At 65.5% G+C, this 57,338-nt stretch carries 51 protein-coding genes (2 of these 51 cut by a window edge); 24 read left to right on the top strand and 27 right to left on the bottom strand.

All coding sequences use genetic code 11. The features are described 5' to 3' along the window. A protein-coding gene (locus TZ00_RS12320) for a DUF4407 domain-containing protein (protein ID WP_044442132.1) crosses the window boundary here: on the top strand, window positions 1-810 show its 3' portion. 801 nt of this gene lie to the left of the window's left edge; only the last 810 of its 1,611 coding nucleotides appear in the window; its start codon lies beyond the left edge, outside the window; it ends in the stop codon at window positions 808-810. On the opposite strand, the gene TZ00_RS12315 is transcribed toward TZ00_RS12320, so the two are convergent. Continuing rightward, window positions 811-1,530 (bottom strand): YoaK family protein, encoded by a 720-nt coding sequence (locus TZ00_RS12315; protein ID WP_238579681.1) that lies wholly within the window; start codon window positions 1,528-1,530, stop codon window positions 811-813. Between the two features lie 110 nt (window positions 1,531-1,640). Between TZ00_RS12315 and TZ00_RS12310 the strand changes: the two genes are divergently transcribed. The 5 genes from TZ00_RS12310 to TZ00_RS12290 all read left to right on the top strand — a co-directional run bounded on the left by TZ00_RS12310 (window position 1,641) and on the right by TZ00_RS12290 (window position 7,979). Further along, complete coding sequence (locus TZ00_RS12310; protein ID WP_044442131.1) at window positions 1,641-2,738, top strand: acetamidase/formamidase family protein; 1,098 nt, start codon at window positions 1,641-1,643, stop codon at window positions 2,736-2,738. Next, a complete protein-coding gene (locus tag TZ00_RS12305; RefSeq protein ID WP_044442129.1) occupies window positions 2,731-4,293 on the top strand; it encodes an AtzH-like domain-containing protein in 1,563 nt (520 codons plus the stop codon). Before TZ00_RS12310 ends, TZ00_RS12305 begins: the two co-directional genes overlap by 8 nt. Window positions 4,294-4,659: 366 nt before the next feature. Further along, window positions 4,660-5,877, top strand: coding sequence for a pyridoxal-phosphate-dependent aminotransferase family protein (locus TZ00_RS12300; protein ID WP_084606091.1), 1,218 nt, complete (start codon window positions 4,660-4,662; stop codon window positions 5,875-5,877). Beyond that, window positions 5,874-7,121, top strand: coding sequence for an allantoate amidohydrolase (locus TZ00_RS12295; RefSeq protein WP_044442125.1), 1,248 nt, complete (start codon window positions 5,874-5,876; stop codon window positions 7,119-7,121). The genes TZ00_RS12300 and TZ00_RS12295 overlap by 4 nt, the downstream gene beginning before the upstream one ends. Window positions 7,122-7,124: 3 nt before the next feature. Further along, window positions 7,125-7,979, top strand: coding sequence for a MurR/RpiR family transcriptional regulator (locus TZ00_RS12290; RefSeq protein WP_044442123.1), 855 nt, complete (start codon window positions 7,125-7,127; stop codon window positions 7,977-7,979). Between the two features lie 54 nt (window positions 7,980-8,033). Here TZ00_RS12290 and TZ00_RS12285 read toward each other — a convergent pair whose 3' ends face one another. The 3 genes from TZ00_RS12285 to TZ00_RS12275 form a co-directional block, all read right to left on the bottom strand. Continuing rightward, window positions 8,034-8,507: a hypothetical protein gene (locus tag TZ00_RS12285; RefSeq protein ID WP_044442122.1), complete on the bottom strand. Its 474-nt coding sequence runs from the start codon at window positions 8,505-8,507 to the stop codon at window positions 8,034-8,036. Window positions 8,508-8,677: 170 nt separating this feature from the next. After that, a complete protein-coding gene (locus TZ00_RS12280) occupies window positions 8,678-9,313 on the bottom strand; it encodes an NADPH-dependent F420 reductase (RefSeq protein WP_044442339.1) in 636 nt (211 codons plus the stop codon). Window positions 9,314-9,368: 55 nt separating this feature from the next. Further along, window positions 9,369-10,325 (bottom strand): nucleoside hydrolase, encoded by a 957-nt coding sequence (locus tag TZ00_RS12275; RefSeq protein WP_044442121.1) that lies wholly within the window; start codon window positions 10,323-10,325, stop codon window positions 9,369-9,371. Between the two features lie 101 nt (window positions 10,326-10,426). Between TZ00_RS12275 and TZ00_RS12270 the strand changes: the two genes are divergently transcribed. Further along, window positions 10,427-10,741, top strand: a complete 315-nt coding sequence (locus TZ00_RS12270; protein WP_044442338.1) for a nucleoside triphosphate pyrophosphohydrolase — start codon at window positions 10,427-10,429, stop codon at window positions 10,739-10,741. A 31-nt stretch (window positions 10,742-10,772) separates the two neighbouring features. Here the strand turns inward: TZ00_RS12270 and TZ00_RS12265 are convergent, their stop codons facing one another. Next, entirely contained in the window at window positions 10,773-11,390 is a 618-nt protein-coding gene (locus TZ00_RS12265; protein ID WP_044442120.1) for a nucleotidyltransferase family protein, read from the bottom strand. Window positions 11,391-11,485: 95 nt separating this feature from the next. Here TZ00_RS12265 and uraD point away from each other — a divergent pair, with 95 nt between their 5' ends. The 7 genes from uraD to TZ00_RS12225 all read left to right on the top strand — a co-directional run bounded on the left by uraD (window position 11,486) and on the right by TZ00_RS12225 (window position 21,975). Further along, window positions 11,486-12,004 carry a 2-oxo-4-hydroxy-4-carboxy-5-ureidoimidazoline decarboxylase gene (gene uraD, locus TZ00_RS12260; protein ID WP_044442119.1) on the top strand — a complete coding sequence of 173 codons (519 nt, stop codon included), beginning with the start codon at window positions 11,486-11,488 and terminating at the stop codon, window positions 12,002-12,004. Continuing rightward, entirely contained in the window at window positions 12,001-12,345 is a 345-nt protein-coding gene (gene uraH / locus TZ00_RS12255) for a hydroxyisourate hydrolase (protein ID WP_044442118.1), read from the top strand. The genes uraD and uraH overlap by 4 nt, the downstream gene beginning before the upstream one ends. 265 nt (window positions 12,346-12,610) lie before the next feature. Further along, on the top strand, window positions 12,611-13,336 hold the full coding sequence (locus TZ00_RS20415) for a hypothetical protein (RefSeq protein ID WP_238579679.1): 726 nt from the start codon (window positions 12,611-12,613) through the stop codon (window positions 13,334-13,336). Next, window positions 13,333-19,860, top strand: coding sequence for a DUF6531 domain-containing protein (locus TZ00_RS12245; protein ID WP_052521537.1), 6,528 nt, complete (start codon window positions 13,333-13,335; stop codon window positions 19,858-19,860). The genes TZ00_RS20415 and TZ00_RS12245 overlap by 4 nt, the downstream gene beginning before the upstream one ends. Next, entirely contained in the window at window positions 19,860-20,240 is a 381-nt protein-coding gene (locus TZ00_RS12240; RefSeq protein WP_044442117.1) for a DUF7674 family protein, read from the top strand. Before TZ00_RS12245 ends, TZ00_RS12240 begins: the two co-directional genes overlap by 1 nt. A gap of 561 nt (window positions 20,241-20,801) precedes the next feature. Further along, the gene (locus tag TZ00_RS12235) at window positions 20,802-21,215 is read left to right on the top strand and encodes a hypothetical protein (protein WP_152631185.1); all 414 of its coding nucleotides are present in this window, start codon (window positions 20,802-20,804) and stop codon (window positions 21,213-21,215) included. A gap of 412 nt (window positions 21,216-21,627) precedes the next feature. Beyond that, window positions 21,628-21,975 (top strand): hypothetical protein, encoded by a 348-nt coding sequence (locus tag TZ00_RS12225; protein ID WP_152631184.1) that lies wholly within the window; start codon window positions 21,628-21,630, stop codon window positions 21,973-21,975. 1,475 nt (window positions 21,976-23,450) lie between these two features. Here the strand turns inward: TZ00_RS12225 and TZ00_RS12220 are convergent. Next, window positions 23,451-23,855, bottom strand: coding sequence for a hypothetical protein (locus TZ00_RS12220; protein ID WP_238579678.1), 405 nt, complete (start codon window positions 23,853-23,855; stop codon window positions 23,451-23,453). A gap of 357 nt (window positions 23,856-24,212) precedes the next feature. Here TZ00_RS12220 and TZ00_RS12215 point away from each other — a divergent pair, with 357 nt between their 5' ends. Continuing rightward, entirely contained in the window at window positions 24,213-25,634 is a 1,422-nt protein-coding gene (locus tag TZ00_RS12215; RefSeq protein WP_044442113.1) for a 3' terminal RNA ribose 2'-O-methyltransferase Hen1, read from the top strand. After that, window positions 25,631-28,186: a polynucleotide kinase-phosphatase gene (locus tag TZ00_RS12210; protein WP_044442112.1), complete on the top strand. Its 2,556-nt coding sequence runs from the start codon at window positions 25,631-25,633 to the stop codon at window positions 28,184-28,186. The genes TZ00_RS12215 and TZ00_RS12210 overlap by 4 nt, the downstream gene beginning before the upstream one ends. A 34-nt stretch (window positions 28,187-28,220) precedes the next feature. Here the strand turns inward: TZ00_RS12210 and TZ00_RS12205 are convergent, their stop codons facing one another. The 3 genes from TZ00_RS12205 to allB are packed head-to-tail and all read right to left on the bottom strand — an operon-like array spanning window position 28,221 to window position 31,941. After that, window positions 28,221-29,627, bottom strand: a complete 1,407-nt coding sequence (locus tag TZ00_RS12205) for an amidohydrolase family protein (protein WP_238579677.1) — start codon at window positions 29,625-29,627, stop codon at window positions 28,221-28,223. A 7-nt stretch (window positions 29,628-29,634) separates the two neighbouring features. Further along, window positions 29,635-30,540, bottom strand: a complete 906-nt coding sequence (gene pucL, locus TZ00_RS12200; protein ID WP_044442110.1) for a factor-independent urate hydroxylase — start codon at window positions 30,538-30,540, stop codon at window positions 29,635-29,637. 39 nt (window positions 30,541-30,579) lie between these two features. Next, window positions 30,580-31,941, bottom strand: coding sequence for an allantoinase AllB (allB, locus tag TZ00_RS12195; RefSeq protein ID WP_044442108.1), 1,362 nt, complete (start codon window positions 31,939-31,941; stop codon window positions 30,580-30,582). A gap of 176 nt (window positions 31,942-32,117) precedes the next feature. On the opposite strand from allB, the gene TZ00_RS12190 reads away from it, so the two are divergent. Continuing rightward, window positions 32,118-33,161: a methylenetetrahydrofolate reductase C-terminal domain-containing protein gene (locus TZ00_RS12190; protein ID WP_084606078.1), complete on the top strand. Its 1,044-nt coding sequence runs from the start codon at window positions 32,118-32,120 to the stop codon at window positions 33,159-33,161. A gap of 37 nt (window positions 33,162-33,198) precedes the next feature. On the opposite strand, the gene TZ00_RS12185 is transcribed toward TZ00_RS12190, so the two are convergent. After that, the gene (locus TZ00_RS12185) at window positions 33,199-34,446 is read right to left on the bottom strand and encodes a citrate/2-methylcitrate synthase (RefSeq protein WP_044442106.1); all 1,248 of its coding nucleotides are present in this window, start codon (window positions 34,444-34,446) and stop codon (window positions 33,199-33,201) included. 121 nt (window positions 34,447-34,567) lie between these two features. On the opposite strand from TZ00_RS12185, the gene TZ00_RS12180 reads away from it, so the two are divergent. Next, window positions 34,568-35,713 (top strand): citrate synthase, encoded by a 1,146-nt coding sequence (locus TZ00_RS12180; RefSeq protein WP_044442105.1) that lies wholly within the window; start codon window positions 34,568-34,570, stop codon window positions 35,711-35,713. A gap of 24 nt (window positions 35,714-35,737) precedes the next feature. Here the strand turns inward: TZ00_RS12180 and TZ00_RS12175 are convergent, their stop codons facing one another. From TZ00_RS12175 to TZ00_RS12145, 7 genes are all read right to left on the bottom strand, one after another. Continuing rightward, window positions 35,738-36,322, bottom strand: coding sequence for a pyridoxine/pyridoxamine 5'-phosphate oxidase (locus tag TZ00_RS12175; protein WP_052521535.1), 585 nt, complete (start codon window positions 36,320-36,322; stop codon window positions 35,738-35,740). After that, window positions 36,319-37,146 (bottom strand): creatininase family protein, encoded by an 828-nt coding sequence (locus TZ00_RS12170; RefSeq protein ID WP_044442104.1) that lies wholly within the window; start codon window positions 37,144-37,146, stop codon window positions 36,319-36,321. Before TZ00_RS12170 ends, TZ00_RS12175 begins: the two co-directional genes overlap by 4 nt. Next, window positions 37,143-38,459, bottom strand: coding sequence for an FAD-binding oxidoreductase (locus tag TZ00_RS12165; protein WP_044442102.1), 1,317 nt, complete (start codon window positions 38,457-38,459; stop codon window positions 37,143-37,145). The genes TZ00_RS12170 and TZ00_RS12165 overlap by 4 nt, the downstream gene beginning before the upstream one ends. Before the next feature lie 114 nt (window positions 38,460-38,573). Next, window positions 38,574-39,749, bottom strand: a complete 1,176-nt coding sequence (locus TZ00_RS12160; protein ID WP_052521534.1) for a substrate-binding domain-containing protein — start codon at window positions 39,747-39,749, stop codon at window positions 38,574-38,576. A gap of 102 nt (window positions 39,750-39,851) precedes the next feature. After that, entirely contained in the window at window positions 39,852-40,721 is an 870-nt protein-coding gene (locus TZ00_RS12155; protein WP_044442098.1) for an ABC transporter permease, read from the bottom strand. Next, window positions 40,718-41,488, bottom strand: a complete 771-nt coding sequence (locus tag TZ00_RS12150) for an ABC transporter ATP-binding protein (RefSeq protein WP_044442328.1) — start codon at window positions 41,486-41,488, stop codon at window positions 40,718-40,720. Before TZ00_RS12150 ends, TZ00_RS12155 begins: the two co-directional genes overlap by 4 nt. A gap of 8 nt (window positions 41,489-41,496) precedes the next feature. Then, window positions 41,497-42,762, bottom strand: coding sequence for an amidohydrolase family protein (locus tag TZ00_RS12145; RefSeq protein ID WP_044442097.1), 1,266 nt, complete (start codon window positions 42,760-42,762; stop codon window positions 41,497-41,499). Between the two features lie 206 nt (window positions 42,763-42,968). On the opposite strand from TZ00_RS12145, the gene TZ00_RS12140 reads away from it, so the two are divergent. Next, window positions 42,969-43,937 (top strand): PDR/VanB family oxidoreductase, encoded by a 969-nt coding sequence (locus TZ00_RS12140; RefSeq protein ID WP_044442095.1) that lies wholly within the window; start codon window positions 42,969-42,971, stop codon window positions 43,935-43,937. Window positions 43,938-43,946: 9 nt separating this feature from the next. On the opposite strand, the gene TZ00_RS12135 is transcribed toward TZ00_RS12140, so the two are convergent. Continuing rightward, window positions 43,947-45,263: an amidohydrolase family protein gene (locus TZ00_RS12135; protein WP_044442094.1), complete on the bottom strand. Its 1,317-nt coding sequence runs from the start codon at window positions 45,261-45,263 to the stop codon at window positions 43,947-43,949. Window positions 45,264-45,351: 88 nt separating this feature from the next. On the opposite strand from TZ00_RS12135, the gene TZ00_RS12130 reads away from it, so the two are divergent. Continuing rightward, window positions 45,352-46,482, top strand: a complete 1,131-nt coding sequence (locus tag TZ00_RS12130) for an XdhC family protein (RefSeq protein ID WP_044442093.1) — start codon at window positions 45,352-45,354, stop codon at window positions 46,480-46,482. Window positions 46,483-46,559: 77 nt separating this feature from the next. On the opposite strand, the gene TZ00_RS12125 is transcribed toward TZ00_RS12130, so the two are convergent. The 8 genes from TZ00_RS12125 to TZ00_RS12090 all read right to left on the bottom strand — a co-directional run bounded on the left by TZ00_RS12125 (window position 46,560) and on the right by TZ00_RS12090 (window position 55,068). Then, window positions 46,560-49,319, bottom strand: coding sequence for a molybdopterin-dependent oxidoreductase (locus TZ00_RS12125; RefSeq protein ID WP_044442092.1), 2,760 nt, complete (start codon window positions 49,317-49,319; stop codon window positions 46,560-46,562). Then, the gene (locus TZ00_RS12120; RefSeq protein ID WP_044442091.1) at window positions 49,316-50,134 is read right to left on the bottom strand and encodes an FAD binding domain-containing protein; all 819 of its coding nucleotides are present in this window, start codon (window positions 50,132-50,134) and stop codon (window positions 49,316-49,318) included. The genes TZ00_RS12125 and TZ00_RS12120 overlap by 4 nt, the downstream gene beginning before the upstream one ends. Window positions 50,135-50,242: 108 nt before the next feature. Beyond that, window positions 50,243-51,700, bottom strand: a complete 1,458-nt coding sequence (locus TZ00_RS12115) for an HNH endonuclease signature motif containing protein (protein WP_044442089.1) — start codon at window positions 51,698-51,700, stop codon at window positions 50,243-50,245. Window positions 51,701-51,761: 61 nt separating this feature from the next. Continuing rightward, window positions 51,762-52,250: a GNAT family N-acetyltransferase gene (locus tag TZ00_RS12110; protein ID WP_044442327.1), complete on the bottom strand. Its 489-nt coding sequence runs from the start codon at window positions 52,248-52,250 to the stop codon at window positions 51,762-51,764. A gap of 78 nt (window positions 52,251-52,328) precedes the next feature. After that, a complete protein-coding gene (locus TZ00_RS12105) occupies window positions 52,329-52,808 on the bottom strand; it encodes a molybdenum cofactor biosynthesis protein MoaE (protein ID WP_084606077.1) in 480 nt (159 codons plus the stop codon). Further along, window positions 52,798-53,304 (bottom strand): MogA/MoaB family molybdenum cofactor biosynthesis protein, encoded by a 507-nt coding sequence (locus tag TZ00_RS12100; RefSeq protein WP_044442087.1) that lies wholly within the window; start codon window positions 53,302-53,304, stop codon window positions 52,798-52,800. Before TZ00_RS12100 ends, TZ00_RS12105 begins: the two co-directional genes overlap by 11 nt. Further along, window positions 53,301-53,780, bottom strand: coding sequence for a cyclic pyranopterin monophosphate synthase MoaC (gene moaC, locus TZ00_RS12095; protein ID WP_044442085.1), 480 nt, complete (start codon window positions 53,778-53,780; stop codon window positions 53,301-53,303). Before moaC ends, TZ00_RS12100 begins: the two co-directional genes overlap by 4 nt. Beyond that, a complete protein-coding gene (locus TZ00_RS12090; protein WP_238579676.1) occupies window positions 53,773-55,068 on the bottom strand; it encodes a molybdopterin molybdotransferase MoeA in 1,296 nt (431 codons plus the stop codon). The genes moaC and TZ00_RS12090 overlap by 8 nt, the downstream gene beginning before the upstream one ends. Window positions 55,069-55,240: 172 nt before the next feature. Between TZ00_RS12090 and TZ00_RS12085 the strand changes: the two genes are divergently transcribed. Further along, window positions 55,241-55,582, top strand: coding sequence for a hypothetical protein (locus TZ00_RS12085; protein WP_044442084.1), 342 nt, complete (start codon window positions 55,241-55,243; stop codon window positions 55,580-55,582). A gap of 21 nt (window positions 55,583-55,603) precedes the next feature. Here the strand turns inward: TZ00_RS12085 and TZ00_RS12080 are convergent, their stop codons facing one another. Continuing rightward, window positions 55,604-55,957, bottom strand: a complete 354-nt coding sequence (locus TZ00_RS12080) for a VOC family protein (RefSeq protein WP_044442322.1) — start codon at window positions 55,955-55,957, stop codon at window positions 55,604-55,606. Window positions 55,958-56,052: 95 nt separating this feature from the next. Here TZ00_RS12080 and TZ00_RS12075 point away from each other — a divergent pair, with 95 nt between their 5' ends. The 3 genes in view from TZ00_RS12075 to TZ00_RS12065 are tightly spaced (at most 44 nt apart) and all read left to right on the top strand, a layout consistent with a single transcriptional unit that may run on beyond the window. Further along, a complete protein-coding gene (locus TZ00_RS12075; protein WP_044442083.1) occupies window positions 56,053-56,457 on the top strand; it encodes a TOBE domain-containing protein in 405 nt (134 codons plus the stop codon). A 44-nt stretch (window positions 56,458-56,501) separates the two neighbouring features. Further along, window positions 56,502-57,242: a molybdate ABC transporter substrate-binding protein gene (gene modA, locus TZ00_RS12070; RefSeq protein WP_052521559.1), complete on the top strand. Its 741-nt coding sequence runs from the start codon at window positions 56,502-56,504 to the stop codon at window positions 57,240-57,242. An 11-nt stretch (window positions 57,243-57,253) separates the two neighbouring features. Beyond that, window positions 57,254-57,338, top strand: partial view of an ABC transporter permease gene (locus tag TZ00_RS12065; protein WP_044442321.1) — the start only. Its footprint extends 707 nt past the window's final position; 85 of the gene's 792 nt are visible here — the first part of the coding sequence; it begins with the start codon at window positions 57,254-57,256; its stop codon lies beyond the right edge, outside the window.

Genomic DNA, 57,338 nt, shown 5'->3' with positions numbered 1-57,338 from the left:
AAGAGCGATGCGGTCGACCCGATGACCGACCCCACATACGCCGCCGCAAAAAAGGCTGAAGATGCGGCTCTCGCCGATCTCAACGCTAAAACCGCCGCGTGGCAGTCGGAGGCCAACGGCACCGGGGGGACGGGCCAGTTCGGTGCGGGCGCTGTCACCGCCGTAGCGAAGGAGGCCGTCGACGCGGCCCAGGTCGTCTACGACCAGGCGCAGAAAGCAACCGCCGCGGCACTCGCCACCGCGCAGCCCGCCTTGAAATCACAGCTGACGGAGTCGAAGACCACGGCGCAGGCCGCGCTCACCAAGGCGCGGGCTGATCTGGCCACGATCGAGCAGCGCAAAGCCGACTTCCAGGCCCAGAACGACGCGGCCGTGTCGTCGAGCGACGGCATCAGCAACCGCCTCACGGCGCTCGACCGACTGAGCAAAGAGAGCCCGTCGGCCGGGCTCGCCCACGTTATGGTCTTCCTTTTGTTCTTCGCGATCGAGCTGCTTCCGGTGATCATCAAGCTGCTGCGCAATCTCGGCAACAAGGAGTCGGTGCACGACGAGACAGCGCGCGAACGCGATCGCACCGAGATCGCCCGCGTGCGCCAGCAGTTCGCGCTCGAGCGCGACCAAGCGCTTCTGGATGCTCAGATCACCACGGGCAGGCTGGCTACGCTCAGGCAGCTGGCCGAGCACGAGGAGGAACTGGCGCTCGCCACAGGCAAAGAGCGCAACCTCGGACTCGACGATCGCGTGCGCAGCAAGAGCCAGGACTTCTTCGACGAGTGGGACCGCGAGCAGTCGGCGCAGCGCCGCCCCTGATCAGGCGGAGGCTTCGACCTCCGAAGGCTCCACGGGAGCGTGGTGGGGCCGACCCGTGAGGTGCCCGATCAGCGCGACCATAAGAGTGATGAAGGCGGCCAGCGCCACGCCCCAGCCGATATGGATTGTCAGCAGCAGAGCGCCCATAGCGGCACCCCCACCGATGAGCAGGATGGCGCCGGCCCGCCGGAACCACGGCTGGCCTGAGCCGCCGGCCAGTCGCGAGTCGGCAGCGAGACCGGTGATCGTCGACGTCACCACGACCGTGGTCACGTCTTTCACGGCGATGTGCCGCGCGGTCGCGGCCTGCACGCCCATAACCAGTGCGAAGAAGCCCGTGAAGATGTACTCGTAAGGGGCAGGGGGAGGGCCGTCGTTCACAAAGAGGGCGATGGTGAGGCCGACCATGACCGTGCCGACGATGCTGAACAGCACGGTGCTGTGCGTGGTCCAGCCGACCTTCACTGGGCGCAGTACCCGGCCGCCGATCGCGGCGCCCAGCATAAATGCGAACAACGCCACGAGCGGGCCGATGACCGGAAGGCCGTCGGCGCCGGCGATCGCCATTCCGAGAATCACGACGTTGCCGGTCATGTTGGCCGTGAACACCCTGTCGAGGCCGAGGTAACCCACCGCGTCGGCGATGCCGGTCGAGAACGTGAGAGCGAGCATCAGACCGAGGTGCAGATGGGCAGGCTTGCTGCGGAGTCTTCGGAGCACGGGGCACCTGATCTTTCGATGTCTCTGGGCGTGGCGGGGCTATCGACTGGCGCACGATACTCTCGAAGCGACCCTCCCATCTTTCCAGACTTCGGAAGGCGCGCATTCGGATGCCGTTCACCGCACCGCTCCAGCCCGGCCAGGGATTCATCCAGGCGGCTCACTACCTGCCTGCGACCATTGAGAACGTGCTGTGGGGCAGGCTGCCCTGCGCGGCCGACACGGCGGTTCTCACCGTCGACTCCGGCGACGAGGTCACGATCGACACCCTCAGCCACGAGGGCGTGCTCGAAGATCAGGGCCGCGATCCGGTCGCCTTCTTCGCGGGCCACGGTGTGGCGCGTGAGAATGTGCTCGACGACGCGATCGCGCTCGCGGCATCCGGTTATCAGCGCGACCCGAAGGTCGACGGGCCGCACGTCGTGACCGGGCCCATCCGCATTCGGGGCGCGAAGCCGGGCGACCTGCTGAAGATGACCGTGCTCGAGGCGACCCCGCGCGTGCCCTACGGCGTGATCTCGAACAGGCATGGCAGGGGAGCGCTTCCCGGCGAGTTTCCTCAGGTCGAAGGCTCCGTCAGTGTCTTCGCCGCGGTCGATGACGACGCCGACGGCAGCCAGGTCGGAACCCTGCCGGTCGTGGCCGGGGGAGAGCGTTCGGTGCGGTTTCCGCTGCACCCGTTCCTCGGCATTATGGGTGTCGCGGTGTCGGGCTCGACGCGTCCCCACTCGGTTCCACCCGGCCCGCACGGCGGCAACATTGACATCAACCTGCTCACCGCGGGCAGCTCGCTCTACATTCCCGTGCAGGTAGACGGTGCGCTCGCGTACGTCGGCGACCCCCACTTCGCGCAGGGCGACGGCGAGGTTGCTCTGACGGCGATGGAGGCGTCGTTGCGCGTCACCGTGCGGTTCGAGGTCGTGCCGCAGAGGGACGCGCTCACCGCCTTCGGCGCACTCGTCGGACCGCTCGCCGAGACGCAGGAGTTTCTCGTTCCCACCGGAATGGATGAAGATCTCGACGAAGCCGTGCGCCAGTGCGTGCGCGCGGCCATCTCGTTGCTTCATGCTCGTTACGGCATGGACGAAGACCTCGCTTATGCCTACCTCAGCGCGGCCACCGACTTCAACATCTCGCAGGTCGTCGACCTGGTCACGGGCGTGCACGCGCGCATTCGTTTTTCCGACTTCGAAGGACACCATGCCTGAGCGAATTTCTCCCACCTCCGTTACGGGTGAGCTGCCCGATGGATTGATCGACGCCTTCTGGGCCTACGAGAACGCGCTTGTCACGAATGACCTCGAAGCGCTCGACGCGGCCTTCGCTCCTGGCGAGACGACTCTGCGCGGAGACGCGGGCGGGCTCCTGGTCGGCCACGACCGCATCAGCTCTTTCCGCGGCGCCCGAGGCGGCGCCCCCATTCGCACCATCACCTCGATTCACGTGCGCGTGCTCTCGAACGAATACGCGCTCATCGTCAGCGAGAACGAGCCGCGCTCCGGTGGGCGCGGGCTCGTCACGCAGCTGTGGGCGCGGCATGCGGATGCCGACGGCTGGGTCGTCGAATCGGCCCAGGTCGCCGGCGCCCCGGCAGCCATGAACACCGCGGTCTGGCGCGTGCTCGGCAATCCGCTCGTCGCCTCGACCGACTCAGACGGCGGTGCACTCGCTGGCGAGACGGTTGCGGTGAAGGACCTGTTCGACGTGCAGGGCTTCGCCGTGGGTGCCGGCATCCCCGAATTCCTGGCCGAGGCCGAACCCGCGCACTCGCACGCGCCCGCCGTCGCCGCGCTGCTCGCGACCGGCGCATCCGTTCGCGGCATCGCGCAGACCGACGAATTCGCCTACTCGATCGCCGGAAAGAACGTGCACTACGGCACCCCGCCTAATGTCGCAGTTCCAGGCGCGATCCCCGGCGGCTCGTCGAGCGGACCCGCATCGGCTGTCGCTCTCGGGCACGCCAGCATCGGACTCGCGACCGACACGGCCGGATCGATCCGGGTGCCCGCGTCGTATCAGGGCCTCTGGGGCCTGCGTACGACGCACGGGGCGGTCGACGCGGGCGGGCTGTTGCCGTTGGCTGAGTCGTTCGACACGATCGGATGGCTGACGAGGTCGCCCTCCGTGCTGCGCGCCGCTGCCGCGAGCTCGCTCGACGGCGACGCCCAGCAGCCGGTCGAGCCGCAGTTCGTCATCTCGACAGAGCTGCTCTTCGCTGCAGACGTCGCGATGCAGGGGGCCGTGGTGGATGCCGTGGGTCGGCTCGAGGCCGACGGCCTGATCGGCGAAGTGGGCGTGGTCGACCTCGGCGACACCTCGGGATTCTTCGATGCGTTCCGCACCGTGCAGGCGGCCGAGGCATGGCGTCGTCACGGCGACTGGATCACGGCGCATCCCGGTGTGCTCGCTCCCGACGTGGCCTCCCGATTCGAGACGGCGTCGACAGTGACCGCCGAGGCCGAGTCCTCGGCCCGCGAGGTGCTGGCGGCCGCGCGCACCCAGCTCGACGACGCGCTCGCCGGGCGCATCCTGCTTCTGCCGTCGACGTCGTCGACCGCGCCGAGCGTGGGGGCGGACCCTGATGAGATCGATGCCGCGCGGGCGGCCACGCTGGCGATGACGTGCGTCGCGGGCATCGGCGGCTACCCGGCGCTGTCGGTTCCGCTTCTCGAGGTCGATGGCGCGCCCGCCGGCCTCTGCCTCGTGGGGCCGCGTGGCACCGACCTTGCCCTCATCGACATCGCGGCGCCCTTCGTTCGCTGAGCGCCTCCGTTCCCTGAGCTGCCCCGTTCCCTGAGCCTGTCGAAGGGCTGCCGCCCATCGACTAGGCGAAGGTGCGCCCACAACCGCCACGTTGCGTGCTTTCGCGTCGAGTCGATTTGGCAGGCCCGATCGACTCGGCGGAGATGCACCTTTTCGAGGCGAGGAGGGTGCGTGTGCGCCGAGTCGCGCTCCCTTCGACAAGCTCAGGGAACGGGGGCGCTCAGGGAACGCGAACGTGTAACACGCATGAAACGCGCGTTCCGTAGAATTGACACCTGAAACAGGTGAATCATTCTCAGCGGAAGCGGTCAGCTCATTTCCCTCTCGTCTTTGCCCCAGCCCATCAACCCGCCCCAGCGTCTGCTCATGGGGCCGGGGCCGATCAACGCCGACCCGCGCGTGCTGCGCGCCATGTCGGCACAGCTCGTGGGGCAGTACGACCCGGCGATGACGGCGTACATGAACGAGACAATGGAGCTCTACCGCGGGGTCTTCAAGACTGCAAATGAGCAGACCCTTGTGGTCGACGGCACATCGCGCGCCGGCATCGAAGCCGCGCTCGTGTCGTTGATCGAGCCGGGCGATCGCGTGCTGGTGCCGATCTTCGGCCGCTTCGGACACCTGCTGCGCGAGATTGCTGAACGTTGCGGCGCCGAGGTGCACGTCATCGAGGTGCCGTGGGGCGAGGTCTTCGCACCCGAGGCCATCGAGGCGGCGATCATCGAGGTGCAGCCGGCGCTGCTCGCCGTGGTGCACGGCGACACGTCCACCACGGTGGCGCAGCCTCTCGACGAGCTCGGTGCCATCTGCGCGCAGCACGGCGTGCTCTTCTACACCGACGTCACCGCCTCGCTCGGCGGTAACACCATCGAGACGGATGCCTGGGGCATCGACGCCGTCACCGCCGGCCTCCAGAAATGCCTGGCCGGCCCCTCAGGCTCGGCACCGGCCACCTTCTCGACGAAGGCGGTCGAGCGCATCGTCGCGCGCAAGAGCATCGAGGCGGGCATCCGCGAGGCGGGTGACGCGGTCACCGCGCATCCGATCCGCTCCAACTACTTCGACCTCGCGATGATCTTCGACTACTGGGGCCCCAAGCGGCTCAACCACCACACCGAGGCCACGACGATGCTCTACGGGGCACGTGAGTGCGCCCGCCTGCTGGTCGACGAGGGCATCGAGAACGCCGTCGAACGGCACCGCCTGCACGGCTCGGCCATGCTCGCCGGCGTGCAGGGACTCGGCCTCGCGGTGTTCGGCGACCTCGCCCACAAGATGAATAACGTCGTGGCCGTCATGATCCCCGACGGTGTGAACGGCGACGCCGTGCGCGGCGAGTTGCTCAACGACTTCGGCATCGAGATCGGCACCTCCTTCGGCCCGCTGCACGGCAAGGTCTGGCGCATCGGAACGATGGGCTACAACGCCCGTCGTGACACCGTGCTCACGACGCTCGCCGCTCTCGAGGCCGTGCTGCGCCGGGCTGGCGCATCCGTGACACCCGGCGGCGGAGTCGGGGCGGCCTACGAGATCTACGCCGATGCCGACCGGGCCGTGCGGGCGTCGTCGGGAGCCGGCGCATGACGCAGCCGGCCTCGACCACCGCGCACGCGATTCTCGAGCGCTGCGACGAACTCGCCACGTACTCGTCGATGGAGGACGGGCTCATCGAGCGCGTCTATCTCTCGCCACAGCATGCGGCCGTCAATGCCCTGGCCGGTCGTTGGATGACCGAGGCGGGCATGACCACCTGGCAGGATGCCGCCGGCAACCAGTGCGGCCGGCTCGAGGGTGCGACCCCCGGACTGCCCGCGCTGCTGCTCGGCTCGCACCTCGACACCGTTCCCTCAGCGGGCCGCTACGACGGAATCCTCGGTGTGCTCTCGGCGATCGCCGTGGTCGACCGCATCCGCTCCTCGGGCCGGGAGCTTCCGTTCGCTCTCGAGGTCGTCGCGTTCGGCGACGAGGAGGGCACGCGCTTCGGCCGCGCCCTGCTCGGCAGCCGCGCGCTCGCCGGAACCTGGCTCGATGAGTGGTGGCAGCTCGAAGACGAAGACGGCATCTCGTTGCGCGACGCCTACGTGCACTTCGGCCTCGATCCGGATGCCGTGGGCGAGGCCGCGCGGTCGCGCGGCGATTTCGTAGGCTACCTCGAGACTCACATCGAGCAGGGGCCGTACCTCGAAGACGAGAACAAGGCGCTCGGCGTGGTCTCGTCGATCGCCGGCGCGCGCCGTTTTCTGCTGACGATCACCGGCCAGGCGGGCCACTCGGGAACACCCTACGAGCGTCGCCGCGACGCCCTCGCGGGTGCAGCTGAGGCGGTCACCACCATCGAGCGCATTGCCCGCTCCGCCCAGCTCATCGCCACGGTCGGCCACCTCCAGGTGTTCCCCGATGCGGTCAACGTGATTCCCGGCAAGGTCGAGTTCAGCCTCGACCTGCGCGGCGAATACGACACCGAGCGCGACAAGGTGTGGCTGCAGATCGAGGAGGCGATTCTCGAAATCTGTCAGCGGCGACGGCTGCGGCTCACGAGCATCCAGACCCACTCGGCCAAGGCGGCCGTCTGCGCGCGCCGGCTGCGCGATGCGATCGCCGACGGCATCCGGTCTACGGGCGACGCGCGACCCATGTCGCTGTTCTCGCGCGCCGGCCACGACGCCATGGCCATCGCCGAGATCGCCGACATCGGCATGATCTTCGTTCGCTGCAAGGGCGGCGTGAGCCACAATCCCGAAGAGCACGTCACCGAGGCCGACGTGGCCAAGGCGCTCGACGCGTTCGAGGCCACGGTGCTGCGGCTCGCCGACGGGTACGAGGAGTAGCCGATGGTGACCGCGCCGCCCACGATCGGGCAGCGGATCGACAGCCAATACGGTGGCCTGTCCCCGCAGGAGCAGCGCGCCGCCGACTTCATCCTCGATCACCTCGGCGACCTCGCCGTCTATAACGCCACCGAGCTCGCCAAGCTGAGCGGGGTGTCGAAGGCCACGGTATCGCGGCTGTTCCGCCGGCTCGGGTTCTCCGACTCGGCCGAGGTGCGTGAGCATGCCCGCAGCCTGCGCAGTCAGGGAGCGCCCCTCGGCGGAGTCGGAGCCGCGGCCGGAACGCCGTCGGCGCTCGCCGCGCACGCCACGCAAGAGAGCGAGAATCTGCAGAAGATGCTTGCCGGGCTCGACGACGGGCGATTGGATGCCGCGGCCCGGCTCATCGCGGGCGCCGGCGAGGTCGTGCTGATCGGCCTGCGCAACAGCTATCCGCTGGCGCTGCATCTGCGACAGCAGCTCGCGCAGGCACGAGACCGAGTGCGACTCGCCCCCGTGCCCGGGCAGTCGCTCGGCGAGGAACTGGCAGGTTTGGGCTCGCGTGACGTCGTGGTTCTTGTGGGCTTTCGACGTCGTTCGTCTGGTTTTGCGCTCATCATGCAGGCGCTGAGGGAGCGCGCGCTGCCCGTCGTGCTGATCTCGGACTCGTCCGCGCGCCGGCATGCCGAGGGAGCCGCCTACTGGCTGGAGTGCCCCGTTGACAGCGTTTCGGCGTTCGACAGCTATGCGGCCGCGATGAGCCTGATGAACCTGCTGGCGAGTGGCGTGCTCGGCGTCGACGTGCGCGACGGACGAACCAGAATCGCGTCGATCACGAGCGTGTACGACGCCCTCGACGAGCTCGAGACACCCTGGTGACGCGCGCCGCGAGCCGAGCCTGTCGTTCCCTGAGCCTGTCGAAGGGCGCCCGCACTAGCCTCCGGTCCATGCTGAGACCGCAACCTCGGCTCCTTCTGTTTTGCATGCGGCGGTGAACTCGTCGACCGCGGCGGACCACTCTGGCCCGTCGGGATCGAAGCTGGTCTTCACTACGCCGACCGCTGCGGCGGGAGCCACGGATTGCAGTGCTGTCAGAGCATCCCCGACGTCCGTTCCCGACTCGCTCGGTATGCGGCTGAGAATTCGTGCGGCCAGACGTGTCGCACCCGAGTACTCCTGCTGGCTCGTACGTCCTTCTCTGAACGACGTGCGGGCGTTGTGCAGGGTGGTTTCGACGTCTCCGAACTGATCGCAGCTCTCAGCAGCGGAGACGGCGCTCGACGTTGACGTTGGTGTGGCCGTGGGAGTCGGCTCGCTCGCCGGTGCGGGGGAGCCGGCGCAGCCGACGAGCAGCTGCGCCGCAACCGCGATGCCGACGACGTGTAGAACGCGGATTTTTCGATTCACAACTCACATTGTGGGGCGACACACGCGGCACCGCGATCCGATGTCCGATCGTCGCGGCTCATTGTCAGGATTGCAGGAAAACGGGAGGAGATTCGCGCATCCGAGCCGACTACAGCGGTGGATACGCGAAACTCCTCCCGATCAGAGGCTCCGGGCGGAGTCCGTTCGCGTCAGCGGGTCGCGGCCGCCAGCATGTCGGTGATCTCCCCGACCGTTCCGCGCGGCCCGTAGGCCGGGGTGCCCGGCTCGATGCGCCAGCTGTTGGCGAGGGACCCGTCGTCGACGACGTCGAAGCCGAACCCGTCGATGATGCTCGCGACGATGGTCTTCGCATCGCCGTTATCGCCCGAGATCACGAGCGCGCGCCGGTTCTCGGTGCCGGGTGCCTGCGCCTCCGAGGTGAGCTTCGCCGCCTCGATGTGGTTGAACGCCTTGACGACTTTCGAGGTGGGCAGGTGCTTCTGCAGCAGTGCTGCCGATGTCGTCGACTTGGAGTCGAGCTCGGCGATGTTGCCGTCGCGCTGCGTGTAGTAGTTGTTGGTGTCGATTACGATCTTGCCGGCGAGCGGCTCCACGGGAACCGACTCGTAGGCCTTCAACGGGATCGTCACGATGACAAGGTCGCCGGCCGCCGCCGCCTCTTCTGCAGTGGCCGCTCGGGCCTTGGGTCCGAGCTCCTCGACGAGGGCGCTGAGGGTCTCCGGGCCGCGGGAGTTGCTGATGACGACGTCGTAGCCACTAGCGACGCTGAGGCGCGCAAGCTGGCTGCCGATGTGTCCGGCACCAATGAGGCCGATGGTCGTGATTCCTGGAATAGTCATGCTGGGGCCAACGTGAAGACCAGGATGCGGATTCCCGTTGTCAGGCGAAGCTCAGCAGGCGGTCCATCAGCAGGGGAGCGTACGGGCGGTCGACCTCGAGCACGACGCGCACATGCGCTCCGCTCTGCGGCGGATAGCCGTTGTAGACGCCGCGCATGTCGCAGATCGTCTGTCCGCGCCCGGGCCCATCCGTGGCATCCACCGTCACCCGCACCAGCGGCGCGAGGGTCGGAACGACCTCGCCCGTGCTGATCGCCACGGCCAGCGGATCATGCAGCGACGAGCACGGCCTGCCGAAGACAGACACGTAGAAGTCGAAGTAGACGCCGAGCATCTCGGCGAGCATGGGAGCGATCGTTCCGGAAGCGGAGCGCAGTCGTTCACGGTCGTCGGCCTCTATGAGCTGTTGCATGGTGGCGTCGAGTCCGACCATGGTGATGGTCCAGGGCGCGTCGAACACGATCTGAGCAGCGTGCGGGTCGTTGATGATGTTCGCCTCGGCAACGGGCGAGGCGTTTCCGGGAACGAGCGCGGCCCCGCCCATGATCGTGAGATCACCGACGAGTTCGGGGAGTCGCGGCTCGAGCTCGAGCGCGAGGGCCAGATTGGTGAGCGGTCCGATGGCGATGAGACGCAGCTCGCCCGGGTATTCATGGGCCATGCGCACGATGAACTCCGGGCCGGATTCGGCGAGCGGATCAACATGCGACTCGGGCAGCTGTACGCCGCCGATGCCGTTGTCTCCGTGAATGTGCGGCACCCCGCCGTCGAACTCCGCCATGCGGAAGTGGTGGGCGCCGATGGCCACCGGCACATCGGTTCGCCCCACCGCGGCGAGCAAACGCAGCGTGTTGTCTGCCGCCTGCGCAGCGGAGGTGTTGCCCGACACGGTCGAGACGCCCACGAGGTTCACCTCGTCATCGCTCAGCAGGTGGAACAGCGCGAGCGCGTCGTCGACCCCGGTGTCGCAGTCGAGAAGGTAGGGGCGTACGGGCATAACGGTCCTCCGTGGAGTCGATCTGGGTTTCACTCGATTATGGCGCGGCGGGGCGGGCGCCTCCGACAGCGAGATGGCCGTCCGACCTGCAGAATGGCGGGATGGGAAAACTCATTCGCGACCGCGTTCCCGAGATTGTCCGAGAGCTGGGCCATCACATCGAGGTGCGGGAGCTGACGCCGGACGAGTACGCGGCAGCTTTGCGCGAGAAGCTGGTCGAGGAGGCGTGCGAGGCGGAGCGCGCCGGCGATCGGGCTGCGTTGGTCGAGGAACTGGCGGATCTTGCCGAGGTCGCTCTCGCGCTGGCTCGGCACGAGGGCATCACCGAAGCGGAGATCCAGCAACAGAGGGCAGACAAGAGTCACAGTCACGGCAGTTTCGATGGCCGCCTCTTCTCCACCTCATACCGTTCGTGATCTGACCTGACGCTGGTGCGGTGCGGGCGCCTCAGCCGGCGGGGTCGTTGCGCGAATCGACGTCTGTGCCATTTCCAAGATCTGAGCAGTCGACCAGGCGCGCCCCGTGCTGCACGAGGTACGGGCGCGCTCCGGTGTCGCCGGTCAGGCTCTCGTCCAGCGCCTGCCAGTGGGCGCGGCCGATGACCACCGGATGCCCGGGGCGACCCGAGAACGACGCCTGGCGCAGGGTGTGGCGACCCACGGCATCCGGCTCGGGCGCGATCAGTCGCCGAACCTCGGCCGCGCCGAGCGACGGAACGTCGACTGTGACGATGGCGACCGCGTCGGCCTCCGGCGCAACGGCACTCGCGGCCGTCAACGCGCTCCGGAGCGATGCGGCCATGCCCGACTGCCAGTCGTCGGCGAGCACGACCTGCACGCTCTCTGTGTCAGAGAAGGAACGGCGGAGCAGGGCATTCGCCTCGTCGGCAGCCGCGCCGAGTACGACGAGCACGGGCGAGCATCCGCCCCCGAGCAGGCTGCGAACGGCATTGGCGAGCCACGATGTGCCATCGTCAGATTTGACGAGTGCTTTCGGTGTTCCGAAGCGGGTGCCTGCGCCGGCAGCGAGAACCACTCCGGTGACGGACGCGGGAGCATTCGACATGGCCTCATCGTACGGCTCGCGGGGGAGTCGCCGAATAGAATTAAGGTGTCGCCCGCGCACCACGGCGGGGGTGCACAGTGCCCGAAAGGCCGGTCATGAACGATCACTCTGCCGACCAGCATCGCGTCGATCATCTGCGCGTCGACCTGCGCGCGTGCCTGGCTGTGCCGCGCTGGATTGACGAGGTCGCTGAGCAGGCTCCGTTTGCCTCGGTCGACGATCTGCTCGAGGCCGGTCGAACGGCCGCGAACCCACTGACTCCCGACGAGGTCGAGGCTGCGCTCGCCGATCACCCGCGCATCGGCGACAAGCCGGTCGGAGAGGGAGCCTCTCAGAGCTTCTCGCGCTCGGAGCAGGAGTCGCTGGGTGACGACGACGCCGAGACCGTGGCCGCCATCGCCGAGGGCAACGCAATCTACGAGAAGCGGTTCGACCGCGTGTTCCTGATTCGTGCCGCCGGGCGCAGCCGAGCGGAGATCCTCGCAGAACTGAACCGTCGCATCCGCCTCGACGACGACGAGGAGTTCGAGATCGTCGAACAGCAGCTGCGCGAGATCGCCCTGCTACGGCTCGAGAAGACCTTCACCGAGCGCGGCATCGGGGTGGCCGAATGAGCGGACGCAGCCACATCACGAGTCACGTTCTCGATGCGGCGACGGGTCAGCCGGCAGCCGGGGTTCCGGTCACGTTGGCGCACCTCGCCGGTGACGAGTGGCACGTGCTCGCTGAGGCGGTGACGGATGCCGATGGCCGCGTCTCGCAGTTCGGCCCCGAAATCGTGCCGGTCGGCCGCTACCGCGTGACGTTCGATACGCACGCGTACTTCGCGTCGCTCGGGCAGGCGGCGTTCTACCCCGAGGTGCAGGTGGTGTTCGAGTTGGCAGATGGCGAGGCGCACTATCACGTGCCGCTTCTGCTGAGCCCGTTCGCGTATTCGACGTACCGCGGCAGCTGAGTCAGTGCCCTTGAGCGCGCCGTTTGCGGGCAGGCGCGCCCTCGCTGACCGCGCGCTTGCCCGCTGAAGGAGCGCTCGACCAGAGGAAGCCCCCAGTTCTGGGGTGATCTGATCGCTATCTCCGCGAATTCTGGGAGGTGCAAGCTTTCTCGAGTTTTTAGTAGCGGTTTTGCGGGTTGTGCACAGGTCGACTTCATCGCTACGGTGGGCGAGAGCATCCGGGGGGAACCGCTCATACCCTTTCTCCTGGTCTCGAAGGCTTCCTATGTCTGTGCTCTTTCGTGCGCTCCGCGCCATGTTCGCTGTCGTCGCCCTTGTCGGGTTGGCATTCGTTTCTGCTCCGGCTCAGGCGGCATCCGCCGCTCCTGCCGTTTCGTCGGTGGTGAACGTCGCACCCATGTTGCTCTCTGCGTTGGGTGCGGATTGCGAGGTCGAGTCGGATTCGGCGAATTGCGACATCGACCGGGATCGCATTCCTGACGTGGTCGAGCAGGTCGTCGCCGGTAGTTTGACCGGGGCGACCGGCACGGAGGACCACGATGGCGACGGCATTCCGTCGTGGACGGAGGTGCTCGCCTGCGGCACGGTCACGTGTGCGGATTCTCGTGCAGACAGCGACGAGGACGGCATCCCGGACTACGCGGAGCAGTTGGTGTGCGGGTCGGCGACGTGCTCGAACAGCAAGGAAGACGCCGACGGCGACAAGGTCAGCGATTGGATCGAGTTCGTCATCTGCGGTGACCGCACGTGCGCCACAGGTCTCGAAGACTACGACTCGAACGGGGTGGCAGACGCGGCGGAGCTTCAAGCCTGCGTGAAAGACACGTCGGGTTTGGCGTTGACTGGATTCGGCATCGCCGGCATTCTCGCTCTGATCGCTGGTCTTCTGGTGACGTTGGGTGTGCTCCTGCGCATCCGTCGCCGTAAGGCGGCTGCCGCTGCGGATGGTGCGACCGCGGGTGAGGCCGAGCTGGTCGGTTCAGCCCTGTGAGCGGCAGCACTCGCCCCGCCATCACGGCCGGGCTCGCCGCACTGACGCGCAAACCGGCCCGCTGGGTTCGCCGTCACGGCAAAACCCTCGCACGCGGAGTCGTGACGACGACCGCGATTCTCGCCCTGACCCTGACGGTCGGCGTGACCCCGTCGATCGCATCGCCCGCTTTGGTCGCGCAGCGCCAGGCGGAGAAGACCCTCGCCGAGGTGCGCGATGCGGCAGCGAAGACGCAGCTCGCCCCGACAGAACCCGCTCCTGTCGCGGACCCGGCCGGCGAGGGAACGGTCACCCCCGACCAGACATCGACGGTCACTGCCCAGGACCCTGACGTGCAGGTCACGTTCTCGGGACACGAGATCGACGAGAAACTTGACGTCGACATCACACCCCTGCCTGACGTTGTGACGAAGTCGGTCGAGTCGGAGACCGGCGGAACGGTCGTGGGTACCCCGGTCGACATCTCAGCGACCACCGATTCCGGTGACGACATCACGGCCTTCCCGGCGGAGGCGACGATCACTGATCAGGCTGATGGCACTCAGGTGGCGACAGACGTTGTTCCCGGTGTCGCGCTGGAGATGGCGGTGTCGGACAAACAGATCAAGGGTCTCGATCCTTCGTCGCTACAGATCTACACCCGGGAGAACGCGGGTGATCCCTGGGTCGCGCTTCCCTCTGTGTACGACGCGGACGCCGGCGTGGTTCGGGGTGAGTCGGGTCACCTATCGCAGATGGTCGTGATCGGCGTTGCGTTCATCGCGCCTCCCGGACCGAAGATCGTTCTCGATCCCGACGACGATCTGGCCTATGTGACGCAGCCTGCCCCTGAGTTACATGAGTTGCCGCTGAATATTGCTCTTGCTCAGCAGGTGCGGGATCGGCTGCAGACGAATTGTCGCGCTGATGTGACGATTACGCGGGAGGATCCGAACACGCCGATCGTGTCGACGCAGTTGCGTGCCGACATCGCGGCGGCGGCGAACCCTGATGCCACGATCACGCTGGCGTTCGACGCGATCCATACCGATGAGGCTTGGGATGCCGATGGTACCGAGTCTGGTGGCCGCGTCTACTATCGGGGCAATCCGCAGGATCAGGCGTTGGGCGACTCCGTGCTGTCGACGATGCCGGCTTATGTGCAGCGCCCGTTCAAGGCGGGCAACCTGCCCTACCTGCCCGCTCCCGAGTTCAACAACGTGCCTGGTGCCTACACGCACTTCGAGACGCTGTTCATGGACAGCAACTACGACCGCGCGTACATCGATGACCCCGCGGGTTTCGCGTTCATCTCAGCCGGCGTCACGGCGTCGCTCAGCGTGTACCTGGCCGATCGTTTCAACTGCATCGACCCCGTCACTGGCGGTCTTCCGGGGCGTCCGACCCAGGCGCAGCTCGATCACTGGCGTGACCTCGGATACCAGAACTACCAGCTGTACGGTGCGGAGCCGGTGTCGTTCTCGACCGGTAACCTCATCGAGGCGGCACCCCTGTTCAAGCTCTCCGGTCCGGGCAACTCCGATCTCGACCTGAATCTGATCTACAACTCGCTCGACGGCAGAGACTCGCGGGTCGGTGCGGGCTGGTCGTTCGCGTTCGGCGCCCGGGCGCAACGCTACGAAGACGGCTCGGTGCTTGTGGTGCGCAACGACGGAGCCACATTCGACTTCGCCTCCGACGGGTCGGGCGGCTATATCGGCGAACCCGGCCTGTTCCAGACGCTGACCAACGACGGCAACAACCAGCTCACGTTGACCGCGGCTGACGGTGAGTCGTGGGTGTTCGATGCAGCCGATGTCGATGGTGTCGGCGAGCTCGTGAAGCACACCGACCGACAGGGCAACGCGACAACTCTCACGTATGGGGCGACCGACTGGCGGGTGAACAAGTTCGCTCCGCTGCAGTCGATCACCGATGCCGCGGGCCAGACGATCACGGTCGGGTCGGATGCCGTGGGCCGGCTCACCTCGTTCACTCACCCCGACGGCCGCACCTGGAGCCTCGGCTACGACGCGAATACGAATCTCACGTCGATCACGAACCCCGACGGTCGGGTCCGCGCGTACTCCTACGATGACGCGCACCGTATGGTCACGGCCACCGATGCACTCGGAGTCACCTATCTGACGAACGAGTTCGATGCTGATGGACGAGTGACCAAGCAGGTCGATGGCGACGGAAACGTGCGCTCGTTGAGTTACGACACCGCCGCGGGCAAGACGACCTACACCGACAACGAGGGCACCAAAACGGTCTTCTCCTATGATTCGCAGCACCGCATCACGGGAAAGACGGATGCGGCGGGCAACTCGACCGCCTACGTCTATAACGACCTCGACCAGGTCACGAGCTACACCGACGAAGCCGGCCATGAATGGGCCTATACGTACGACGCGACCGGCAACGTCGCATCCACCGTTCTGCCGGACGGCACAACGACGAAGTTCACGTACACACCGACCGGCGAGCTCGCATCCCAGACCGATGAGGGCGGGCCGGATGGGGCCGAGCGCACGACCAGCTACCAGGTCGACCCGCTCGGCTTGGTCACCGGCATCACCCAGGCTGACGGCACCGAACTCGATCGCAGCTACGACGGCCAGGGAAACCTGACCTCGTCGACGACGCCCTCAGGCACCACGACGACGTATGCCTACGACAATCGCGGCAACGTCACCGCACTGACCGACCCGAACGGCAACGTCACCACGTTCGTCTACGACGGCGCCAACCGGGTGACATCGACCACCGACCCGACGGGCGCGACGACGACGCTGGCGTGGGATGCCGGAGACCGGCTGGTCTCGAAGACGGATGCAATGGGCGGCGTCACGTCGTACACCTACGACGCGAACGACAACCTCACCAGCTCGACAGATGCGGCCGGCGCCGTGACCTCGTACTCGTGGAACAACGCGTTCAACCTCGTGGCCGTCACTGCCCCCGACGGAGGAACGACGAACTACGAATACAACACCGAAGACGAGTTGACGAAGACCACTGATCCGCTCGGCAACGTGACGTCGTTCGTGCTCGATGACCTGTACCGGCCCGTGACCGTGGTCGACCCGAAGGGCGGCAAGTGGACCCGCGAGTACGACAAGGCCGGAAACCTGGTCAGCCAGACCGACCCGGCAGGCGCCAAGACCACGTACGTGTATGACGAGCTCAATCGTGCAACGAAGGTGACTGGTCCGACGGGCATCACGTCGTCGACCTCGTATGACGAGGTCGGACGCGTCGAGAAGTCGACTGATGCTGACGGTAACAGTGTCTCGTACGTGTACGACCTGCTCGACCGCATCACGAAGGTCACCGACCAGCAGGGCGAAACCTCGACGTTCACCTACGACGTGGACTCGAACCTCGTCGCATCCACTGACCGGCGCGGTAACGAGACGACGCTCACGTATGACGCGAACGGGCAACTGACTGGATCGGTCGACCCTACCGGCGCGGCAACGCAACTGGTCTATGACCCGGCTGGTCGGGTGCAGGAGCAGATCGACGCTCTCGGGCGTTCGAGCACGGTCTCGTATGACCCGCTCGGACGGGTGACCGCAGCGACGAACCCGCTCGGCGACACCACGTCGTACGGGTACGACGCGGTCAGTCGGTTGACGTCGATCACAGACGCGAACGGCAACACGACAACCACCGCATACAACCTGACCGGAACCGTCGCATCGACGACGAACGCCGTCGGCTCGACCACCGCCTACGGCTATGACTTGAACAGCCAGCAGACGTCGATGGTCGATGCGAATGGCAATGAGACCCGCTACTCCTACGATCCCGCCGGGCAACTCGCCAAGGTGATCGAGGGTTTCGACGCCAACGTGAATGCTGCGGCGACGGGCACCTCGGACGTGAACGTGACGACGGTGTACGACTGGACCGACACCGGCAACCTGGCCTCGATCCTGGACCCGAACGGGCACAAGACCCTGTTTGACTACAACGCGGCCGGTCAGGTCACGTCGGAGACGAACCCGCTCGGAAAGTCGTGGGATTACTCGTACGACAGCCTGGGTCGTTTGGCGTCGCAGGTCGACGGCAACCGGCAGACAACGAACTACTCCTACACGTCCCGCTCCGATCTGGCCCAGGTCTCGTATCCGGGGTCGAGTGTCTCGTTCGAGTACGACGCGAACCAGCAGCCCATCGCCATGACCGACCCGCTCGGGGTCACCGGGTGGAAGTACGACGCGAACGGTCTCATGACCGAGCAGATCGACGCCAACGGGTCACGCCTCGGCTACACGTACGATGCAGCCCAGCAGTTGACCGCGCTGACGATGCCAACTGGTGAGTCGATCGGATACGAGTACGACGACGCAGGCCGTCCGATGGCGCAGACCTCACCGTGGGGCAACATCGCCTACGAATGGGATCCGGCCGGCAACCTCACCAACATGCTCCGTTCGACCGGTGTCGCCACCGACTACGCGTATGACGCGGCGAACAGGGTTACCCAGATTCAGCACATCGCCCCTGCGAGCCCTGCTGCTGATCCCGCGCCGGCACCCACGGTTGCCCCTGGGGCTGTCGCAAAGAAGCCGGTGTCGACCGAGGTCGAGCAGTGCGTAACCGCGGCCGGATACCTCGACAACCGGGCCATCCCAGCCGCAGGCTCGGTGTCGAACGAGTGTGTGAAGACGGGCGACTACCTCGACCGCCGCACCGTTCCGGCGTTGCCGAACCCGGTCGAGAACGTCGACACCATCACCTTCGACTACACGTACGACCCCGCCGGCAACGTGGCTAACGCCACGCGAACCCTTGGCGCTCTCGACGACCCGGCGCTCCCCGACACCGGTGCGGCGCCGGATGCGGGAACTGCGCCGTCAGTCGAGGCACCGGACCCGACGCCGGCGTTCCCGTCGGTGCTTGAGACCCCGGATGTCGACTCCCGCGACTACGCCTACGACAGCCTTAATCGGCTCATCGGAAGCGAAACCAGCAAGGGCAACACGGCCGAGTACGCCTACGACCCCGCAGGAAACCGAGTCCAGGCAACAACCACGACGGATGCGGGCACGACCGATGTGATGGCGTCGTTCAACGAGGCGAACCAGCTCACCGGCAGCACCAGCAATGGTGCGTCGTCGAGCTATGGGTATGACGGCAACGGAAACCGCACCACCCAGAACGAGAACGGTGTGACGACCGACTTCAGTTACCAGACCGACAACCGCCTTACCGGTGTGAGTCGTGAGGGACGTTCGTCGGCCTACGCCTATGACGGTCTCGGTCGCCAGTTGAGCACGACCGAGACGTCGGGTCTGGGTTCGCAGACGACGAAGAGTGTCTGGAACGGAACGTCGATTGTTCAACAGTCGAATCCGGCATCCGGAACCAGCACCCTCATGCGCGACGCCTTCGGGGAAGTGGCCTTGCAAACCGCGGACGGAAAGGACGCCTCCTGGGCACTCCTCGACGGACTCGGCACCACCGCAGCGCAAGCCGTGGGCGGGTCGGTTGCGCAGTTGTCGACTTTCGATGACTGGGGCAACCAGTCGTTCGACACCATCGGTTGGAACTCTGCCGTCAACTACACCGGCGAGACCACCGATGCAGGTTACGGGGTGAATAACTACTACTCCCGCAGCTATGACCCGACCACTGGGTCGTGGATGTCGCAGGACTCGTGGCGTGGGCTGCTCACGGAGCCGCAGTCACTCGGTCGATACGCCTACGTCGACAATGGCCCGACGGGCCGACAGGATCTGCTCGGCTACTGCTACGCGGACAACTCCGGCGCGTACCTATACGGCGGACCATGTCAGGTGAAGCCAACACCGGTCAAGTCAATTCCCTCTCTGCGGGTCATGGAAGCATATGCGTCAGATGGTGGCCAGCACACGATGGAGTGGGAACCCGAGGTCTACAGCTACGACCCCTCCGGCAACCTGCAGTCAATTCCTGCTCGTCACGTCCAAGGCTATGACGAAGATCACCCCGGTTATATCCCTGCGGATTCAACCTGCACAGCAAGCGGTACTTCAGGAAGAAGTTGGTACAGGGCGTGCGGGCCGAACGCAGTCACCAACGGCTCTGTCGACTGCATCAACAATGAGATCCAAGCTCAACTCTGCTGGGCAGTCGTCGATGTCCTACTTCTTATCTTGATCCACAAGACGTCGGGAAGGCCTGGGGCGATCTCATCCGGAATTGACGAGATGCTTCCGCCCGGAATCATAAAAGCCCCGGCAGCCGGTGAGGTTGCTGCCGCAGTGAAGCCGAGCGCGGAAACCCCTAAATTGGTCAACTTGATTGACAATATTTACAAGGGAACGACTAACTCCACACGAACAGGTGACGGTACGCTCATGGCCGCGTTGAAGGAGGAGTTCATCACTGGCGAGATGGTGGGCGGAAGATTCCACACGGACAAGGCGCAACAGACAATCAATGGGTTGAATAATTTCTTGAGACAGAACCCCAACGCATCTCCCTATGAGCGCGAACTGGCAAACAACCTAATAAATCAGATTGTGAACGCAATGCACGGTGTCTACTAATGGGTAGGTGGGTTGGCCCGATCTACTCGGAGGCCGACTTCGAGAAAGTTCGTGTGTTGGACGAGCAGGTGGCAGAGCTCCATCCAGATTTGAAAGCAATTTACGACGACAACGTGAACGCCGAAGAGGGCTATGGGTTGGTCTACATAGCGATGAGTGAGTACACCTTCTGGGCCACCGCGCACGCCGACAGTCATTTCCCGGTCGTTCAGAGGATGTTTCAGATGCTCGAGTCCGCGTACCGGACCGGCGAGGAAATTATTGAGGAGTGCATCTCGGTGATGTTCCTGGAGAATCTCATTGGGGAACCACAGATGATTGCCCTTCTTCCTCCGTCGCTCAGACGACAGATGGGCCGGATTCTTGGTGAAACGCGATAGCAAAATACGGGCGAGGTCATGATGGTTGAACATGACCGGCAAACCCGGAGACGCCTAAATCGCATTTCGCCCCTAGCCTCCGTTGTTCTTGCGGCAGTAACTTTTGCTGGTGTTGCGCATCTCGCAACCACTGCTTCGTACATGTCGGTCGCGGGCTTCCTCATTCTCTATCTTCCGGTCGCGGCCCTATGGGGTGTGGCAATCGGGCTTGGCGTAGCGCTTTTAATATGGGCAGTCGGAAGTGTGATGGTTCGTTTCCGTCTCTCGAAGCTTCCTGTGAGAATTGTTTCCGCAGTCGCAGCCGGCCTCGTGCCAGCCGTTGGCTTCGCTTTGTCATGGAAATCCCTCTGGGATCCTGGGCCACCGTGGTGGGCCATTGGTGTCGCCTTCGCGATGGGCCCGCTCTATGTACTTATCTATCGACCGCGAACTGAGCGAATTGCTGATCGAGGGGCGCAGGCTGGCTTCCTAACTCGGGGAGGGTGAAGGTTGGCGATAATGCGGCGTCTCGTTATATCGGTGCTCTGCGGGGTCTTAGTGCTAACGCTCGCCGGTTGTTTCATGGTCGAGGATTCCGCGAGGGCGCCATTTCCTGTTCAACAGGTGGACGGTGCGCTTCAGATAATGTCGTGCACCACGGGACGAATCGTTGGCCTCGAGGTGACAGAGCGCAAGAAATCTAGCCAAGAATGGCAGACGATCCTTGAGGTCGAATCCTTCGATGTCGCTCTTGAACGTAACCAGTTGATAAGTGAGACTGCGGTCAAGGCTGGCACCGTCGTGACGAAGCAGGCGCTCGATCTTTCGCCGGGGGACGAGATCTTGGTCGGTGTGTCCAAAGCCCCCGATACGACCGCCTACGCGGCCTTTACGGTACCTGACGGAGGGTTGCCTACTGAAGAGTGGCTCCAACCAGACGGCAAGGTCACAGAGGATGCGTGTTCGCTCTATACGACCACGAACCAATCTGAGTGACCAGGTACCCGGTCAGTGACCACGTGTGGGTGTTCTGGGATGGCATCAACGGAGAGCCTCGAGCGAACGGTCCGGCCAGTGCCGGTACATCCGACCGCTGTCAGTGAGACGGCGCCGGACCCGACATCGGCTGCTCTGGCTAGGCCAAGGTGGAGCAGTCGGTACCGACCAGATGGAGCCGGCTCTCCGGTTGAAGAGCACATTCGCAGATGGCGCAATCTGTGATGATTCCTGACGTATTTGAAGCGACGCTGATGAATCCCGATCTCCGGCACCGAAAGCGAAACAGGACCTTGGTCTACGAAAGTGAGTTCAGCTACTTCGACCACACGATTGCCGTCCAAAAGACGGGGTCGGTCTGCGCACTCGTGGGATCTCGATGCCAGGGTGGCTCGGCTTACCTCAGAGAGGAATGGAAGAAGGAATGTTAGGGATTACACCAGAGCAGCAGAAACTACTGGATAGCGTGCTTGAGTTTGCCGACCTGGATCTGGACAAGACTGCGTTTCAGTCATCAACCGAGGCCGGCGTCTTCGTTGAAACCCTTTGCGGATACGTGAAATGCATTATGGATCCTGTCGCGCTTGAGCAGTCCTTACGTCGAGTGCAGGGGCCAGACACGGACAACCCTTGGCGCACGATGCGCGAATTCCTGGAATTGAAATCCATTCATCTCGACGAAGCGGTCGCGACCCAGCGCGGCCCAGTACTCGTGATGGAAGCGAATGGCGCTTTCTATCGTCCGCCGTCAAACGGCTAGGCGAAATGACACACAGGGCATTTGTCGCAGGCGGGTCAATCAATGGACGGCTGAATGTCGACGATCGGTTTCGAGATCATCATGAAAAGGCTCTACATATAGTGGAACGCATATCTGAACGAAACGACATTCCACGTGGCCGGTTTCCGGCACTGTTGCTGAGAACAATGGCTGTGGGCAGTGCCGCCGCACTCGCTCTCGTAGCATTGGTGTTCTGGGTCTATTCCTTATTCACGGGAGTCGGACTTTATTTCGTTGGCCTGCTTGCAGTTTTCCTCATCCCCACGGTCTTTGTAGGTCTCGTTGGGGGGCTGGGGTCATTGGCGACAATGAGGCTTACAAAATCCCTGCCGACCCGGTTCCAGCCCTTGTACTCGGGGCTTGGGGCCTTCGCGTTTACATTCGTACTGACCTATGTACCCCCTCTGCTCTTGTCTGGTGGAAACTTTCCCGCCTGGTACTCCGGCATATTTTGTGGAGCCATGGCGGCAGTTGCAACAGCCACAACTCATCGCTATGGCCAAGCGGGTAGGACGTAGCCGACCGACGGCATCATTGGAGGGTGAGCACGAATGCAATACACGTGTCCGGCATGTGGATTCCTCGGCCTTTATGGGCGGGGGAATCTTGCCTGATCTGCCGCCGGGAGCACGAGAGTGCAGGCGACGCGTGTCACTCGTGCCGTTTGCTGTCCTGCTAAACGTTGCCTTTGCAGTTGCAGCTCACATTTGCACTTCCCTGGCGTACTTGTCGGTCGCCCCGATGCTTGCCCTCTATATTCCGCTTGTCGCGTTCGGTGGCGGTTTTATCGGATTTGTCATGGCAATTGTTGTAAGCGCCGCAAGAAAGGGTTTCTCGCGTATTCGAGTTCCGATTTCGATCGGGCGCTTAGGGTCAGCGGTCGCCGCTGCCATATCTTCGGCTGTGGGGTTTGCCGTCTCTTGGGGCAGCTTTTGGAGGCCTGGACCGCCGTGGTGGGCCATCGGTATTGCTTTCGTAGTTGTTTTCGTCAGCGTGTTCTCTTATTTGGCTGGTGGGAGCCGCCCGGAGGGATCCAAGTCGGTCCGCGATGAGACCTGAACAGATCTACGATGAGGCCGGCGACATCCTTCACCGAAACGTCGAGCTTGGGTTCGCAGACGATGAAGAGCGTGTGGGACGGGACGTCGATTGTTCAGCAGTCGAATCCGGCATCCGGAACCAGCACCCTGATGCGCGACGCCTTCGGTGAAGTCGCGTTGCAGACCGCGGACGGAAAGGACGCCTCCTGGGCGCTCCTCGACGGACTCGGCACCACCGCAGCGCAAGCCGTTGGCGGGTCGGTTGCGCAGTTGTCGACGTTCGATGACTGGGGCACCCAGTCCTTAGACACGATCGGTTGGAACTCGGCGAGTTGGCAATCCCGGGAACCCCTCGTCCGAGGAACTGGCGGCTCTCCATCTCGTCATAGCAACGCTTGCTCTAGGGCCGAGCCACTAGACCCCCAGGTCTTCAAACGATTCCTCGCCTGGACGCCAAACCATCCACTCGCGGTCGGTAAAACCGCTAAGCATCGCAATTTCGACGTAAACGTCTTCGACCTTCGGGTGCACTTTGATCGACCCGCGCTCAAACACGAGCACCAGGCCCAGACCGGTCCCTTCCCTAGTTTCGAGGACTGTACTAGGGATCAACCTCCTCAAAGCGTCGGCGTAGCCTCGATCTGGCTCGCGAAAGATCTCGCCGTCAAACGTGACCTCTGGCCACACATCACAGTTCAGGAACGGCTCATCATCCGTATTGCTGTCGAAGCCGAGCTGCAACCGATCCATGACGAAATTTACTGAATACATGCGGAACCCGACGAGTCGGGCTAGGAGCTCGTTGGGGACGTAACTCACGCGTCTTTCCTTTCACACTGGCGCTGGCTCAGGTCGGGCCATGGACACAAGACCGGAAGTGGAGTCTCCGACCGTGCCCGCAGCATCCGTGAGACTCCCGGACCCGGCCCGGCTCGAACGGGCAGCCACCCTCACCGACTGTGGGCTGGACGCATCCTTACCGGGTAGATGCGCCTTGGACGGGCTCATTTCCGAGACTAGCCAACGCTCGGTCCGGAGAACGAGCGGGAACACACCAATGACGCAAACTCTGTCGCGTTTCCAACAGGTAGGCTGACAACGCGTGCGCGGGGGCATGCACGATGATCCGGGGGATTGACCGCCCGCCAACCTTGCCTGCCGCAAGTAAGGACTCACATGCTCGTCACCGTCACATCGACCGCACCCGATGCATCCAATCTGAGCCATCTGCTGCGCAAGCACCCCGACCGCGCCCAGGAGTTCTCGCTCGGAGTCGGCACGGCGCACGTCTTCTACCCCGAGGTCTCGAACGAGCGCTGCACGGTGGCGATGATGCTCGAAGTCGATCCCGTCGGGCTGGTCCGCGACAAGCGTTTTCAGGGCAGTGACGCCGCGACGCTGGGGCGCTATGTCAACGACCGCCCCTATGCATCCTCCTCGATGGTCGCTGTTGCGTTGGGGCAGGTCTTTCGCACGGCCATGAACGGAACGAGCGAGTCTTTTCCCGAACTCGCGGCATCCGCCCTGCCGCTCGAGATCACGGTCTCGGCCGTGCCTGCGCGGGGGCGCGACACCGCCGGCCTGGTCACCCGCCTGTTCGAGCCGCTCGGATGGCGAGTCGAGGAAACGCCGATTCCGCTCGACCCGCAATTCCCGGCGTGGGGAGATTCCGTCTATGTCGATCTGGTTCTTCGCGGCGATGTTCGACTCAGCGACGCGCTTCGACACTTCTACGTGATGCTGCCCGTGCTCGACGACGCCAAGCACTACTGGGTGTCAGACGACGAGGTCGGCAAGCTTCTCCGCGCCGGCGAGGGCTGGCTGCCTGATCACCCGGAGCGCGAACTCATCACGCGGCGCTACCTCGCGCACCAGCGGTCGATGGTCGACGAGGCCACGACGCTGCTGGCAGTGGATGCTCGACCACGCGATCTCGACGACGGCGCGGCTGGCGAGCAGGCTGCGCTGGTGCAGGCCTCGCGTCCCGCCCCGCTCGCTCCGCAGCGGGCGGAGGCGGTGCTCGCGGCGCTTCGAGACGTCGGCGCGCGTTCGGTCGCCGACGTCGGATGCGGCGAAGGCGCGCTGCTGAAGCGTCTTGTCGCCGATCCTGCCTTCACGAAGATCATCGGAACGGACGTCTCTGCCGGCGTGCTGATCCGAGCCGAACGGGCTCTCAACCTGCGCGAGGCCAGCGACCGCCTGCGCGAGAGAATCCAGCTCCTGCAGTCGTCGGTGACTTACCAAGACGACCGCATTGCCGGGCTCGACGCGATCGTGCTCATGGAGGTGATCGAACACGTCGACCTCGATCGACTTCCCGCTCTCGAGGCATCGGTCTTCGGGGCCGCGAGCCCGGGTGCAGTCATCGTGACGACACCGAACAGCGATTACAACAGCCAGTTCGAGTCATTGCCGGCGGGCGCTTTCCGGCACAGCGATCACCGCTTCGAATGGTCACGAGCTGAATTCGCGGCGTGGGCAGACGGAGTCACGGCGCGCCATGGCTATGTCGTCGAGCACCGCACCGTCGGCGAGGTCGCTCCCGATGTCGGGTCTCCGACCCAGCTCGCCCTCTTCCGAAAGGTGGTCGATCGATGACGCGTCTACCCATCCCCGACATGGCTCTCGTTGTGCTGGTGGGCGCCTCCGGCTCCGGCAAGTCGACTTTCGCCGCCACCCATTTCGGTCAGTTCGAGACTCTGTCGAGCGACTTCTTTCGTGGGCTGGTCTCGAACGACGAGAACGATCAGGCCGCGACACCGGCGGCATTCGAAGCCCTCAGATTCGTCGCAGGCAAGCGCCTCGATGCGGGTCTCCTGACGGTCATCGACGCCACGAACGTGCAGCCGGATGCGCGCCGCTCGCTCATCGCGCTGGCTCGCGAACACGACGTACTGCCGGTCGCGATCGTGCTCGACGTGCCCCAGAGCGTCTGCGTCGAACGCAATGCCGGCCGCACCGACCGGGCGTTCGGCGCATCCGTCGTGAAACGCCAGCACGACCAGCTGCGGCGGTCTCTCAAACACCTCGGCAAGGAAGGCTTCCGCCGGGTGCACGTGCTCTCGGGCGTCGACGAGATCGCGTCGGCGGAGTTCGTGCGCGAACCACTGCTCAACGACCGCCGCGAGGAGTCGGGTCCGTTTGACGCGATCGGCGATATTCACGGCTGCCGGTCAGAACTCGAGGCGCTGCTCGGCAAGCTTGGCTACGACCTCGTTCGAGACGACGCAGGGCGCCCCGTCGACGCGGTACACCCTGAAGCACGCCGCGTGATCTTCTTGGGCGACCTCGTCGATCGCGGCCCCGATGCTCCGGGAGTTCTGCGGCTCGCCATGGGCATGGTCGCGGCCGGTCACGCGCTGGCCGTTCCCGGCAACCACGAGGCGAAACTCGTGCGCGCCCTCGAAGGCAAGAAGGTTCAGACCACCCACGGTCTGGCCGAGACCCTCGCCCAGCTCTCGAACGAGACCGAGGAGTTCCGCCAGGAGGTTCTGCGCTTCTGTCGCGATCTCGTCGCGCATCTCGTTCTCGACGACGGCAGGCTCGTCGTTGCTCACGCGGGTCTCATCGAGAAGTATCACGGGCGCGCCTCCGGCAGGGTGCGGGCTTTCTCGCTGTTCGGCGACACAACGGGCGAAACCGATGAATACGGTCTGCCGGTTCGCCTGGCCTGGGCCGAGGAGTACCGGGGCAAGGCAACGGTCCTCTACGGCCACGTTCCGACTCTTGAGGCGGAGTGGGTGAACGGCACGATGTGTCTCGACACCGGATGCGTGTTCGGCGGCAAGCTCAGCGCACTGCGTTACCCCGAAAAGGAGGTCGTCGATGTGCCGGCCGAGAAGGTCTGGTACGAGCCTGTGGTTCCGCTCGGCGGGCCCGGCTCGGGCGGGGAACGGCCCGGCGAGTCTGCCACACGCGATCCGATACTCCTGAAAATCTCGGATGTGCTCGGCAAGCAGGTCATCGAGACGCGGGCGTTCGGCAAGGTCGGCATTCGAAAAGACAATGCCGCCGGAGCACTCGAGGTCATGAGTCGTTTCGCGACGGACCCTCGACGCCTCGTGTATTTGCCGCCCACCATGAGTCCACCTCACGTGTCGACGCGCGACGGAATTCTCGAGCACCCGGCAGAAGCGTTCGCTGCGTACCGGCGAGAAGGCATCGGCCGGGTGATCTGCGAAGAGAAGCACATGGGCTCCCGCGCCGTCGTTCTACTCACGCGCGACCCGGCACGTTTCGGTGCGCCGAACGGATGGCTCGGGGCGGTTCACACGCGCACTGGCAGGCCGTTCTTCGACGAGGCAACGACGAAGGAGTTCCTGTCGCGCCTCGATCGCGCGGTCGAGACCGCCGGGCTGTGGAGTGAACTCTCGACCTCGTGGCTTCTGTTCGATGCCGAGCTTCTGCCGTGGTCGCTCAAGGCAGATTCGATGATCCGTGAGCAGTACGCGAGCGTTGCGGCGGCGGCGACATCCGCTCTGCCCGCCGCGGTGCGCACGCTGCAGTCTGCAGTCGAGCGTGGAGTCGACGTTGACGAGCTGCTGACGCGCACCCAGCGGCGCGCATCCAATGCCGAGGCCTACCGTGATGCCTACCGGCGATACAGCCAGCCGGTCTCGGGTCTCGACGGCGTGCAGCTCGCACCCTTCCAGCTGCTCGCATCCGAGGGGGCCAGCCAGCTGGGCCAGGAGCACGTCTGGCACCTCGCCATCGCCGACAGGCTGGCAGATGCCGATGCCGAGCTGATTCGCCGCACGAAAAGAATCGAGGTCGACCTGGATTCGCCCGAGTCTGAGGCCGCCGCCACCGCGTGGTGGGAGGAACTCACCGGCGCCGGTGGAGAGGGCATGGTCGTGAAGCCGACGGCTGGCCTTGCTCGCGGAACCCGGGCTCTGGCGCAGCCGGGTATCAAGGTGCGTGGTGCCGAGTACCTTCGCATCATCTACGGACCGGACTACCTCGACCCCGAGAACCTCGCTCGCCTGCGCGACCGAGACGTCGGGCACAAGCGCTCGATGGCGCTGCGCGAGTATGCCCTCGGAGTGGAAGCGGTCGAGCGGTTCGTTGCGGAAGAACCCCTGTGGCGGGTGCACCAGGCGGTCTTCGGGGTACTCGCCATGGAGTCGGAGCCCGTGGATCCGCGGCTCTGACCGATAGCTCGCTCTGAATCGAACGAGCGCTCGACTACTGTGGCGGCACAGCCCGCCTGCCCTGCACGAACGTGCCCACGATCGCAGGCTCGCGCAGGCCCATAAGCAGTGCGAACAGCTCTCGGTCGGTGTCGATCTGTTCGTCGTCGGCACGCACTCGCCCCTCGAGCAGCATCGCGAGCGGCTCGCACTGGGACGGGTCGATCAGTAGAAAGTCTGCGTCTTTGCCCACGTCGAGGTTGCCGAAGCGCTCCTCCATGTCGAGCGCCCGAGCCCCGGCGAGGGTGCCGGTGAACAGCAGCTCTGCCGGATGCAGCGACACGCTCGCCTCGCCAGGCTCGCTGATGTGCACCTTGAACGCGTCGTTGAGCACCCTCGAGATGAGCCACTCATCGCCCGCGCCCACGTCGGTTCCGGCGGCGACGGTGACGCCAGAACCCGTCGTGCGCGTCCACGGCATCGTGCCCGATCCAAGGAACTGCTGCGAGGTCGGGCAGTGCGCGATCGACGATCCGGTCGCCGCGAGCCGGGCCAGCTCGTCGTCGGTGCAGTGCACCGCGTGCGCAAAGATGCTGCGCCGCCCGAGCAGCGTCGAACCGCCCACCTCAGACCCCGGCAGAAACCGCCCGTCGTACGTGTCGAGGTAGCTGTCCGTCTCGAAGACGGCCTTCACCGCGGCGATCTCTCCGCCCTCGGCGCTGTCGTTTTCGCTCAGATGGCTGTGAAAATACACGCCCGCGCCGCGCACCTCGTCGTACAGCTCGCCGAGCGCATGCAGCGTCTCGCGCGTGACCGACAGGCTGAAGCGGGGCACGATCGCGACCTGGATGCGCGCCGTCACCGCGTCACCGGTGTCGACGGCGTGCCACCTCTCGATCTCGTCGCGCACGAGCGCGATCGCCTCGGCCTCGTCCGTGATCAAGGCGGCTGCCGACTCCGGCCCCACGGTCTGGATGCCGCGGCCCGACACCACACGCAGCCCGGCATCCCGCGTGGTGCGGAAGAGGGCATCCTGCGCGTGCGGAAAAGCGGAGCCGAACACCATGGCGGCCGTCGTGCCGGCGGCGACGCGGCGACGCGTGAAGTCGCGCGCGATGCGCTCGGCGAACTCGGGATCGGCAAGCCGCGACTCGGCAGGGAAGATGCAGTTGTCGAGCCACTTGAGCAGCTGTCCGCCGCCGTACGAGTCGGTGGAGTACGTCTGCGGAAAGTGCACGTGCGCATCGACGAAGCCCGGCACGATGTAGCCGCCCCGGTTGTCGACGACGGATGCGCCCGCGAACGTCGACGGCAGCTCGGCGGCAGCGCCGATCCACTCGATCGTGCCGGAATCCGACACGACCAGCGCGCCGTCGGGAAGCGACACGAGGTGCTCTCGCGCATCCGCAACGGAGGGGGAGCCGGAGACATGAAAGATGTGCCCCCGGTAGATGGTGCTCACAGGCGGTCTACGCGAGGTTTGCCGCGGGTGTCCACGCGGGTCCGGCATCCGGCGCGTCATCGCGCATAACGGTGGCCTGGATGAGCCCGTAGGGGCGGTCGTCTGCGTGGAAGACCTCGTTGTTGTTCTCGACCCCGAAGGTCTCGAGGTTGTAGAGGAAGTGGTGCTTGTTGGGGGCCGAGAACTTGATCTCGGCGATGAACGGGTACTCCTCGAGCACGGCCTTGCCCATCTCATAGAGCGTCTGCTGCAGGGCCAGCGAGTGAAGAACCGCGAACTGCTTGATGAGGATGCGCTTCACGCCGGCGTACACGGCATTCCAGTCGAGCTCGGTCTCGGTGAAACGCCACTGCGCGACGAGGGCGGTGGCCATCACCCGGTCTGTGGTCGGTTCGAGGCGCGTGTATTCGTCTGTGAGAAAGCCATGGAACTCGCTGCCCGTCGACTTGAGAAGCACCAGATCTTTGAGGCCGCCGATGACCCACGTCTTCTGCTCGGCGCCCTTGCCCTCCACCGTGATGGAGGCGGTTCGCACCTCCTGGCCGAGGCGCACGAAGGTGTGCTCGTGCTCCTCGCCGTCGACGATCGCGTGCTCCCACGCGTACTCCTCGATCTCGATGCGGGCGCCCTCCACGGGAACGACGTCGTCGACGAAGTGGCGGGCCAGCTCGAGCCCGTAGGCCTCGATTGACTCGACGCCCTTCTCCTTGGCATACGAATAAGCCGTCTGCTTCTGCGTGTCGGTGGGCAGCACCTGCGACTGGTCGCCTACGAGGTGCGCGGCCGAGAAGTCGCCGCGCAGGGCCGTCGACACGTTCAGGTCACGGATCTCGTGGCGCGCGCTGTCACGCGTGATGCGCACGACGCGGTTCTCTGCTTTGCCATATTGATTGGGTCCGAGAACGATGGCCATTGGTGCTCCTGCGGTCGAGAGGGGTGAATGAAATCGGGATCAGGCGCGTGAGAGCAGCCGGCCGGTGGGGGTGGATGCGGCCGCGCCTTCGACGGCGCCTGACGTGTAGACCGGCACGCCGGCCAGCCAGGTGGTGGCGACCAGTCCCGTGAGCTCGGAGCCGTCGAACGCCGAGACCTTGTTCTTGTGCAGCAGTGCGTCGGCGCTCGCGGTGAAGGCGGCCTCCGGAGCGAATGCAACGAGGTCGGCGTCGGCGCCCACCTCGATGCGGCCCTTCTGCGAGAGGCCGGCAAAGCGGGCGGTCTTGGTGGACATCCACTCGACGACTGTCTCGAGCGGGATGCCGCGAGCCCGGGCGCCCGTCCAGACGGCGCTGAAGCTGAGCTGCAGGCCCGAGATGCCGCCCCAGGCGAGCTGGAAGTCGCCGTCGTGGGCGAACTTCAGCTCTTTCGTCGAGGGGGAGTGATCGGAGGCGACGATGTCGATGAGGCCCGACTCGAGTGCCTGCCACAGCAGCTCGCGGTTGCCGGCGTCGCGGATCGGCGGGCAGCACTTGAACTGCGTGCCGCCGTCGGGGATGCCTTCGGCCGAGAAACTGAGGTAGTGGGGGCACGTTTCGACCGTGATGGGCAGTCCTTCGGCCTTGGCCGCGGCGAGCTGCGGCAGGGCGCGGGCGCTCGAGAGGTGCAGGATGTGCGCACGAACGCCGGTGGAGCGCACCGCCTCGATGACGTGCGCGATGGCGTCTTCTTCGGCGAGGTCGGGGCGGCTCGAGACGAAGTCGAGGTAGTCGGTGCCGCCGTGGCTTTCGTTCTTCTCCAGCACGGTCGGGTCTTCGGCGTGCACGATGAGCAGGCCCCCGAACTCGGAGATCTCGAGCGCGGCGGCGAAGAGCTGCTCGGTCTCGAGGTGGGGGAACTCGTCGACGCCGGAGGGCGAGAGGAAGGCTTTGAACCCGAATGCTCCGGCGTCGTGAACCGACTTGAGCGATCCGAGGCTCGAGGGGATTGCGCCGCCCCAGAACCCGACATCGACGGTGGCCTGCGGGCCGGCAGCTTCGCGCTTGAGTTCGAGCGCCTCGACGGTGGTGGTGGGCGGGATGCTGTTGAGCGGCATGTCGATGATGGTCGTGACGCCGCCGGCCGCAGCCGCTCGGGTCGCGCTGGCGAAGCCCTCCCAGTCGGTGCGCCCGGGTTCGTTCACGTGCACGTGGGTGTCGACGATGCCGGGGATGAGAACTTGGTCGTCGGGCAGGGTGACTGTCTCTGCGGCGTCGAACGAGGCATCCAGGTCTGCGATCGCGACGATCACGCCGCTGGCCGTGGCGACCGATGCGGGGCGGAACTCGCCATCGATGAGTACCTTCTCGGCTCTCACGACCAGGTCGTACTGTTCTGCCATGGTGTCGCGATCTCCTCGTTCGTCGGTGGTTCTGTCGACGGATCAAGCCTACTGACGGGGTCAGAGCCGCCGAGGCCGGTTCGGAAACACCCGTGTTACACGCCGGAGCTAACATGAAATGTTCGCACCCCGTGAGATGAAACTCGTCGGGCCTGCGGCTCGCCGGAAGGACCCTCGTGGAATCGCTTCTCACCCCGTCTGCCGCGCATGCGGGCTGCCCCAAAAACATGGAGTACGGGCCCTGCGGCGGGGTCGGTTTCGACGGCAGCTGTGAGGTCGGAGACTTCCGTTGCGTGTTCCTCGACGACCCCCTCGTGACCTGGCACGGCGTCGTGCCGCCCGAGCCCGACGTCGTGCCGCGCTCATCCGGTGCCGCAGAGATGATGGTGTTGATGAAGTCGCGCCCGATCGTCGTCGCCGATTTTCCGGCGCGGGCGATGGATGCGGAATCGCTGGCCGAGTGTGCGGCCCTGCTCGCCGGCCCCGTCGATGCGACGCTCGCCGGCGATCACGGCACGGCGCGGGTGCAGTTCTCGCCGAGCTACCGCGCCTCGCTGATCCGCGCGGCGGGCCTGCAGGTCTGGACGGGCATAAACTGCCGCGACCGCAACCGCGTCGCCATCGAGGGCGAGCTCGTGGGCCTCGCGCACGTCGGCGTCGCCGGGGTGCACTGCGTGACCGGCGACCACACTCTGCTCGGCTCCCGCCCCGACGCGGCCGCGGTCTTCGACCTCGATTCGCCGCAGGTCGCCGCCCTCGCTCGGGCCGCCGGCCACCTCGTCTCGGTGGGGGAGTCGCCGACCACACCGCCCGTTGAGCTGCGCGCAGCCCGACTGCTCGAGAAGACGCGCGCCGGCGCCGACGTCTGCTTCGTTAATCACTGCGGCGGCGTGGATGCCGTGGGCCGGTTCGTGCGTGAATCGCACGACCTCGGCGTCACGGCCCGGTTCATCCCGTGCGTGCCCATGGTGACCGACCACGCGAGCGCGAGACTGCTGGAGTCTTTTCCGTCGCTCGTACTGCCCGAGAGCTATCTCGATCGCATCCTGTCGGCTGCGGATCCGCGCGAGGAGGGCATCCGGGCTGCGGTCGAGCTGAGCCTGGAGCTGCTGGAGATCGACGGCGTGGCCGGGGTGAACCTGTCAGGCGGGGCCGGGCATGGCCGCGAGGCGGAGTTCGCGATCGTGTTGGCGGAGACGGCGCAGCGCCTGGCCCTCTGACCGAGGAGGCTGGGCCGCCGCCGCATGCCGATCGACCTCAATGGTCTGCCTGAGGCGCCGCTCGGCCCGTGTAACGTGACTCGGGCCTCAGCCGTAGCGGCGTTTCGGCATACTCGGCAACGATGTGCGCAATCCAGCCGACGGTCCGCCCGACCGCGAAGATCGCCTGCCCGGAATCCGGGCGTAGGTCACGTGAGACGGCGAGAGCTGCCAGAGCGAGATCCACATTCGCGATTCGGGTCGTGCGCGAGCGCACCACGCCGATCACGCGACGTGCAGCGTCGACCCCGACTCTGTAGGTCGGTTCTGCGTCCATCAGCGCGAACAGGCATTGAGCGCGCGGATCTCGCTTCGAATACAGCACGTGGCCGAAGCCCGGGATGCCTGTCGTGCTCGACATCTGCCGGCGCAGGGCGACCTCCGGCGAGTGATTGAGAAGGACATCCGAGAGCAGGTCGACGGCGAGGATGCTGGCGCCTCCGTGCAGGACGCTGTCGAACGCGCCGAGGGCGGCACCGATTGAGGAGTAGGGATTCGCCCTGGCAGAGGCGGCGACTCGGGCGGCAAACGTCGATGTTGCCAGGTCATGGTCAAGCGACAAGACGAGAGCGGCGTTCAGAATGCGCAGGTCTGCTGGCGCGGGTGCCTCCGCCGAGAGCTTCGACCACAGCCGCGCGGCGAGGGGTGAATGTGGTGGCGGCTCGGTGCCGAGGCTGGGCAGGCAGTCGATCATCGCCGCGAGGATCCGGCGCCCGGTCGAGAGCACGATATCTGGAGCGAGATCGTCGCGCAGTGGATCCTGAGATCCCACGATCGTGACCGAGAGCGTCATTCGATCGATGAGCCTTGAGCGTGACCCGAGAACGTCTCCTGCCTGCAGGAGCCGTCGACGCAGCTCGTCGTCGGTGCCGTAGTCGTGGCTGGTGTGTGCCCCGTCGCCTCCCCACAGAAGCTCCGCCGCTTCCTCCAGCGAATGGCTCCGGGCGAGGTCGGTCGCTCTGCGCCCGCGAAAGTACAGATCGTCGTTCTCGATAAGGGTGAGGTCGGAGTCGACCACCATCAGTGGTCGGCCGGCCATGGTCGACCTGTCGGCAGGGCCGCTCGATCGTCCACGCGATCTGGTGTCTGCGAGCGATTCGACCTCGAGTGCGTCAAAGACCGAGCCACCCGACTCGCTGCGCACGCTTGAGAGCAGGCCGCGAGACACGTAGGCATAAAGAGTTGCCCGCTTGACCCCCAGCCGTGCGGCGGCCTGCGCCGCGGTCAGCCCCGGCAAGGTCTCCATGATTCGCTTTCCTGACTGGTTGATCAAATCAACATTGACTTGTCGAAAATCAATGTTGCTGGTGATCTGAACGTATCAACGACACGAGACGAACGGAACAGCGATGCAAGCGGCCTCCCGAATGGACGACACCCTCATCGACGTGCCTCATGGACTGACAAATGTCGTCGTCGCTGAGACGACTCTCAGCGACGTGCGCGGCCAGGAGGGTTTTTATCACTACCGGCAGTATTCGGCGACGGAGCTGGCGACAATGCGTTCGGTAGAGGATGTGTGGCGGCTTCTGCTCGACGGAGAATTACCCACGCCCGACGAGAGCCTGCGGTTCACCCAGGAGGTGCGTGACGCGGCGCGGATCTCGCCTCATGTGCACGACGTGATCCGTGTCGCCATTCGTGGGCCTCACGCCGATCCGCTCGCAGCGCTGCGGGTGGCGCTGGCCGCCGAGGGTCTCGATCGCGGCATGCGACCGCTCTTCGATCTCTCTCCGGCTGATCGCCGCCGCGACCTCGTCTCACTAGCCGCGAAGACGCCGGTCATCATCGCCGCGATCAGCCGCGTGGCGGCGGGAGAACTGCCGATCGATCCAAGGCCTGAGTTGGGATACGTAGCCAATTATCTCTACATGATTCGCGGCGAGGAGGCGTCGGCACAGCAGGTGTCCGCGCTCTCCTCCTACCTGGTCGCGGCCATCGATCACGGATTCAACGCGTCGACCTTCACAGCGCGCGTCATCGCTTCCACAGGGGCCGATGCCGCCGCCTGCCTCGTCGGAGCCCTTGGCGCCTTGTCCGGCCCGCTGCACGGCGGTGCCCCGAGTCGCGCTCTCGACGCGCTCGACGCCATCGGAACGTTGGAAAACGTCGATTCGTGGGTCGCGCAGAGGATCGCGGCGAACGAACGAATCATGGGATTCGGGCACCCGGTGTATCGAACCGAGGACCCGCGTTCGGCCATGCTCAAGGAGGTGGCGCGGCGCTTCGGAGGTGACCGTGTGGAACTCGCCATCCGTGTGGAGGAGCGGATACCCGTGCTCTTGGAACAACTGAAGCCGGGCCGAGCGCTGCACACGAATCTTGAGTGGTTCGCTGCCATCGTCATGGAGTTGTGCGAGTTGCCCCGGGAGCTCTTCACTCCTACCTTCGCGGCCGCCCGGGTACTCGGCTGGACCGCGAACGTGCTGGAGCAAGCTGCCGACTCGAAGATCATCCGTCCGTCTGCCCGATACGTCGGCCCCGAGGCGCCGGTTCCGGTTCCGGCCACCTGAGCCGCGCCGTTCTCGGGGCAGATGCTACCCGGGCAGGATTTCTTTGGCCCAGTTTCCCTCGTCGGTCAGCCTGTGCTCCGTTCGACGACTGGCCGTCGACCGGCTGCCCTCCCAGAAGGTGAGCCGGGTGGGTCGCATCATGAAGCCGAGCCATGTCGGTGGCGTTGTCAGCGTGCCCTCTGGGTGCTCGGCATCGAACTCGGCCCAGGCACGTTCCCGTTCGGCGCTCGGCAACAGCGCGAACTCGGGCGAATTGATCCAGGCGAGCAGTTGCAGGTAACGCGATCGTCGTGCGTAGGCGAATCGTTCCTCGGCAACAGAGGCCCGCTCGACAACGCCTTGCACCGAGAGTTGACGAAGTTCTGCCGGCCAGGCAATCGCAAAGGCGGCGTGCGGATTCGACTCCAGATCTGCGACTTTGCGCGAGCGTGAGTCAGTGTGAAAAAAGAACCCCTCGGCGCTGTATTCGCTGAGGAGAACACTGCGTGCATCCGGCCGTCCGTCTGCATCGACGGTTGCGACCACGATCAACGGTCGAGCTGGATCGGCGTTGTCGGGAAGCCACTCCGTCAACAGGTCGCGAGCCTCGTCTGGCAGCGCTGAGATCACGTGCGCGGACCGGACGGGTCGAAGCGTGCGATCTCGGCGAACGCGGCCGCAGCCTGTTCCACAGAGTGCTCGAACAGTTCTGCACCATACGCCGCGTTGGCCGCGGTCGGGTCGCCGATCACGCCGTCGGTGCCGAAGTCGTTCGACAGCCAGCCGAACGACACGGCCTTCTTGAATCCGATGTGCTCGAAGTCGGCCAGGTGCTCGGGCACGCTGCGTTTGGCCAGCGACAGATCGACCAGATCGGGCCGGATGTGCATGATCAGCGACGTCTCGCTGTGACCGCCGTGGATGCCGAGGCCCAGCTCATCGGGCCCGTCACCGGTGCCGTCTGCCATCGGCGGCACGATCGGTGAGAGCAGAAACGTCTGCAGGCCGAAGCGACGGCGCAGTTCGCGACAGGCGACCTGAAGCAGGGCGAGGTTTCCTCCGTGGCCGTTGAAGAACGCCACCTTGTTCGCCGGCGTGGCCGCGATCGAGTTGCCCAGATCGACGATCGTGTTCATCATCGTCTCCCAGGTGAGCCACATGGTTCCGGATGCCCAGTGGTGCTCGTCGCTCTTGGTGTAGGCGAGGGGGGGCAGAATCCACGCGTCGACACCCTGCCAGGCCGCGCGCTCGACGGCCGCGTTCGCGATCGCATCCGCGAGCAGGTAGTCGGTCATGAGGGGAAGGTGCGAGCCGTGATGCTCGATCGCGCCGGTTGGAACAACGACCACGGAGTCGGCATCGAGCGCTGCGGTGGCGGCGGGACCCGACAGTTCGACGAGCTTGCGCGTGCCCAGATCGTTCACGACCGGGTCTCCCGCGTGGGCACCGCTCATGACTCGGCTCCAACGCTCTTGCCCTGCAGCTTGCCTGGATTCAGCAGCCCATGCGGATCGGTGGTCTCGGCGAGGGCGAGCGTGCGCTCGACCTCGTGGTCGACGAACCAGACGTGCGGGTTATGCACGCCGACTCCGATCGCGGCGAGCTTGTCGAAGCCCTCGTAGACCTTCTCGGCGCTCTCGTAGATGCCCGCCAGCATGCCGATCGGCCGATTCTTCTGGGCTTCGATGTGCAGCATGCCGCCGGGGTACACGGCGTGCACCTCGTCGATGCGGTCGACGAGCGCGTCGCCCGCGACCTCGATGTGAAAGTACTTGCCCGGGTCGCTCTTCTGCAGCCACTCGATCGGGTGGTTGTACGAGATCATGCTGAGCTTCATCGCAGTCTGGGCGCCCTCGCGAACCTCCTCGACGACGCCGCCGGCGGCTTCGATCAACGCCGAAGCCTCAGGCACCGCCGCGATGTCGATGATCGCGCGCAGGCTCGCCCGGTCTTTCGGGATGGCCGGGTCGACCGGCAGCGCGTTTGCAAGCGTCGGCAGATCGGCCGAGACCAGCCGTGGGGTCGGCTCGAGACGCCCGATTTCCCGGATGACCGAGATGGCCTGGGCGAAGGTGTCGAAGCTGGCGAAGAGACCCCGCCAGTCCTGCAGCGGTTCGAGCGCGATGGTGGCCTGCGCGATGATTCCGGCCGTGCCGTAGGTGTGCACATACGGCTGCGCGTCGTCGCCGTCAACATGAACGAGCTGCGCATCCGGCGTGGCGTGCACCACGTCGAGCGCAAGAACAAAGCCCTCGTGGTTCGAGCCGTGGGCGATCGATCCGGTGCCTCCCGAGCCGCCAGAGAGGAAGCCGCCGATCGACGATTGGGCGGTCGAGGGATACATAAGAATCTGCTGGCCGGACTCGCGCGCTGCCTGTTCGATCGTGACGATCGGGGTGCCGGCCAGAGCGGTGAGGAATCCGTTGCCGACCTCGACGACGCCTCGCAGTTTCGACAGGTCGAGCACAAGTCCGTTCTCGATCGGAATGGCCTGACCGTAGTTGCCGGTGCCCTTTCCGCGAGGGGTGATACCCACCCCGTGGCGAACAGCGGCGGCGACCACTTGGGCAACCTGCTCGGCCGTCGTCGGGAACGCCACGATGTCGGCCAGCCCGAGAGGAAGCTGTTCGGTGATGATCGGAGACAGGTAGGAGCCGTCGGCCGAGGCCTTCTCGCGAGCTCGAAGCTCAGTGGTCACGCCGCGTTCACCCAGAATCGAGGCGAGTTCTGTGGCGAGGGATGCGATGGGCTCGGTCAGGTCGGTCATGGTGCTGGTCCTTAGATGGTGCCGAATGATGATGGCCCGCCACCGGTCGTCGGTCGCGCACACGAGGTGCGCGACCGACGACCGGTGAAGGGCCGACGGTTCTGCAGCTACGGGTTACTTCAGGCCGATGCTCTGATCGATGAACTCGTTGGTGAAGAGGTCGGAGGTCTTCAAGCCCTCTGCCGGAGGAGTGCCGAGCTTGGTGAAGATCGGCGTGTCGATGTCGAGGATCTTCTGAACGCGGGCCTCGTCGAAGTCGCCGATGTAGGCGTTGTCGCCGTTGCTGACCAGACCGAGCTTCTTCATCGTGTCTACCGAGTAGTCGGCCACGCCCTCGTCGTAGACCCATCCGGTGTCGAACTGGTTGACGAGGTCGAGGATGAGCTTGTTGGTCGTGGCGGGGTCGGCGAAGTAGTCGACCTCTGCCTGCTGCAGAACGGGCACGAGCTTGGTGAGGCACGGCGAAAGCTTCTCGAGATCGGCGGAGCGCACCGAGACGGCCGCCGCATAGATCGGGTAGCCGGCGTCGTGGATCAGCTGGTACGCGACCGGCTTCTTCCAGGCGTCGACCTCGTTTTCGTAGATGTAGGGCTCAGCGCTCGCGAAGCCCTGCTGCGCGTCTTTGCCCTGTGCCGTCACGAAGTTGGCGGGCGTTCCGTCGTAGCCACCGTCTGCCTGAGCCTCGGGAACGATACCCGCGCCCTTGAGGTACTCCATGTAGGCCGCTCCGCCGAAGTACTTGATGACGGCGCCGGCCTTGGCCAGGTCGGCGATGGTCTTGACATCCGGATATGTCTTCGGGTCCCACATGATCATCTGCGGGTTGATTTCGAGGGGGGCGAAGACAGCTGTGGTGGGCATGTCGGCCGACAGCTGGATCGCCTCGTCGGTGTTGGCGTAGCCGAGGGTGATGCTGTTGTCGGTGTACATCTGCGAGGTCACGGTCTGGAATCCGATCGCCGGCCCGCCGGAGCGCACCTCGAGGTTCACGCCCGTGTATTCGCCCTTCGAGTAGAGCGGGCCAGAGACGCTCTTGTTGCCCGCGTCGACCACGGCATCGTCACCGAACATGGAGTACAGGTGGCCGTGCTCCGCCTCGGGGTTCCAGTCGGTCTGGATCGTGATCGTCGCCGGGCAGCCGGCGGCTGCGAGGTCGACCGAGCCGATTTTGAGGTCTTTGGCCGCGTCGGTGGGAGTATCGGTTCCGCCCGCGGAGCAGCCGGTGAGGACGAGTGCCGTAGTCGCGAGAAGACCCGCGGCCATGAGTGACCTTGATCGAGTGATGCGCATTTCATCTCCTTGTGTGATGTGCAGGATGCAAAGCGGTTCGGTGCTGTGAAGGGTGCTGCTGTGGGATGGATGAGTCGAGGGGGCCGGCGCGCGCCGACCGGGCTACTTGCTGTAGTCGTACCAGCGGCCGACGGCGAGCTTGCCCAGCCAACCGAAGACGAGGAAGACCACAACGCCGAAGAGCGAGGCGACGATGATCGCGGCGAACAGCTCAGGGCCTTGCACACGGGACTGGTAGTTGCTGATCAGCGACCCCAGGCCGGGTTCGCCGCGCCGGAAGAAGAAGTCGCCGACGATGGCACCGACGACCGCGAGGCCGGCCGAGATGCGCATTCCGGCGAAGATCGCCGGAAGGGCGGCCGGAAACTCGAGTTTCTGCAGAACGGTCCAGCGGCTGGCCTTCTGCAGCTGGAAGAGTTCGCGCTGACCCCTGTCGACCGATTGCAGCCCGAACAGGGTGTTCGACACGATCGGGAACAGAGAGATCATGACGCAGACAATGACCCGGGCGGGAAAGTCGAAGCCGAACCAGAACCCGATCAGCGGCACGAGCGCCAGGATCGGGATGCACTGGAGAATGACGGCGTACGGAAAGAGCGACCGCTCGATCCACCGTGCCTGGCTCATTGCTACAGCCCAGAGGAAGCCGATGACGATGGCGATGGCGAGACCCGTCAGGGCGACGCCCGCCGAGCGCGCGAGGGCACCCATGATGTCGCCGAGAGTCTTCGGATCGAGGAAGGCCTGCTCGATGATGACATGGGGCGCAGGAACGAGGAACGACCGTGCCGGGTCGAGAACCACGTAGCTGACGAAGTACCAGATCGCGAGGATGACGATGAAGACGATGATGGGCGGAACCCACGCGGGAAAACGGCCACCGCGCCGCTTCGGCATTTCGGATGCGCGCGAGACGGTTCTGATCTTCGGGTTCGTGGCGACCGGCCCGGTCGGCGGAGCGGTCGTGGTCATGAGTGTCCCAATCTGAGCGCGTGCGAGACCTCGCCGGCGAGCTCGGCGAACTCCGGGGTGAAACGAATCTCGGGGTCGCGAGGGTACGCGAAGGGAACGTCGAAGGTCTCGACGATCTTGCCCGGCCGGCCCGACATCACGACGACCCGAGTCGAGAGATACACAGCTTCGGATACCGAGTGGGTGATGAAGAGCCCGGCGAACTGCTGTTCGGTGAAGAGCTTGATCAGCTCGTCGTTGAGGCGCTCTCGCGTGATCTCGTCGAGGGCGCCGAATGGCTCGTCGAAGAGAAAGAGCTCGGGGTCGAGCGTCAGCGACCGTGCAAGGGACGCGCGCATGCGCATGCCGCCCGAGAGCGTCTTCGGAAGGTGCTTCTCGAAGCCCGCGAGACCGACGAGTTCGATGGCCTTTGCAGCCTCGGCGACGCGTGTCTTTTTGGGGATGCCGTTCAGCTCGGCGAGCAGTTCGACATTGGCCTGCACGGTTCGCCACGGAAGAAGGGTCGCGTCTTGGAAGACGTAGCCGATGCGCTTCGTCGCGACATTCGTTTGGCCCGCTGTGGCGGGGGTGAGCCCGGAAGCGATGCGCAGCAGGGTGGACTTTCCGCATCCCGACGGCCCGACGACGGTGACGAATTCGCCTTTCTTGACGGTGAGGTCGACGCCGGAGAGCGCGGTCGTGCCGTTGGGGAACGTCATGGCGACGTCGGAGAAATGGAGAAGCTCGGTCGTCGTGGTCTCTGCAGGGGGGTCTGTTGTCAGCGTCATCGGGCTCGTCACCTCTTTTCGAGAAGGAGTTCGGCCGGCTCGGTGAATCGAGTCGGAAGGGCAGTGTGGTGCGTGACCTCGCTGAAGGCGACGAGGCGCCCCGCGTGGATCACGTACCGGTCGGCGGGCGCATTCGCGACCACATCCGCAAGATTTGCTCCGCGCACGGCGAGCAGTTCGGCCTTCGCACCGACGGTGACGCCGGCGGGTTCGAGACTCATGACTGAGCGGGCCCCGTCACTGACCGCCGCGTACGCCTCCGGCACGGTGAGGTGACCGGCGGTGACGAGCAGAGAGGCGGTTTCGAGCGCATCGCTGCGGCCCACCGGGTTGAACGGGTCGCGCACGTTGTCGGCTCCCGCACCCAGCCGCACCCCGGCATCCAAAAGCCTGCGAACGGCCGTGAGGCCGCGCGGCGTCGACACCGGATGCTGCCAGCCCTGCAGGTACAGATTGGTGATCGGCAGGGTCACGATTCCGATATCGCTGGCGAGGACCTCGTCGATGATCTCGTCGAGCTCGTCGACGTCGAGGGTGCCGAGGCGCACGCAGTGGCCGGCGGTCACCGGCATCGACTCGGGCCAGTCGCGCACGGTGCGGGCGAGTTCGGCGAGCGTATAGCCGCCGGTGAGGCTCTCATCGGTGTGGATGTCGACGCCCATGCCGCGTCGTGCCGCTATTGCGAGCAGGCGCTGCAAGTCTTCGCTCTGATCGTCGGCGAGGTGGGGTGCGCCGCCCACGAGGCCGACTCCGAGATCGAGGGCAGCCTCGACATCTGCGGTGGGGATGGCGGGCCCGGCGAGGGCTGCGAGCTCGATGTGCATCAGCTCACGCAGTTCTTCTCGCACCTGAACGAGGGCCTGCACGCCGCGCAAGGGGGAGTCGCCCGAGAGAACATCGACATGACAGCGAATGGCTGTGGTGCCGTTCTGCAGCAGCATAAGAGCGGCGCGGCGAGCCCGATCTGCGATGGACTCGACCGTCATCGTGGCGGAGTAGTTCTTCCACGATTCGATGGCCAGGCCGAGGTCACCCATGGGCGGATCGATCAGATCCCACGAGAGCGCCTTGTCGAGGTGGGCGTGCGGTTCTGCAGGGGCGGTGAGCAAGACGAAGCCGGTGAGATCGAGGGTCTCGGATGCAGCGGCGGAGCGCGCGCTGCCCGCGGGCCGGATGCTGGTGACGGTGTCGCCGGTGATCTCTACATCGACGATGGAGCCGTCTTCGAGGGTCGCGGAGCGGAGCAAGGAGATGGCCCTCGGCAGTGCGCTCATGTATGTGCCCTCCGATGAACTTCTGGGGCCCACGCTGGCCGGTTACGAGTCCACTCTAGGCAGTGGATATTTCCGATACGTAACACGAACATTTCCTCACAAGACGATCCGAGGAATGCTCGACGTCAGTGTTCGAGGTGTGTCTCAGCGAAGGGTACTGTCGCAGTGAACACACCTGCATCTTCTCATCGAAAGTCACGGCCCCTATGTCACTTCACCTCACTGAGATCGACGCCGTCGTGAGTCGTGTGGCTGAGATCGCCGACGGGGTCAAGACCATTGAGTTCCGTGCCGTCGACGGATCTGAACTTCCGTCGTGGACCCCGGGCGCACACCTCGACGTGGTCGTGCGCGAGGGCGTCGAGCGACAGTACTCCCTGTGTGGAGACCCGGCCTACAGGCGCTCGTATCGCATCAGCGTCCTGCGAGAAGACGAAGGGCGCGGCGGCTCTCTTGCAATGCATACCGAGCTCGTCGTCGGAAGCAGGGTGCGTCTTCGCGGCCCGCTGAACCACTTCGAACTGGTGGCCTCCGCCTCGTACCTCTTCATCGCCGGAGGCATAGGAATCACCCCGTTGATTCCCATGATCCATGCCGCCGAAGAAGCGGGAGCGTCCTGGTCTCTCGCCTACGCGGGTCGCTCGCGGAGCACGATGGCCTTCCTCGGTGAATTAGAGGCTCGGTTCGGCGGTCGGGTGCGCGCGTTCGCGGCCGATTCCGACGAGGGTGACGTGAGCCGAATGGATGTCGCGGCGCTCGTCGCCGAGGCCGCCGACGGCACGCTCGTCTACTGCTGCGGCCCGGCCCGCCTTCTCGCCGCCGCCGAAGACGCATCCGTCTCGCTGCCGCACGGCAGCCTGCATCTGGAGCGGTTCGAGGCCCGAGACGCCGGAGCGCCGGTGCTCGATGACTCGTTCGAGGTGGAACTCACGTTGTCGGGCGAAACGCTCACCGTTCCACCCGACAAGTCGATTCTCGACGTGGTCGAAGACGCCGGGGTGCTCGTGCTCTCGTCGTGCCGAGAGGGAACGTGCGGAACCTGCGAAACACCCGTCGTCTCGGGCGAGGTCGACCATCGCGATTCGGTGCTGACTCCCGACGAGCAAGCCGACAACGAGGTCATGATGATCTGCGTGTCACGCGCCGCCTGCCCGAGGCTCGTGCTCGAACTCTGACGCCTTGCGTCAGGCGGTTCTCGCGGCTAGAAGTCGTGTGAGTGCTGCGGCCAGGTCTCGCTGGTCGTGGCCGACGAGTTCGTAGTCGCGCACGACCACGCGTCCGCCCACCACAACGTGCTTCGGGCGGCGCCCGGGGCTTGCCCACAACAGGCCCGCGACGGGGTCGGCGACTCCGGCGTCGGCCACTCCGGAGACATCCCAAACGCACAGGTCCGCAGCGGCGCCGTGGCGTAGATGCCCCAGCTCGTCTCGGCCGAGGCCGCGGGCCGAACCCTCGCTCGCCATGCCGAGAACCTCGCGTGCGGCGAGGGGGCGCCCGACGAGAGGAGCGACCTGCATGGCGAGGCGCGCATCGGCTAGCAGGTGACCGGCATCATTGCTGCCGCCGCCGCTTGTGCCGAGACCTACGGAGATACCTGCCTCGCGGAGTGCAGCCACCGGCGCGATTCCCCATCCCATCGGCAGGTCGCAGCCGGGCGCGTGCGTCGCGGTGACACCGGCGGACGCGAGACGTGCGATCTCGTCGGGCGTCACCGCGCAGAGATGGGCGATCGTCACATCGGGCGCGAGCCAGCCCCACTCGTCGAGCAGATCGATCGGGCGCCGGCCGTACTTCTCGAGAGCGATCGCCACGTCGACCTGCTCGTTTGCCTGGGTTCGACGGCGCAGCCCATGATGTTCGGCCACCTCCGCGAGTAGCCGGAACGTCTGCTCACTATCGCTGTGCACGCCGGCCGGCCCGACGGCAAGCTGCAGCATCCCATCGTTCGAGATGCCGGCCTCGCCGTGCGGCACGAGCGCGCCGACGATGCGCTCCGCCGACAGCGCGGCCTCCTCGGGGTCGTCACGAGCGGAGCCGCGCACGAAGACGAGTCTGCCGCCGAGTTCCGCGGAGGCCGAGGCGGTGGCGCGCGCAATGCCCACGTCGTCGCTGCCTTCGGGCCAGGTGAGGTGGTGGTCGGCGACCGTGGTGACGCCGCAGAGAAGCCCTTCGGCAACGCCGACGAGCGCGGCCGTGTGTGCCAGTTCGGGGTCTATTCCGACTTGACCATAGGCCGCCGCCATGGTCGGCAGCCAGTCGCTCATCGCGACCCCTCGTGTGCCGGGCAGCGTTCGGAACGCGCTCTGCAACAGATGGTGATGCGCGTTCACGAGACCCGGCGTCACGACGCAGCCGGAGGCATCCAGTACGTCGATCTCGTCACTCTCGACTGTCGCCGCTACCGCTGCGGAAACCACGAATCCGTCTGCCAGGGCGAGGTCGCCAGGGCTTTCGTGGGTCTCGTCGATCATCGTGGTGACGGCCTTGCGGATGAGGAGCATTGACCAGTTCTAGCACCTCCGTGTGTCAGGATTGTGTCAGTCGAGGTGAGGCCTGATCGCCGTACTCGAAGCCGAAAGAGACGTTCCCATGCTCGACATCGCAGCAGACCTGCTCAAGGCTCTCGGCGCGGGTCGGCGCCTCGCGGTCGCGACCGTTACGACCGTGGATGGCTCGGCCCCGCGGGCCCTCGGCACGTCGATGGCCGTCGACGACCAGGGGCGGGTGCTGGGCAGCATCTCGGGCGGATGCGTGGAGGGTGCGGTCTATCAGGCTGCAGAGGGAGTGCTCGAGACGGGCGCGCCCGTTCTCGCCGAGTTCGGCTTCACCGACGGCGACGCTTTCGCGGCCGGTCTCAGCTGCGGGGGACGCATCGAGGTCTTCGTGCACGAGATCGCGACAGCCGGTGCTCGCGGATCGCTCGACGTACGCGTTGTGAACGAACTCGAGGCCACCCGTGACGGGCGTCCGGCCGGCATCGCCATCGTCGTCTCGGGTCGGGCGGTGGGAACGGTGATCGCAGCGACAGCCTCGGCGCCCGAGGTCGAACGCGACGGGCTCGATGCCGCCGCCGCGCAGCGCATCCTGCACGAACTGACCGCGCGCGTGACGTCGGGTGTTTCGGGAACACTCGACATCGACTGCGACGGCGAGCCCTTGAGAGTGCTGTTCGTCGTGGCGTCGACCGCGCCGCGCATGATCATCTTCGGGGCGGTCGACTTCTCTGCGGCGCTCGCCGACGCCAGCAGCCTGCTCGGCTACCACGTGACCGTCTGCGATGCACGCCCGCTGTTCGCCACGCCTCAGCGCTTTCCGTCGGCCGACGAGGTCGTCGTCGTTTGGCCGAGCGAATACCTGCGCCAGACCCACACCGATTCGCGCACCGTTATTTGCGTGCTGACTCACGACGAGAAATTCGATGTGCCCTTGCTCGAGGAAGCCCTGCGGCTGCCGGTGGCGTTCGTCGGCGCGATGGCATCGCGGAGCACCCATGAGCGGCGCATCAAAGCACTCGAGGGGGCGGGACTCAGCGCGGCGCAGCTCGACAGACTGCACTCGCCGATCGGGCTCGATATCGGCGGAAGCACTCCGCAGGAGACAGCGGTGTCGATCCTCGCCGAGGTCATCGCGAGCCGCACCGGCGCGAGCGGTGAGCCGCTGCGCTCACGGACGGGTCCCATCCACCGCACGGCGGAGGCTGTCCGGGCGACGCGCCCGTAGCGTCGAGCGCGGGAGTTCGCGCGCAACGCGGTGATTCTGCCACCGCGCTCGGCAGGAACCAACGCGCTCGACGAGGGCTAGTCCTGCAGCAGGCGCCAGATTCGGTCGCGTGACATCGGCAGCTCCATGGGGCGCCGGCCTATCGCATCGGTAATCGCGTTCGCGAGGGCGGGGGCGACAGGATTGTAGGGCGCCTCGCTCATCGATTTGGCGCCGAACGGGCCGAGCGGATCGTGGGTGTCAGCGAAGTACACCTCGGTCACCGGCAGGTCGGAGATCTGCGGGATGTGGTAGTTGCGCAGCACGGTGGTGAGCACAGTGCCTTCACCGTCGTTGATGACCTCCTCGTAGAGCGCCGTGCCGATGGCCTGGGCCACCCCGCCCTCGATCTGGCCCCTGAGCTGTGCGGGATTGAGCATGAATCCGGCATCCGCTGTCTGGACCGACTGCAGAATGAGCACCTCTCCGGTGCGGGTGTTCACGGCCACTCGGAACGCGTGCACGTTGAAAGCGATCGATCGACGAGCCCCGTCTTCGTTCGCCGTCGCCGTCAGCCCGTCCGGGCCGACAAGTTCGGCGATCGACAGTCGGTGCTCTGCCGAGACCAGCACGCCGTCATCGAGGGTCCACGCATCCGGTGCGGTCTGCGTGCGCTCGGCAGCGAGCTGTCGCAAGTCGCGAGCGAGCGATTCCGCGGCGGCCAGCACGGCCTTGCCCGCGACGACCGTTCCCGCAGACCCGAATGCGCCGGTGTCGTAGCGTGCGGCGTCGGTGTCGCTCTGCCTGACCCGGATGCGCGAGGGGCTCGTCGACAGCGCGCTCGCCGCGAGCTGGGTGTGCACCGTGGTGGTGCCGTTGCCGAACTCCGCGGTGCCGACGCCGACCGTGTAGGCACCGTCGGCATCGGCCGTAACGGTCACCTCTGAGAAGTGACCGCGCGGCGGCATCGTGGCGATCATCGACGAGGCCATGCCTCGGCCCACACGCCACTCGGGGCCGGCGGGTGCAACCGTGGAGTTGCCCCTGGCGAGCGCCTGCTCGGCCAGGTCGATGCACTGATCGAGTCCGTAGCCGCCGAGAATCAGGTCGTCACCCTCGACGTGAGTGACGATCAATGGATCGGAGGGGGTGACGGAGTTGAGCCTGCGCAGCTCGAACGGATCGACGCCGACGGAGCGCGCCAGCTCGTCGAGCGCCGACTCGATGGCGAAGATCACCTGTCCGAGGCCGTAGCCGCGGAAGGCACCCGACGGAACGTTGTTCGTATAGACGCACCGGGCATCCACCCGCTTGTTGGGAACGTTGTACAGGCTCACCGACTCGGAGCATGAGTGATACATCGTGCCTGGCCCGTGGTTGCCGTAGGCTCCGGTGTCGGAGAGCAGCTCGACCTTCATCGCGGTGAGCAGGCCGCCCGCATCGGCGCCGAGCGTCACCTGCACCTCCATCGGATGTCTCGTCGGCGAGAGAGTGAACTCGTCTTCTCGGGTGAACTCGTATTGAACCGCCCGCCCGGTTGTGAGCACGGCGAGGCTCACGAGGTCTTCGGTCAGAATCTCCTGTTTTCCGCCGAAACCGCCACCGACTCGAGCTGTGAAAACACGAACGGTCGACGGGTCGCGATCGAAGAGGCGGCAGATCTCGGTCTGCACCAGGAACGGAACCTGCGAACTCGTGCGCAGAACCAGGCGCTCGTCCTCGTCGATCCAGCCGATCGTGGCGTGGGTCTCAAGGTGCGTGTGAGCCACACGCTGGGTCTGCCAGGTTCCGGTGATCGTGTGTGCTGCCCCTGCAAGACCGGCGGCGACGTCGCCGTACTCGCCGTGCAACTCGGCGACCAGATTGCGCTGGGGGTCGACGATGCGCGAGGTCGTGCCGTTCTTGTCGCCGTGGATGCTCGGTGCGCCGTCGAGCGTCGACAGGTGCGGGTCGAAGACGGCCGGCAGCACCTCGTAGTCGATCTCGATGAGGCGTGCGGCTGCTTCGGCGATGCCGACCGATTCGGCGACAACCGCGGCGACGCGCTGGCCGCGGAAGCGCACGACGCTGTCGAGCACGAGAGTGTCGTCGGGGTCGTCGAGTCGGGACTCGTGCCGCGCTGTCGAGAACAACGTGTCGGGGGAGTGCTCGTGCGTGAGTACCGCGTGAACCCCGGGCAGGGCGGATGCGCGGCGCGTGTCGATCGCTGTGATGCGCGCGTGCGCGTGCGGCGACTTCAGAACGACGAGGTGCAGCAGCCCGGGGATCGCGATGTCGAGAGTGAATGGTTCCTGACCGCTCACCACGCGCTCGCTGGCCGGTGCCGTGACCGAGGTGCCGACGGATGCGCGCGGCCCGGTCTTGATTACCGGCGTGGTGCGCGACTTCGGCGCCTCGGCGCCCGGCTCGAGCTCGACTCCGCACGAGTCGGTGTGCACGTGGTCGATGGCCTCGTGGATCGCGCGGTAGCCGGTGCACCGGCAGAGGTTGCCCTTGAGTAGGCGCGGCAGCTCGGCCAGATCCTCGTCATCGAAGGTCGACGCCGTAACGACCATGCCTGCGGTGCAGAACCCGCACTGGAACGCGGCATGGTCGACGAATCTCTGCTGCACTGCAGAGAGGTAGCCCGGCATGCCGAGTCCCGCGGCGGTCGTCACATCTTTTCCTGCGGCGCGGAAGGCCGGATACACACACGAGTGCACGGGTGTGCCGTCGACGAGCACGGAGCAGGCGCCGCAGTCGCCGGTGTCGCACCCCTTTTTGACCTCGAAGTGCTTCTGGTCGCGGATGAAGGTGCGCAGGCTCTGGCCCGCCCGAGGCTCGGAGTCGAACTTTTCGCCGTTGATCGAGAAGGTCATCGGGCTGCCCCCGTGAGTTCGAGCCGAATCTCCTCGCCCAGCACGACGCTGACGGCGAGCCGCCAGTCTGCGGCGCCATGCGCATCCGTGAACCAGGTGCCGATGCCCTCGATCGCGGTGCGCAATTCGGATGCCGTTGGGAGGCCGGCGAAGCGGAGCTGCTCCGGGCGCACGGTCGCGGCAGACACGGTGAGCACGAAGCTCTCGTCGACGGGGTCGAATCTGCCGATGACGACGGCTCCGCTTCGTCCGATGGCGGAGAGGGCGATCTTGCGGTAGGCCGTCGCAGAACCGAGCGATCGGGCGGCGACGTGCAGTGAGCGTAGTACGTCTCCGGAGTTGAGCGAGGTGGTCGTGTTACCCGTGACGAGTTCGCTGACCGGTATCCGCACATCGCTGCCGTCGGCCCTCCAGATCAATGCCTCGGCGTCGAGCGCGCTGAACAACGAGGTCATAGGGCCCGCCGGCAACGCGGTGCAGATGTTGCCGCCCACTGTGGCGACGTTCCACACCTTGAACGACCCGAACAGGGCAGTGCAGCACTGGTAAAAGAGGGGATGGGCGCGCCAACCGCGATCATCGGGCAGCGTCGAGAGCTGGGTCAGCGTCGCGGTCGCCGCGACCTCGAGCCCGTCGTCGGAGATCACAAACGGTTCCCAGCCGAGCGTCTGCAGGTCGATGAGGGTGTGGATGCTCGGGTTCGGTTCGGCGAAGAGCACGCTTCCGCCGGCAAGAGGCACAGCGCCCTCGCCGAGCTCGCCAAGGTCTGCGCGGCTTCTGGCGGGAATCACGCGGTTCACGGTGTTGAGGTCCATGTACGTCTCCTCGTACCGAAGGATTGCTGTGGTGCTGTACCAAGTACACCTCACACATGTGTCGGGCGTGTAAATCACCGCGCCGCCATTCATGCCTGTCTTGGGTGATCACGCTCGCCTGCGATCTCCGCCCGCGGTTGCGAGAGCCGGATTGCGACGAACGACACCCGAGAACCGCAATTGTCGCGGTTGTCGTCGAGGATCAACTGACGAGGGCGGTGTGAGCCAATATCTGTTCTCGTACCGATCATCGTGTGACGTCGTGCGGTTGATTCTCCACTCGTTCGAGTGCAGGAGCAGGTGGTGATGTTTGCAGAGAAGTACGCCGTCTTGGATGTCGGTCTTACCTCCCGTATGCCAGTGCTCGATGTGATGGATTTCGCAGAACGACGGGGGCTTTTCACACCCGGGCCACACGCATCCGCCCTGGGTTGCGTTCAAGACGAGTCTCTGGGCTGGTTGGAACAGCCTGTGTTCGCGACCGAGATCGAGCGGTGATCCGTCGGCTGCAACCATGATGGGCTGGTAGCCCGAGTCGCAGACCAGCCGATCGACCGTGGTCATGGTGACGGGGACTCCGGTTCCTTCGATGAAGGCGATGCCGTCGCCGTCGGGCCTGGTCAACTCAGCTGCAGTGACGACGATCTGAACGGCGGGGCGCTTCTTCGCGAGGACAGTGCTGTGCTCCACTGCTGCCCCGGCCTTGACGAGTGCAACGAGTGCGCCGGCGGTGAGCTGCTCGACGGTGCGCGGATCGTCTGCGAGGGCCTGGGCTTCAGCGACGGCTTTTTTGCCTGCCGATCGGGGGCCACCGATGCGGGGACCCAGGAGAAGGTCGAGAGTGTTCTTGACGAACGAGCCGTCTTCGGGTGCGAAGACAGCGTTGAGGTGCACCATGCCCTCGCGATCGCGCCAGATCTTCGCTTGTTGCCGGGCGTACTGCTCTTTCTCGGTCTCGGCCACACCTGCCCGGTCGAGAAGGGCTCGAGCAGCACGGGCGTCTCGGTAGACGGTCTCGGGCAGGTCGTCGGCGTGGAGGAACGACAGAACCTGTTCTGCGGCGGCCGACAGCTCGGCGGACGAGAGGCGGTCTGTGGTCTCTCCCAAGCCTGCGCGGAGCGCTTCGAATCGATCAGGCGTGATGTCGCCGGCGATCATTCGAGCGCTGATTGCGGCATGCCACGGTGGAGTGATCGGCGAACCGTCAGACGTGTCGAGAGCCTCGTTCGGCCGTGGCAGGGGAGCCGCCTGCATGATCGATTTGCCGAGCCCGTCGAGCTTCTTCGCCTCCGATCTTGAGCATCCGGTGAGCAGCGCGATCATGCTCTGTGGATTGACGTGCCCCTCGGCCTTCGCCAGACCTGCAGGCCCGAGCTCACGGCGTGAACGCTGGTGAATTTCGGCTGCCCCCAGCGCGAGTACCCGGTCGGCTGTGTTCTTCACCGCCGACGCGAGACGCATGAGAGTTTTCAGCTCGTCACCTGACGACACGGTGAGATTCACGGAGACGCACATGTTCGACAGTCGGGCCTCAATGGCACGCACCTCTTCGAACAGGTCTTCCATGTATATAGATTACCCCGTGATCTAGAATAGAACAAGTGTTCTAGGGCCTTATGTCTGATTCTTATTCAACAAGTCCGTAGAGAGCGACGTCGAGTCGAATCTCTCCGATCGGTAGCGCTCCACGCAGAAAGCCTTCACGTTCGAAGCCGAGGCGTTCCGCCACCCGGCAACTCCGCTCGTTGAGCGCCGCCGTGCGAATCTCCACCCGTGTCGAGCCGATGTCGCGGGCGTGCTCGATAAGTGCGGTGCAGGCGCGAGATACGATCCCCTTGCCTTCTTCGTCACGATCGATCCAGTACCCCAGTTCGGCTGTGGCGAGATACGCATCCAACTTGAGCGATGCCGACCCCACGGCTTCGTCGCCCCGAAAGATCACCGTGGGAATAGCGGCTCCGCGAGCGAACTGACCGAGTTGAAATTCAGTGAAGGTGGCGAGATCAGACTCGGTCTGTGCGCCCTGCGCCCAGGGCTCCCATCGCCGCAGTCTGTCTAGGTTCTTCTCGGTCAAATGGTGCATCATCTCGACGGTTGCGAGAGTTCGCAAAGCCAAGGAATATCCACCACCGAGATCGCATTCGAATCGCATCTATTCTCCTCTTCTTCTGGATCGAGACTCGTCCGCGCCGCGTCACCCCAGCGCCGCGACCCACTCCGTCGTGCCGTCGGTGAAGCCCTGCTCTTTCCAGATCGGAACCCGCGCCTTGATCTCATCGATCAGTGCGGCACACGCCGTGAACGCGGTGCCCCTGTGCGCCGAGGCGACCGCACAAGCCAGCGCGACGTCAGTGATCGCAAGGTCTCCAACGCGGTGTGCTGCGGCGATTGTCGTTCCCGGATGCGCGAGGGCCACCTCTGCGACGACCTCGCGCAGAACGGCGTCCGCAGTCGGATGCGCGGAGTACCGCAGCCAAGTCACACCCTTGCCCTCGTCGTGGTCGCGCACGACGCCTGCGAAGGTCACTACTGCGCCGGCGTGGTCGTTCTCGACGGCTGCGATGCACTCGTCGGTCGTCACGACTTCATCGGTCACCCGAGCGAACGCCACGACGGCCGGCGCGGACTCACCGAAATCGTCGGCGGAATAGGAAGCGGGCGTCTCAGTGCTCATGGTCCCCTCCGTGCAACTGATCGAGCACGTGGTCGAGAACCTCTTCGAGCACGGCGAGCCCGTCTTTGACTCCTCCGGTCGAGCCGGGAAGATTCACGACGAAGGTTCTGCCGCGCGCGATTCCCGCGTGCCCTCGTGTGAGCGAGGCGAGCGGCGTCGACTCGGCTCCGCGTCGGCGGATCGCCTCGATCACGCCCGGCAGCTCCCGATCGAGCAAGGGAAGCGTCGCCTCCGGGGTGCGGTCGGTGGGGGTGACCCCCGTGCCGCCCGTCGTCACGAGGAGATCGGCACCCGACTCGATGGCATCCTGAAGCGCGGCGACGACCTCGTCGCCATCCGGAACCACCTGCACGATCGGATCTGCCCACCCGCGATGACGCAGCCAATCGGCGATCACGGGGCCGGTGCGGTCGTCGTAGACGCCCGCCGCGGCACGGGTCGACGCGACGATGACGTGGGCTCGGCGCTCGCGGGGTTCGCCGAGGGTGTTCGTCATTCGATCGTCCAGTCGCCCGACTTGCCGCCCGACTTGGCCGTGACCTGGATGTTGGTGATCACCACGTGCTTGTCGACCGCCTTGATCATGTCGTAGAGGGTGAGAGCCGCGACGGATGCGGCGGTGAGGGCCTCCATCTCGACGCCCGTGACGCCCCGGGTCTTCACTGTCGCGGTGATCACGATGCGGTCGTCGCCGGGTGCGAAATCGACCGTCGCTCCTGACAGCGGCAGCGGATGGCACAGCGGGATGAGTGACGACGTCTGCTTGGCCGCCATGATTCCGGCGACCCGCGACACCGCGAGGGCCTCGCCCTTCGGCAGCTCGCCCGCGAGCAGAAGCTCGAGCACGTCGGGGCGAGTGATAACCGTGGCCACCGCGCTCGCGCGTCTCGATGTCTCGGCCTTGTCTGTCACATCGACCATCAGCACGGCGCCGTCGGCGCCCACATGGGTGAGAGCGGGTTCGTCAGTCATCGATTCTCCAAACGTCGACCAGGTCGCCGACGTCAGCGTGGCTGAGCCCGACCGGAAAGTGAACAAGCGCGGTCGATGCCGCGTACGAATGCAGGAGGTGCGAGCTCGGGCCGCCGACGAGTCGCACGCGACCGTCGGGGTCGATGGATGCTCGGCGTACCTGATGCTTGCCGGCGGGCGACTCGACGCGCTCGGCAAGGGGAAGCCGCAGAGTCTCCCGCTCGGGGCGTGCGAAGCCCGCGAGCCGCCGCAGTATCGGTCGCACGAAGATCTCGAAGGAGACGAGTGCGCTCACCGGATTGCCGGGGAAGGTCACCACGGGGATACCGTCTGAATGCCCGGCCGCCTCGACGAGGCCCAGACCCTGGGGGCCGCCCGGTTGCATGGCCACATGCGAGAACTCGACGCCGAGTGGCCCGAGCGCGTCACGCACGACCTCTCGCGCTCCGGCGCTGACGCCTCCGACGGTGATCACGAGATCGGCGGTGGGAGAGCCCTTCTCGACGATGTGCAACAGATCTGTTGCATCATCGGAGCTGCACGGCCAGGCCATGACCGTGCAGCCGGCGTCGATGAGCGCCTGGCTCAGCACGGCGCTGTTCGCATCGTAGATCTGCCCAGGTTCGAGGGCCGTGCCGGGTTCGCGAATTTCGTGGCCGGTGGCGATGAGTAGAACCCGGATGCGGCGCAGCACGTCGATCTTCGTGAGCCCCGTGGCCGCGATCACTCCCAGCTGGGCCGGCCCGAGCGCGGTGCCCGCGGCGAGGAGGAGGTTGCCTGCGCGCACATCGCTGCCGCGGCGTCGCACGAAATCCTCAGGTGCAGGAGTCGCGGTGAATTCGACAGTGACGGGATCGGACCCGGCGTCGGATCCGCCGACAGACAGGAACCGATCGGGAATCACCCGTTCGATCGGAACGACGGCGTCTGCGCCGGTCGGCAGGGGCGCGCCGGTCATGATGGGCACGGCGCTGCCAGGCCGAATCGCGGAGATGGCGTCGCCCGCATTGACCTGGGTGTCGACGCGAAGCTGCACCGTCGCATCCGGTGTCGCCCCCGATAACTCGGCTGCCCGCACGGCGTAGCCATCCATCTGCGAGTTATCGAACGGCGGAAGGTCGCCGGGTGACACGACATCGTGGGCGAGTGTGCGGTGCCGGTAGGCATCGGGAGCCGCAGCGATCCTCGATGCGGAGAGGGCGATCGTCTCGACCGCACGATCGCGGCCGAGGCAGGCGAGCAGCTCGCGCGCGGCGGCAGCGTGCTGGTCAAGCGATCGTGAGGCCATGCACTCATTCTTGCTCATCGGCACCTCCGCGAACACGGGGCGACCGAGTGATCCGCGACATGCCCCGAACGTGGGGGTGACCTGGCCTAGGTGAAGCACCTAGTGTCGACACCACAGCGTCGCCCGGTCTTCTCGACTCGCTCACCGCTACGCAGCCAACGAGGAGTTTCGAATGTCGTCTACCGCACCTGCGTCCGCGCACCCGCTGCCAACTCCGCTGCGGGTGGTGACTATCGTGTTCACCGTGCTGGCCTCGATCGGGTTGGTCGCGGCGGTGATCCTCGTCATTGCCACGCTCGTGGCGCTGGGCGACGCGAGCGAGGATGCGGGCTGGTACCTCGGGTTCTCGGTGATCGCATCCGTCGTGAACGTGATCGCGGCCGTTGTCGCGCTGGTACTCGGCATCGTCGGCCTGCGCCGCGTCAGAAACCGTGTCTCGCTCGCGGCGCTCGTGGTCGGTGTGGCAGTTCTTCTGGTGCTGGTGGCGCAACTGATCTTCGCAGCCGCAGCGTGACGATCGAGTAGCTCCGCTGAATCAGACCGGAGGTTGCCACAGCTCGATCGGCAGACCCTCCGGGTCGTGGATTCGAGCGAACGTGCCGTAGTCGGTGTCGTCCCACTCGGGTCGCCGTTCGACGGCGATGCCGTCTCCCTCGAGTTTCGCTGCCAGTGCATCCAGGTCGGTAACTCTGAGGTTGAGCATAAAGGGCTGGTCTCTCGCGAAATAGTCGCTGTCGGATGCGAAAGGGGCGAAGACTGTTGGGCCTGCCTGCTGCTGCCAGCCCTCGTCCTCCCCGGTGCCGATGCCGAGATTCTCGCGGTACCAGGCCGTCCGAGCTTCCGGATCGCGGCTTCGGAAGAACAGCCCGCCGATTCCTGTCACTGTCATGGGTGCTCCCTCGGGCTCGACAACGCGAATGTGCACGATCCCGTCACTCTAGCAATCGACCCGACGTGCGCAAATGAGGGTCTAAACTAAGATTCGTGACGCAAATACGGATTCGAGACGCGGCAGTCTTCCTTGGTGTCAGCGATGACACGGTTCGGCGCTGGATCGAGAACGGCACGCTCCCATCGTCGCTCGATGACGCAGGACGCAAGGTCGTCGATGGGGTCGACCTGGCTCGGCTCGCGAAAGAGCACTCGGCCAATCCGGTCGACCCGTCCGACATGAACAGCTCGGCGCGCAATCGTTTCGTCGGACTCGTCACGAAGGTCACGAGCGATGTCGTGATGAGTCAGGTCGAGCTGCAGTGCGGGCCGCATCGCGTCGTGTCGCTCATGAGTACCGAGGCCGTTCGCGATCTCGACTTGAAGCCCGGCTCGGTGGCCGTCGCCGTGATCAAGTCCACCAACGTCATCGTCGAAGCATCCAGGAGCGCGTCGTGAAGAAGGCCGTTCTCGCATCTCTCGCCCTTGTAGGCGCCATCGGCATGCTCGCCGGGTGTGCGTCCCCTTCGACAAGCTCAGGCAACGAGCCGAGCCCGACTCCGGTCGTGGAGCAGACTCTCACAGTCTTCGCGGCGGCCTCGCTCAAAGACACCTTCACCGAGCTGGCGAGCGAGTTCGAAAAGTCGCACCCCGGAGTGACCGTGTCGCTGAACTTCGCGGGCTCGGCCGATCTGGTGTCGCAGGTCACCGAAGGAGCGCCGGCCGACGTCGTGGCGTTCGCCGACGAAAAGAACATGGCGAAGCTGAGCGATGCGAAATTGATCGACGGCACCCCCGAGCTCTTCGCGAGCAACACCCTCGAGATCGCCGTTCCCCGGGGCAACCCGGCCGGAATCACCTCATTCCAAGACCTCACCAAACCCGAGGCCAAGGTCGTTATCTGCGCCGCCCAGGTTCCGTGCGGCTCGGCCACAGTGAAGATCGAGCAGGCCACGGGCATCACCCTCACCCCGGTGAGTGAGGAGTCCGCCGTCACCGACGTGCTCGGCAAGGTCTCGTCGGGGGAGGCGGATGCCGGCCTCGTGTACGTGACCGACGTCAAGGCTGCGGGCGAAGCGGTCGATGGCGTGACCTTCCCCGAGGCATCCGGAGCAGTGAACAAGTACCCGATCGGCGTCGTCAAGGCATCGACGCTGCCCGACCTCGCCGCTGAGTTCGCGAAGCTCGTCACCGGCGCAGACGGCCAGAAGATCCTCGCCGCTGCGGGCTTCGCCAAGCCTTAGTGGCCAATCGAATGCAGCAGCGCTCGACTCTCGGCGGCATTCCCGCCTGGGTCGCCGTCGTCGCTGCCGTCGGCGCGCTGCTCATCATCGTGCCGA

Source organism: Agreia bicolorata, assembly GCF_000938265.1.
In the GTDB taxonomy this organism is placed as follows: domain Bacteria; phylum Actinomycetota; class Actinomycetes; order Actinomycetales; family Microbacteriaceae; genus Agreia; species Agreia bicolorata.
This window is presented reverse-complemented; position numbering and strand designations above follow the sequence as displayed.

Coding starts and splice junctions, on each gene's coding strand:
- TZ00_RS12310 (WP_044442131.1), top strand. CDS start 1,641: ATGCCGTTCACCGCACCGCTCCAGCCCGGCCAGGGATTCATCCAGGCG.
- TZ00_RS12305 (WP_044442129.1), top strand. CDS start 2,731: ATGCCTGAGCGAATTTCTCCCACCTCCGTTACGGGTGAGCTGCCCGAT.
- TZ00_RS12300 (WP_084606091.1), top strand. CDS start 4,660: ATGGGGCCGGGGCCGATCAACGCCGACCCGCGCGTGCTGCGCGCCATG.
- TZ00_RS12295 (WP_044442125.1), top strand. CDS start 5,874: ATGACGCAGCCGGCCTCGACCACCGCGCACGCGATTCTCGAGCGCTGC.
- TZ00_RS12290 (WP_044442123.1), top strand. CDS start 7,125: ATGGTGACCGCGCCGCCCACGATCGGGCAGCGGATCGACAGCCAATAC.
- TZ00_RS12275 (WP_044442121.1), bottom strand. CDS start 10,325: ATGCCCGTACGCCCCTACCTTCTCGACTGCGACACCGGGGTCGACGAC.
- TZ00_RS12270 (WP_044442338.1), top strand. CDS start 10,427: ATGGGAAAACTCATTCGCGACCGCGTTCCCGAGATTGTCCGAGAGCTG.
- TZ00_RS12265 (WP_044442120.1), bottom strand. CDS start 11,390: ATGTCGAATGCTCCCGCGTCCGTCACCGGAGTGGTTCTCGCTGCCGGC.
- uraD (WP_044442119.1), top strand. CDS start 11,486: ATGAACGATCACTCTGCCGACCAGCATCGCGTCGATCATCTGCGCGTC.
- uraH (WP_044442118.1), top strand. CDS start 12,001: ATGAGCGGACGCAGCCACATCACGAGTCACGTTCTCGATGCGGCGACG.
- TZ00_RS20415 (WP_238579679.1), top strand. CDS start 12,611: ATGTCTGTGCTCTTTCGTGCGCTCCGCGCCATGTTCGCTGTCGTCGCC.
- TZ00_RS12240 (WP_044442117.1), top strand. CDS start 19,860: ATGGGTAGGTGGGTTGGCCCGATCTACTCGGAGGCCGACTTCGAGAAA.
- TZ00_RS12235 (WP_152631185.1), top strand. CDS start 20,802: ATGGTCGAGGATTCCGCGAGGGCGCCATTTCCTGTTCAACAGGTGGAC.
- TZ00_RS12225 (WP_152631184.1), top strand. CDS start 21,628: ATGGAAGAAGGAATGTTAGGGATTACACCAGAGCAGCAGAAACTACTG.
- TZ00_RS12215 (WP_044442113.1), top strand. CDS start 24,213: ATGCTCGTCACCGTCACATCGACCGCACCCGATGCATCCAATCTGAGC.
- TZ00_RS12210 (WP_044442112.1), top strand. CDS start 25,631: ATGACGCGTCTACCCATCCCCGACATGGCTCTCGTTGTGCTGGTGGGC.
- pucL (WP_044442110.1), bottom strand. CDS start 30,540: ATGGCCATCGTTCTCGGACCCAATCAATATGGCAAAGCAGAGAACCGC.
- allB (WP_044442108.1), bottom strand. CDS start 31,941: ATGGCAGAACAGTACGACCTGGTCGTGAGAGCCGAGAAGGTACTCATC.
- TZ00_RS12185 (WP_044442106.1), bottom strand. CDS start 34,446: ATGGAGACCTTGCCGGGGCTGACCGCGGCGCAGGCCGCCGCACGGCTG.
- TZ00_RS12180 (WP_044442105.1), top strand. CDS start 34,568: ATGGACGACACCCTCATCGACGTGCCTCATGGACTGACAAATGTCGTC.
- TZ00_RS12170 (WP_044442104.1), bottom strand. CDS start 37,146: ATGAGCGGTGCCCACGCGGGAGACCCGGTCGTGAACGATCTGGGCACG.
- TZ00_RS12165 (WP_044442102.1), bottom strand. CDS start 38,459: ATGACCGACCTGACCGAGCCCATCGCATCCCTCGCCACAGAACTCGCC.
- TZ00_RS12160 (WP_052521534.1), bottom strand. CDS start 39,749: ATGCGCATCACTCGATCAAGGTCACTCATGGCCGCGGGTCTTCTCGCG.
- TZ00_RS12155 (WP_044442098.1), bottom strand. CDS start 40,721: ATGACCACGACCGCTCCGCCGACCGGGCCGGTCGCCACGAACCCGAAG.
- TZ00_RS12150 (WP_044442328.1), bottom strand. CDS start 41,488: ATGACGCTGACAACAGACCCCCCTGCAGAGACCACGACGACCGAGCTT.
- TZ00_RS12145 (WP_044442097.1), bottom strand. CDS start 42,762: ATGAGCGCACTGCCGAGGGCCATCTCCTTGCTCCGCTCCGCGACCCTC.
- TZ00_RS12140 (WP_044442095.1), top strand. CDS start 42,969: ATGTCACTTCACCTCACTGAGATCGACGCCGTCGTGAGTCGTGTGGCT.
- TZ00_RS12135 (WP_044442094.1), bottom strand. CDS start 45,263: ATGCTCCTCATCCGCAAGGCCGTCACCACGATGATCGACGAGACCCAC.
- TZ00_RS12130 (WP_044442093.1), top strand. CDS start 45,352: ATGCTCGACATCGCAGCAGACCTGCTCAAGGCTCTCGGCGCGGGTCGG.
- TZ00_RS12125 (WP_044442092.1), bottom strand. CDS start 49,319: ATGACCTTCTCGATCAACGGCGAAAAGTTCGACTCCGAGCCTCGGGCG.
- TZ00_RS12120 (WP_044442091.1), bottom strand. CDS start 50,134: ATGGACCTCAACACCGTGAACCGCGTGATTCCCGCCAGAAGCCGCGCA.
- TZ00_RS12115 (WP_044442089.1), bottom strand. CDS start 51,700: ATGGAAGACCTGTTCGAAGAGGTGCGTGCCATTGAGGCCCGACTGTCG.
- TZ00_RS12105 (WP_084606077.1), bottom strand. CDS start 52,808: ATGAGCACTGAGACGCCCGCTTCCTATTCCGCCGACGATTTCGGTGAG.
- TZ00_RS12100 (WP_044442087.1), bottom strand. CDS start 53,304: ATGACGAACACCCTCGGCGAACCCCGCGAGCGCCGAGCCCACGTCATC.
- moaC (WP_044442085.1), bottom strand. CDS start 53,780: ATGACTGACGAACCCGCTCTCACCCATGTGGGCGCCGACGGCGCCGTG.
- TZ00_RS12090 (WP_238579676.1), bottom strand. CDS start 55,068: ATGGCCTCACGATCGCTTGACCAGCACGCTGCCGCCGCGCGCGAGCTG.
- TZ00_RS12085 (WP_044442084.1), top strand. CDS start 55,241: ATGTCGTCTACCGCACCTGCGTCCGCGCACCCGCTGCCAACTCCGCTG.
- TZ00_RS12080 (WP_044442322.1), bottom strand. CDS start 55,957: ATGACAGTGACAGGAATCGGCGGGCTGTTCTTCCGAAGCCGCGATCCG.
- modA (WP_052521559.1), top strand. CDS start 56,502: ATGCTCGCCGGGTGTGCGTCCCCTTCGACAAGCTCAGGCAACGAGCCG.